Source organism: Paenibacillus sp. LX16, from assembly GCF_036252815.1.
Lineage (GTDB): Bacteria > Bacillota > Bacilli > Paenibacillales > Paenibacillaceae > Paenibacillus > Paenibacillus polymyxa_B.
The window spans coordinates 2,485,001-2,542,671 of record NZ_CP141152.1; the positions used below are offsets into that span (position 1 = coordinate 2,485,001).

Annotated in this window: 5 protein-coding genes and 2 rRNA genes (2 of these 7 running past the window's edge); all 7 read left to right on the top strand. The window is 51.2% G+C overall.

The features are described from left to right. Positions 1-1,748: ribosomal RNA gene (locus T3H97_RS11435) — 23S ribosomal RNA — on the top strand; it begins 1,180 nt to the left of the window's first position. Between the two features lie 150 nt (positions 1,749-1,898). Further along, positions 1,899-2,015, top strand: a 5S ribosomal RNA gene (gene rrf, locus T3H97_RS11440). A gap of 956 nt (positions 2,016-2,971) precedes the next feature. Beyond that, positions 2,972-3,796 (top strand): thioesterase II family protein, encoded by an 825-nt coding sequence (locus tag T3H97_RS11445; RefSeq protein WP_250244949.1) that lies wholly within the window; start codon positions 2,972-2,974, stop codon positions 3,794-3,796. A gap of 214 nt (positions 3,797-4,010) precedes the next feature. Further along, positions 4,011-5,906 carry an ABC transporter ATP-binding protein gene (locus tag T3H97_RS11450; protein WP_328802580.1) on the top strand — a complete coding sequence of 632 codons (1,896 nt, stop codon included), beginning with the start codon at positions 4,011-4,013 and terminating at the stop codon, positions 5,904-5,906. Beyond that, positions 5,881-7,746, top strand: coding sequence for an ABC transporter ATP-binding protein (locus tag T3H97_RS11455; RefSeq protein WP_328802581.1), 1,866 nt, complete (start codon positions 5,881-5,883; stop codon positions 7,744-7,746). Before T3H97_RS11450 ends, T3H97_RS11455 begins: the two co-directional genes overlap by 26 nt. Positions 7,747-7,796: 50 nt before the next feature. Then, positions 7,797-50,216 carry a non-ribosomal peptide synthase/polyketide synthase gene (locus T3H97_RS11460; protein ID WP_328802582.1) on the top strand — a complete coding sequence of 14,140 codons (42,420 nt, stop codon included), beginning with the start codon at positions 7,797-7,799 and terminating at the stop codon, positions 50,214-50,216. Positions 50,217-50,381: 165 nt separating this feature from the next. Beyond that, positions 50,382-57,671: the 5' portion of a non-ribosomal peptide synthetase gene (locus T3H97_RS11465; protein WP_328802583.1), read on the top strand. 3,924 nt of this gene lie beyond the right edge of the window; only the first 7,290 of its 11,214 coding nucleotides appear in the window; its start codon is at positions 50,382-50,384; the stop codon falls past the right edge of the window.

Sequence of the window (57,671 nt, forward strand, 5' to 3'; positions counted from 1 at the left end):
AACGGGGCTAAACACACCACCGAAGCTATGGCTTGATGCTTTGCATCAGGGGTAGGGGAGCGTTGAATGCGGGTTGAAGGTGTACCGTAAGGAGCGCTGGACTGCATTCAAGTGAGAATGCCGGTATGAGTAACGAAAAGATCTGTGAGAATCAGATCCGCCGAAAGCCTAAGGGTTCCTGAGGAAGGTTCGTCCGCTCAGGGTAAGTCGGGACCTAAGGCGAGGCCGATAGGCGTAGTCGAAGGACAACAGGTCGAAATTCCTGTACCACCGTAATCCGTTATGAGCGATGGGGTGACGCAGTAGGGTAGTGACGCGGACTGATGGATGTCCGTCTAAGCAGTGAGGCTGGTGTGTAGGCAAATCCGCACATCGTAAGGCTGGGCTGTGATGGGGAGCGAAAATTATAGTAGCGAAGGTCATGATCTCAGACTGCCAAGAAAAGCCTCTAGCCAGGAGAAGGTGCCCGTACCGCAAACCGACACAGGTAGGCGAGAAGAGAATTCTAAGGCGCGCGGAAGAACTCTCGTTAAGGAACTCGGCAAAATGACCCCGTAACTTCGGGAGAAGGGGTGCCTCGGTAGGGTGAATAGCCCGAGGGGGCCGCAGTGAAAAGGCCCAAGCGACTGTTTAGCAAAAACACAGGTCTGTGCGAAGCCGCAAGGCGAAGTATACGGGCTGACGCCTGCCCGGTGCTGGAAGGTTAAGGGGAGTGGTAAGCCCTTCGGGGCGAAGCTATGAACCGAAGCCCCAGTAAACGGCGGCCGTAACTATAACGGTCCTAAGGTAGCGAAATTCCTTGTCAGGTAAATTCTGACCCGCACGAATGGCGTAACGACTTGGGCGCTGTCTCAACGAGAGATCCGGTGAAATTTTAATACCTGTGAAGATGCAGGTTACCCGCGACAAGACGGAAAGACCCCATGGAGCTTTACTGCAGCTTGATATTGAATTTGGGTACGATCTGTACAGGATAGGTGGGAGCCGTAGAACTTTGAGCGCCAGCTTGAAGGGAGGCATCCTTGGGATACCACCCTGATCGTATCTAGGTTCTAACTTGGTACCGTAAACCGGTGCGAGGACAGTGTCAGGTGGGCAGTTTGACTGGGGCGGTCGCCTCCTAAAGAGTAACGGAGGCGCCCCAAGGTTCCCTCAGAATGGTTGGAAATCATTCGAAGAGTGCAAAGGCAGAAGGGAGCTTGACTGCGAGACCTACAAGTCGAGCAGGGACGAAAGTCGGGCTTAGTGATCCGGTGGTACCGCATGGAAGGGCCATCGCTCAACGGATAAAAGCTACCCTGGGGATAACAGGCTTATCTCCCCCAAGAGTCCACATCGACGGGGAGGTTTGGCACCTCGATGTCGGCTCATCGCATCCTGGGGCTGAAGTAGGTCCCAAGGGTTGGGCTGTTCGCCCATTAAAGCGGTACGCGAGCTGGGTTCAGAACGTCGTGAGACAGTTCGGTCCCTATCTGTCGTGGGCGTAGGAAATTTGAGAGGAGCTGTCCTTAGTACGAGAGGACCGGGATGGACGTACCGCTGGTGTACCAGTTGTTCCGCCAGGAGCACCGCTGGGTAGCTATGTACGGAAGGGATAAGCGCTGAAAGCATCTAAGCGTGAAGCCCCCCTCAAGATGAGATTTCCCAATTAGTAAGACCCCTTGAAGACGACGAGGTAGATAGGTTGGGGGTGGAAGTGCAGTAATGCATGGAGCTGACCAATACTAATCGGTCGAGGGCTTATCCTAAAATAAAACGCAAATAAGTTTCGGATCCAGTTTTCAGGGTGTAACCTTGAAGGTATGTAGAAATACATACAACAAGCGCATGGCTATTCATTCACACGATAAGTGATGAACCGAATAACCGTACGGAAGAATTTGCATAGCAAATTCATGTTTGGTGGCGATAGCGGAGGGGTTCCACACGTACCCATCCCGAACACGACCGTTAAGCCCTCCAGCGCCGATGGTACTTGGACCGCAGGGTCCTGGGAGAGTAGGACGTCGCCAAGCAAGATAAAAGAGCACAGCCTTAACGGCCTGTGCTCTTTTTGTATACCATAAGGCTTTCGCGTTTTGGAAAATATACAAGAAACCCATACATATACTCCATTCCACTAAATTAATATGATTGGGGGATAACTACAATAAAGCTTACAACACTCTGCATATCGACCGATAGTGAAGTCAAATATAATGAATTTATAAAACAGCAAGTCTCCAACAACAGGGAGACTTGCTGTTTGCCGTTACTGTTTTTTGAGGGGGTCAAAGATTAAAAGTAAGGCTATAAATTTCTAGAGAACAGGCACTTTTGAAGCGAGATAGAAACGTTTCTATTAGAGTTTGAAAAGAAAATTCATAGCTTTGAAAGAGAAAAACTCAATCCGAACTGATTTTTTAGACGAAGAGTCAGAAAAAAATATGCAAAATTTGGTCCTTTAGGACTATGAAATAACAATATTTATTACAAAATTAAAGAATTATTAATTTTGGCTTATGTGAGCTTGATACAAATTAAATCCATTATTCAGGAGGTTGAAGAGAGTTGCGAAAAAAGGCGGAATTTGTCGGATGATATCAGGTTGAATTTGTTACATTTATGTTAATGGCATGTAAAGATAAAATTGTTGTAGGATAAGGGGTTGGAGCTTCAATGTAAATCATAATGAGTTTAGTTTTACAAAATTCGTAAAAACCTAAAATTTCGTTTTAAACTAAATTAACAGATCATGATTGACAGATAACTAATACAAAAAGTGAAATTGTTGCTTTTGAAGTTTGGAAACAAATAACATAATATGGATTTTGTTTTATTTTTATGAGCTCTATCAATTTAGCCCTTTTGTCCCATGCCAAGTGGTTTTAAAGTTTGTATATTTAAAAACAGTTAGAAAGTGTTGGAAGAAAAAAAGATATATAAGGATTTACTGTAAAATTATAACTGTATAGAGGATGGAGGAATTCATATGACGACTCGATCACAATCTTGGTTCGCGAAAACAGAGGTCCAACCGACTGCGAAGCTCCAACTATTTTGCTTCCCCTACGCCGGTGGTGGTGCTTACATATTTAACTCTTGGAAGTCTAGGTTTGCGCCCGACATTACCGTGTTGCCTATACAACTTCCAGGACGTGAAAGCCGCTCAACAGAAGCTCCAATGGATACTCTTCAAGACATCGTTCAATCGTTGGTTCCTGCTATGGCTCCATTCATGCATAAGCCGTTCGCTTTTTTTGGGCACAGTATGGGGGCACTGATAGCATTTGAAACAGCACGCCAGTTATACAGCAAAACTGGAAAGCTACCTGTGCATATCATCATATCCGGTAAATCCGCACCACATATTCCATATTCCAAAAAACGACTCCATGATTTAGCAGACGATTCTTTTACCGAAGAGCTTCGTTTGATGCAGGGAACACCTGAAGAGGTGCTGCAAAATGCAGAATTGATGCAAATTATTATGCCTCGTCTGCGTGCAGATTTTAAGGTATGTGAAACTTATGTTTATCAGCCGGGAAATCCATTGATATGTCCGATGACTGTTTTAGGCGGAATGAAGGATTTTGAGGTTAGCACAGATTCACTCCATGCCTGGCAACAGCATACGACATCACCTATGGATGTTCGAATGTTCGAAGGTAATCACTTTTTCATCCATGAACAAGAACAAGAGGTTATGAGCGCAGTCGAGAACATTCTTTCTACATCCTCGCCGATGGCCCACGCGGCGGGAGCTCATACAGCTTACAACACAAGCACCCTACAACCACGATTCAGACAGAGTTGAATTTCCCACCATCACGATACACTTCGTTATTACCATCTCAGCAACAATCAACAACCAACCCACACCAAGATGCAAATTCCAGCATAGTTCAAAATCGCATTTTATTCTGCACGGATACTCATGCATCCAAACCCAGAGTTTATCTCAACGACGTCCACAGCCAATATAAAAAGTTCGCACTGAAAAAGTGTGGGCAGCGAAAAGAGGGATGCCCTTGTTTCGACTAAATTCTGCTTTTCGGAGACTCGCACGTTATGTAAGGCCGTATAATCTATGGGTTTTCATAACGGTGATCACCTCCTTGTGTTTGGCAACTATTGACATTATTTTGGGTAAGGCCATTGAGCAAATGGCACAGGGGACATTCTCCTCTACCCAGAACATGATCTATCTGGTTGTTGGTATGACGCTAATTGGAATGCCCTGTAAGTTTGTGATGAGGTACGCTTCAGCGCGATTTAGTGTTAGTGCTCTGCGCGACTTGAGAGGCGATCTCGTACATAAGTTTTGCGATTTACCGGTTTCCAGCGTGGAAAGGAAATTTACCGGAGATTTGGTATCCCGTCTAACCAATAATACGGCAGTATTACAGAACTTTTTTATCCAGCAGTTTGCCAATCTGTTTTATTTGCCGCTTGTGTTTACGGCATCATTCATATTGCTTTTACTGACAAGCTGGAAACTGATATTGGCAAGTCTTGCGCTCATGCCAATAGGAATGATCATAACATCACTAATGAGCAAGCCAATTGAAAAATACTCCGCGGATCTTCAGGAGAAAATTGCTCATTTGAACGCTGTGGGGCAAGATGCAATCGGAGGAATCCCTATCGTCAAGGCATTCAATATGCAAGCTGTGCTGTTGAAGAAGTATATGGTGATTATGGAGGAGGTCGTCAAGCGCGGCTTACGACTAGAAAAGCGCTATGCTGCCATTACTCCGGTAGGTGTGATGATGCTAGCAACACCGATTATTTTGGTCATTGTATACGGAGGATACCTGATACAACATGGAGAGTTGAATGCTGGAGGCATTGTACTTTTTTTATACCTGATTTCGTTCATATTGCAGCCGATTGCCATGCTGCCGACGATCATTTCGCAAATGAAGGAAGCTGGTGGAGCCGCAAAGCATTTGTTTGAGGTGCTGGATTGGCAGAATGAACGTCAGGACGGCGAAATGACCTTGGTAGATCAGAAGCGAGAGAATAGGGCGCCTCGTTTGAAAGACGATGCAGATGGGGAAGCCAACCGAATGAGTGAAGGCGGAGCAGAAAGTGATGATGACGTTGATAGTGTTGCTGTAGTCAGCTTTGAGCATTTGACCTTTGGCTACGATGAAGGGAACACAGTGCTGAAGGATATCAGCTTCCAGGCAGGGCAAGGGGATATGGTGGCGATTGTCGGTGCCAGCGGTGGAGGTAAAAGCACGATTTTCAAGCTGCTTTGCGGATTTAATGAACCTGGAGAGCATGCTGGAACCATTCAACTATTTGGAAAGAGTTTGACAGATTGGAATTTAACAAGCCTGCGCAGTCATATTTCGATGGTATCTCAGGAGCCGTCGCTTTTTCCGGCCACCATTGCAGAAAATATCGGATATGGACGTTTGGAGGCGACTCGGGAAGAAATTGTCGAGGCGGCGAAAGCGGCACATGCGCATGATTTTATTGTTCAACTTCCCGAGGGCTATGAAACCCTGTTGAGCGAGCGGGGAGGCGGATTGTCTGGCGGTCAAAAACAGCGTATTTCCATAGCAAGAGCGTTATTGAAAAATGCTCCGCTGCTTCTATTGGACGAGCCGACTTCAGCACTCGATAGTCAGTCGGAGGCTCAGGTGCAGAATGCGATGAATGCGGTAATGCAAAACCGGACGGTACTGGTCATTGCTCATCGACTGTCAACCGTACGTCAGGCGAACCGCATTATTGTACTCGATCAGGGGGGCATTGTGGAATCGGGTTCTCATGAGGAATTACTGGGTCGTGATGGTGTGTACCGAAAGCTGTATTTGAAAAATTTTGAAGAAGAACAGCATACGGCGGAAAACGGTAATTCGTTGCCTGAGGAAAGGGGTGAGCGTCGTGACCTTCAAGCAGGGGTTTTATGAATTTAAGCAGTTGATGTCCCTGATGAAGCCGCACCGAAAATGGTATTTTACCGGGCTGGTTGGCAATAGTCTGACCAATGCCAGCATCACGATTTTACTTTCTTTTGTGGTGCATTATTTGCTGAATTTCGCGGTTAATGGCGATGTACAGGAGCTATACCGAGCGGTCTATTTGGTCAGTGGTACATTTTTGGCGTTAAGTCTTATTTCCCCCCTGTGCAGCTATATGTATAAACGGTGTGTAAAGCTGGCAATTGCCGAAGTACGAATGAAACTATTTGGCCACATTGTCAAGCTATCGTACGATAAAGCCGAAAAACACCATTCGGGTGATCTTGTATCCCGTATGACGAACGATGTACAGGCGCTGGAGCAGGCTTACACCGTTCATATCCGCTCGATTATACTGGAAATTTCGCTTTTCTTGGGCTCGTTGGTCATTTTGCTGGTTCTGGATTGGCGATTTGGGATTATGGCGGTTTTACTTGGGCTGGCTTCAGCCTGGATAAATGCTCATTTCGCGAAGAAAATGCGAAAGACGAGTGAAGAGTTACAGGGACGGATGAGCAGGTTCACGGAACGATTGAGTGATTTGCTCTCCGGTTTGCAGACGGTAAAGTTGTTTGGGTTGAGGACAAAGGTAGGCGGACTTTGTAACGATGCAAGCGAGGACATAAACCGCATCAGCATCCGGCAGGGACGTCATATGGGCTTGCAGGATATGTGCAATTTTGTCATAGAGTTCATTACGCTGGGCGGTGTACTTGTCGCCGGATTGATTCTGGTATCGCAGAAGCAAATGGAACTGGGAGTATTGGGACAGATTGTGCAGCTGCAAACGGGTATTTCAACGGTGTTTTTGGAGCTAGGGGCGGCTGTAACACTGTTACAAAACTCCTTGGCAGGCTTGGCGCGTATCCGCGAAATTCTGGATGAGTCGAAGGAAGAGGAGCAGTTCCCCGCGGCTAAAAAGAAGGGACCGCTGACTAGGCTTATTGATCCCGAGACGGCAGCTTTATCAGCCCGTGAATCTGGGGAATTCTATGGCGATGTTGAGACCTTGCGTTCAGACCACGCCATTGAACAGACTCCGGCTGCTCTGGAGCTGCACGACATCACCTTTGGCTATCAACCTGACCATCCAACGCTGCAAAGGTTAAACTTGGTCGTGCCAGAAGGGCAGGTAACCGCGCTTGTCGGCCCGAGTGGTGGTGGCAAAAGCACAGTCATGAAGCTGTTGCTGGGATTTTACCCACCGGACGATGGTGTGCTGCGGGTTCGTGGTCGCTTGGCAGAAGAATTTCCGTTGGATGAGGTCAGGGATTTGATGGCCTATGTACCACAGGAGGCTACGCTGTTCCACGGTACAGTAGCGGATAATATCCGTTTTGGCTCACCGGCTGCCACGGATGAGGAAGTAGAGGCTGCGGCCAAAACAGCCTATGCCAGCGGCTTCATAGCCGAGCTGCCAGAGGGGTACGACACGATTGTCGGTGAACGCGGAGCCAATTTGTCCGGCGGTCAAAGACAGCGGATCGCAATTGCCCGTGCTTTGCTCAAAAATGCACCGATTTTGCTGTTGGATGAAGCGACCTCGGCTTTAGATGCAGAATCGGAATATGAAGTCCAGCAGGGCTTAAATGAGCTGATGAAGGATCGTACGACATTAGTCATTGCCCATCGATTGTCTACGATTGAACGGGCGGATACGATCTGTGTCCTTGCCGATGGCGAACTGAAAGAGCAGGGTACCCATGATCAGCTCCTTGCCGAGGGCGGTCATTATGCAGAGCTGTATGAGCTTCAATTTCGAAAGCATCCCGAGGAACAAACCGCATAAATATGCGAATTTCCTTTTTACCAATATCTATTTTGCGAGGAGAGAGACGGATGACACAGCAAGATGTTCAATTGTTTTCGCTAAGCCAGCCACAGCAACGGATTTGGTATACGGAGCTTCTGTATCCTAATCGGAACACATCGACAATTATTGCAACTGTAAAAATCAGAGGAACTGTTCGTATAGATGCCTTGCAGCAAGCAATGAACCGGGTAATTGCCCAAAATGATTCTTTTCGTATCAAAATTACTGCTCAGGATGGAATCCCATATCAATATGTAGAGCCGTTTACGGCGGAAAATATAGAAACGCTCCAAGTTACCCCGGAAGAAGCGAATGTATGGTTAAAGCGTCATAATCCACAGCCGTTCTCATTGTTGGATTCGCAGCTGTACCGATTTGTTATCTTGCAGCTCGGAGCAGAAGAAACCTGGTTTAATTTTAAAATGCATCATATTATTTCAGATGGCGTGTCCATGAATCAGGCCATTAATGAAATCACCGGACATTATATGGATATTGTGCATGGTACAGGTCAAGATACGCCGACCAAGGGCAATCCCTATCTGGATTTTATCCAGGTAGAGCAAAGCTATGAGCAATCAGACCGTTATCAAAAGGACAAAACGTACTGGACAGAAAAGTTTGCCGATTTGCCAGAGACTACAGGTTTGAAATCATATAACCCGCTGACACTGAGCACAGCTGCACGCCGGGAGAGCTTTATACTGGAAGATGAGTTGTATCGTGGTGTTACGGCTTTTTGCGAGGAACATAAAATTAGTATTTTCACGTTCTTTCTGGCGGCTCTGTATATTTATTTGCATAAAGTGACGGGAGAGCAGGACTTAACCGTGGGGACACTCTATGCCAACCGTACGTCTAAGAAGGAAAAGGATACCATCGGTATGTTCGTCAGCACCGTGGCTACCCGTCTGTTGGTCGAACCAGAATCTGAACTGCTGACCTTCCTGCAAGGTGTAGGGAAGGAGCAGGCGTCCATTCTGCGGCATCAGCGTTACCCGTACAACAAAATTATTCAGGATTTGCGTGAACAGCAAAGCAGTCTGGACATTCAGCGCCTGTTTGGTGCTTCCATTCAGTACCGTACATTGAGTTTCTCCCGGTTTGATGAAGCGATTCAGCAAGTAGATAACGATTTCTGCGGAGATACGGTGAACGACTTTGATATTCACATGGTTGAAATGCTGGATGACGATAGACTCGTGCTGTACCTAGATTATCGTACCGAGCTGTTTAGTGAACAGGAAATTGCTCGAATTATTCGACAATTTTTGAGTGTGGCGGAGCATATGGTGCAGGGTCCACACAAGCGGATACAGGAATTGTCGCTGATCAGTGAGGAAGAACGGGCGCAAATCGTCGACGTATTCAATGCTACAGCGGTGGAGTATCCACACGAAGCAGGCATTCATGAGTTGTTTGAGGAACAGGCTGAACGTACACCGAATCAGACGGCAGTTGTGTTCGGAAATGCCCATTTAACTTATGGCGAACTGAATGTAAAAGCAAATCGACTGGCTCACACGTTACGCGGGCACGGTGTTACCGCTGAGCAAACGGTAGGTATCGTTGCTGAACGTTCCACGGATATGATCGTCGGCATGTTGGCGATTCTCAAAGCGGGCGGCGCATATGTACCGATTGACCCTGATTATCCGGCTGAACGTGTACGTTATCTGTTGGAAGATTCGGGGGCGAAGTTGCTGCTGGTGCAGCGCGCAGAACAGCAACCGGAGGAATACATCGGAATCGTATTGGATCTGAGCGATGCTAAGGTGTACGGGGCAGAGGATGACCAAGGCTTGAATACCGTACATTGGGAGCAAAATGAGGCTTATCATGCGGATTATACCGATAATACAAATCTGGAAAATGAGATTTTAAAGGAAGCATCCTCGTCTGTCGTAGACAGCACTGCTGGAGAACAAGAACGTAAATTTGGAAACCGACTAGCTTATTTGATGTACACTTCGGGCACAACCGGACAGCCCAAAGGGGTTATGGTAGAACATCGCAATGTTGTGCGTTTGGTGAAAAGTATAAACTATGCGCAATTAGATGCTGATACACGCATTTTGCAAACTGGCGCCGTTGTCTTTGACGCATCCACCTTCGAAATTTGGGGTGCGCTATTAAATGGTGGACAGCTTGTACTGGTAAGTCAGGATGTCATTTTGGACGCTCCAAAGCTCAAGGAAGCCGTGCGCCACCATGGTATCACGACAATGTGGCTGACTGCCCCGCTCTTTAACCAGCTATCTCAGCAGGACTTGGAGCTGTTCGAGGGGGTACAAGAACTGCTGGTCGGTGGTGATGTGCTGTCCGTACCGCACATTAACCGGGTGCTGGAGGCTCATCCGTCCCTGCGGATCATCAACGGCTATGGCCCAACGGAAAATACGACCTTTTCTACCACGCATGCCATTACTGGCGTGCAATCAGAATCGGTGCCGATTGGCAGTCCGATCCATAACTCCACAGCGTATGTCGTAGACCGTTCCATGCAGCTTCAGCCTGTTGGGGCATGGGGCGAGCTGATCGTCGGCGGCGACGGGGTGGCACGTGGCTACCGGAACCGTCCGGATCTGACGGCTGAAAAGTTCGTAGACAGTCCGTTCCGCAGCGGAGAGCGCTGCTACCGCACAGGCGATTTGGTGCGCTGGAATGAGGACGGGACGCTGGAATACAAAGGGCGGATCGACGCACAGGTGAAAATCCGGGGCTACCGGATCGAGCTGGGTGAGGTGGAAGCGCAGCTGTTGAAGCTGGAAGCGGTGCAAGAAGCCGTCGTCATTGCACGTGAGGATGAGCAGGGGCAAAAGCAGCTCTGTGCATATGTAGTCACCTTTGCGGATATCGCGGCTAGTGAGCTGCGAAGCGCCTTGAGCCAAGAATTGCCGGGTTACATGGTACCGTCATATTTTGTGCAGCTGGAGCAATTGCCGTTGACACCAAATGGCAAAGTGGATCGTCGGGCGTTGCCGCAACCGGAAGGAAGCGTGGATTCCGGTGAGGATTACGTAGCGGCACGTAATGAGGTAGAACGGACGCTAGTGTCCGTGTGGCAATCCGTACTTGGCATTGAGCATATTGGAGTGTTGGATAACTTTTTCCATCTGGGAGGCGACTCGATTAAGGCCATCCAGGTGTCTTCAAGACTGCTGCAAAATGGTTACAAGCTGGAAATGAGGGAGCTGTTCCAGTATCCGACGATTGCTGAGCTGAATGGACGAGTGCAGCGGGTGAGCCGTGTTTCCGATCAAGGAGAAGTCAGTGGAAATGTGGTATTGACACCGATTCAACACTGGTTCATAGAGCAGCAGCCATCAAAACCTGAACATTATAACCAGGCACTGATGCTGCACCGTGAGGATCGTTTGGACGAAACGGCGCTTCGTCAGGCACTGCAACGCATTGTCGAGCACCATGACGCTTTACGCATCGTATTCCGCCAGAATGCAGACGGCGGGTATGAGGCATGGAACCGTGGCGTGCAGGAGGGCGAGCTGTACAGCCTCGAAGTGGTGGATTTTACTAAGGAGCCTGACTTTGCTCATTTGCTGGAGAACAAAGCTAGCGAAATTCAAAGCAGCATCCGTCTAGATGAAGGCCCTCTGGTGAAGCTGGGTCTGTTCCGTTGCACCGATGGAGACCATTTGTTGGTAGCGATCCACCATTTTGTGGTCGACGGTGTGTCTTGGCGTATTTTGCTGGAGGATTTGGCATCCGGTTATGAGCAAGCTTTACGGGTTGAGTCTGTCCGTTTGCCTAATAAGACAGATTCCTTCCGCCTTTGGGCTGATCAGCTATCAGCCTATGCGAGCAGCACAGCATTGGAGGATGAGCGTGCGTATTGGGAGCAGATTGAGGAAGCAGGGAAGAATCAGGCATCCTTGCCTAAGGATTACACTCGTAAATCTCAGGCCAAGACGCAGCTTTGCGATGATCGGACACTGACCGTAGCGTGGACGGTAGAAGAAACGGAACAATTTCTGAAACAAGCTCATCGGGCCTACAATACAGAAGCAAACGACCTGCTGCTGACAGCTCTGGGCACTGCAATTCAGGAGTGGGCAGGCATCCGTCAGATGCTTGTAAATCTGGAGGGTCACGGACGGGAAGCCATTTTGCCGGATATGGATATTACGCGTACGGTCGGTTGGTTTACCAGCCAATTCCCGGTTGTACTTAATATGGGCGAGGATCGGAATGTGGGACGGCGTGTCAAGAACGTCAAGGAAGGACTGCGCCGTTTGCCGCATAAAGGGATTGGATACGGGATTTTGAGATATCTTGCTGACGGCGAAGGGGAAGCTGCTTTTGTTGCCGAGCCGGAAATCAGCTTTAACTATCTCGGACAATTCGATCAGGATTTAAAGAAAAATGCCTTTCGCATGTCTCCTTATTCCATCGGAGCTTCCATTAGTGACACGTTAACCAAGCGGTATGCTCTGGATATCAACGGCATGATCACGGACGGTGCACTGGAGCTGACGATCAGCTACAGCAGGAAAACATTCATGAAAAAGTCAATCAAAAAGCTGGCTGATCTGCTTCAGGAGAGCTTGCGTGAGGTATTGGCTCACTGTGTGGAAAAAGAGTTGCCAGAGCTGACGCCAAGCGACTTGTCCTTCCAAGGACTGACGGCTGGAGAGCTGGATCATATTGTAGAGCAGACGGCTGCTGCGGGAGAACTAGAAAATATTTATTCGCTCACACCCATGCAAAAAGGCATCCTGTTCCACGGCCTAATGGAGCCGAAATCCGGGGCGTACTTTGAGCAGGCGACATTTGATCTGCAAGGCAGCTTTCAAGTGGAGGCTTTTGCCGAAAGCTTAAATCAGCTGGTGGATCGCCATCAAATATTCAGAACGAACTTTTATAGCGGATGGAATGAGCAGCCTTTACAGGTAGTGTACCGTCACAAGCACGCCGGGTTCCGTTTTGAAGATGTACGTTCGATGAAACAAGGTGAGCAGGACGCATACATTGCTGATTTTGCTGAGCGCGACAAAGCCGAAGGCTTTCATTTCAGCTCAGGCGAGCTGATGCGGGTGTCTATTTTACGTACAGGCGAGGAGTCGTATCGTTTTGTGTGGAGCTTCCATCATATTTTGATGGACGGCTGGTGCTTGTTCCTTGTTATAGGGGAAGCATTTAATACGTACTTTGCCATACTCGAAGACCGCAAGCCGGAGCTCGCCCCGGTAACACCATACAGCGAATACATTGAATGGCTGGATCGGCAGGACAACGTGGAGGCTGAACGGTTCTGGAGTGATTATTTTGCTGGCTTTGAGCAGCAGACCGTATTGCCGCAGGTAAAACAGCTGGACAGTCACGCTAAAGAATATGAAGCGGACAAGCTTTCGTTTACACTGGGCCACGAAGTGACGGAACGGATAAACAAGCTGGTTAAGCAGAAGCAAGTAACGGTCAATACCCTTCTGCAAGCAGCGTGGGGTGTTGTGCTGCAACGGTATAACAACAGTCGGGATGTTGTATTTGGCAGTGTCGTATCCGGCAGATCAGCGGATATTCCGGGCATCGATAAAATGATTGGTTTGTTCATTAACACGGTTCCTGTACGGATTCACAGTGAGAAAGATATTACGTTTGCTGCGTTAATGAAGCAGATACAGGAGCAGGCACTGGCTTCCCGTGCCTATGAAACCTATCCGTTGTATGAAATTCAGGCCCTAACAGAGCAGAAACAGGACCTGGTGAACCATATTATGGTGTTTGAAAACTACCCAGTGGAACAGCGCATGGAGCAAATGGGCAGTCGTGGCACGAATGGCTTTACGATTGCCAATGCTTCCGTGTCGGAGCAAACGAACTATGATTTCAACATTACGGTTGTGCCGGGCGATGAAATTCATGTCCATTTGGAGTACAACGCGCGAGTGTTGGAACGCACGGCTGTAGAGCAAATCCGCGAGCATTTGTTGCATATTATTGAAGAAGCGATTAACAGACCAGATGCGCTGGTAGATGAACTTGAGCTGGTGACTACTGCGGAAAAAGCAAAAATCATCGATGGTTTTGGATCCGTGGGCGTATCTGCATGGAGTGATGAAAAGCAATCAGAAGGGTTGTTCCACGCCTATGTGGAAGAACAAGCGCAGCTTGTGCCGGATCACGTGGCAGTTGTATACGAGGAGCGGCAGCTTACGTATCGCGAGCTGAACGAGCGTGGGAACCAACTTGCTCGTAGATTGCGGAATGAAGGTATTGGGCGCGAGTCCATTGTTGGTATTTTGAGCGAGCGCTCGGTGGACATGCTGATCGGCGTATTAGCAGTATGGAAAGCCGGAGGTGCATATGTACCGTTAGATGCGGATTATCCATCCGAGCGTATCCGTTTTATGCTTGAGGACAGCGGCGCAACGGTACTGCTGACTCAAACTAGTTTGCGGGAGCGCGCACAAGCATGGCTGAATGAAAGCCAATGGGCTTTGGACGATGGAAAAGCTAAGGGTGAGCTGGAGACGGCGGTTAGCGTTGAAACAATGGAAAGAGACAGCCTCAATGAAGGTTTGAGCTTGAAATCAGATTTGGAGTCTGCCAGCGAAGCAGCACCCGAATCCGCAGCGAACTTGCGTCTGCATACCGTACTAGCGCTGGATGATGAGTCACTGTACACCGGGGATACGACGGATGTGGAACCTATCAATGAGCCGCAGGATCTGGCGTATGTGATCTACACGTCCGGGACAACGGGGCGTCCAAAAGGCGTTATGGTCGAGCATCGCAGCTTAGTGAATACGGCTAAGGCATATCGTCGGGATTATCGCCTGAACCAGTTCCCGGTACGACTGCTGCAGCTGGCAAGTTTCTCCTTCGACGTATTCGTCGGTGATATCGCACGGGCGCTCTATAACGGTGGCACGATGGTCATCTGCCCGAAAGACGACCGGATTGATCCAAGCCGTCTGTATGGCTGGATTCACGATTATCAGATTACGGTGTTCGAATCTACCCCGGCTTTAATCGTACCGTTCATGCAGCATGTGCATGAACACGGACTGGACATGAGCAGTCTGGAACTGCTGATCACCAGCTCGGATAGCTGCAGCGTGACGGATTATCGGGTGCTGCAAGAACGGTTTGGTGCGGATATCCGCATTATGAACAGCTATGGCGTCACGGAAGCGGCGATTGACTCCAGCTTCTACGACGAAGAACTGTCGAAGCTGCCAAGTAGCGGCAGTGTGCCGATTGGTCAGGCATGGCTGAACGCACGCTTCTACATTGTGGACAGCCAGTTGAATCCGGTGCCGATCGGCGTACTGGGCGAGCTGTGCATTGGCGGTGCCGGGGTGGCACGAGGCTACCTGAATCGTGCGGACCTGACGGCCGAGAAATTCGTGGCCAATCCGTTCGTGCCAGGTGAACGGCTGTACCGCACAGGCGACTTGGCGCGGTGGATGCCAGATGGCAATGTGGACTTTATCGGCCGGATGGATGATCAAGTGAAAATCCGGGGATACCGGATTGAGCTGGGCGAGATTGAAACCGCGATCCAGCGGGTGCCGGGTGTGCGTCAAGCGATAGTCATCGACCGGACGGACGAGCGTGGACACAAGTACTTGTGCGGATACATCACGGGAGAAGCTGAGCTGCGGATCGAGGAGGTACAGGCCGAGCTGGAAGCAGGACTGCCAGCACATATGGTACCTGCACGCTTGATGCGTCTGGAGACCTTGCCACTGACCCACAATGGAAAAATCGACCGCAAGGCCTTGCCGGAACCGGAAGGAAGCATCCATACCGGCGCAGCCTATGTGGCTCCACGTACTACGGTAGAACAGGTTTTAGCTTCAGTGTGGGCCGGGGTGCTGGGTGTCGAAACGGTAGGCACGCAGGATAACTTCTTCGAGCTGGGCGGCGATTCGATCAAAGCATTGCAAGTATCATCCCGATTGCTGCAAGCAGGGTATCGACTGGACATGAAGGATTTGTTCAGCCATCCGACGGTAGCGTCACTCAGTCCTTTGCTTCGTACAGATGGCAAGATTGCCAGCCAGGAAGAGGCAGTAGGCAAGGTAGATCTGACACCCATTCAACGGTGGTTCTTCGAGCAGCAGCCGATTGATCTGCACCACAGCAACCAGGCGATGATGCTGTATCGAGCTGGGCGCTTTGACGTCGATGCGCTGCGCCGTACGATGGAACGTATTGTCCAGCATCATGACGCATTGCGTACGATATTCCGTGAGACGGAGCAAGGCTATGCCGCTTGGAACCGCAGTGTGGTGGAAGGCGAGCTATACACGCTGGACATCGTAGATTTTAGCGGAGTTGAAGACGAATCCACCGCTGTAGAAGCCAAGGCGAGTGAAATTCAAGCGAGCATTCACTTGAGCGAGGGTCCACTTGTGAAGCTCGGTCTGTTTCATTGCGCTGAGGGCGATCATTTGCTAATCGTCATTCATCATTTGGTCGTGGACGGTGTATCGTGGCGTATTTTACTGGAGGATTTGGCATCGGGTTATGAGCAGGCCGTTGCAGGTAAAACAGGCACAACTATTCGACTGCCGCATAAAACAGATTCGTTCCAGGAATGGGCTAAACGGCTGTCAGCCTACGCGAATAGTGCGACGATAGAGCGGGAGCACGCATACTGGCAGCATATCGAACAAGCAGAAGCAAGCCTGGCGAAGCCTTTGCCGAAGGATTTTGCAAATGACAATGCTCTGCTGGGAGACAGTGAGGTTGTGACTGTCCGCTGGACGAAGCAGGAAACTGAGCAACTACTCAAACAAGCTCATCGCGCGTACAACACGGAAATGAATGACCTGTTGCTGGCTGCGCTCGGAAAAGCCGTCTATGACTGGTCTGGTTCCGAACGGGTTCTGATCAACCTGGAGGGCCATGGGCGGGAGGCCATTTTAACAGATGTGGATATTACACGGACAGTCGGCTGGTTTACGAGCCAGTTCCCGGTTGTACTGGATGGAAGTCTGGGACAAGGGGGGAATACGGCTCGTCTGATCAAACGGGTTAAGGAAGGGCTGCGTCATATTCCGCAGAAAGGCATCGGATATGGTATTTTACGTTACCTGTCGGAAACGAATGTTTTGGAGAAAGCAGACGTGCAGTTAAAGGCGCAGCCTGAGATCAGTTTTAACTATTTGGGTCAATTCGATCAGGATTATAAAGGCAACGATCTGGAGCCTTCCTCCTATTCCATCGGTGTGCCTGTTAGCACGAACGCGTCTATGGATTTTGCATTGGATATTAACGGAGTAATCGAGGACGGCGAGCTGGTTTTCACTATTCGCTACGGCACAACACAATTCCGTCATGAAACGATTGCACAGCTTGGACAACTACTGGCATCCGGCTTGCGTGAGGTGATTAGCCATTGCGTTGCGCAGGAAAGAACGGTGTTGACCCCAAGTGATGTTCTGCTAAATAACATCACGCTGGACGAGTTGGAGCAATTGGTGAAAGATACACAAGATATGGGTGAACTAGAAAATGTGTATGCTTTGACGCCGATGCAAAAAGGTATGCTCTTCTTCAGTCTAATGGATGAGAGTTCGACAGCTTATTTTGAGCAGGCCACCTTTGAGTTGAATGGACGGTTTGATGTGGTTGCTTTCGGCAAAAGCTTTGATCTGCTCGTACAGCGTCATGAGGCGTTGCGGACGAACTTTATCAGTTCATGGAAGGATGAGCCTGTGCAGGTCGTCTTCCGTAATCGTAGTGGGCAATTATATTATGAAGACCTGCGCGGACTGGAAAAAGAAGAACGAGCAGCGCGTGTTGAGGCTTTTACCCTTGCCGATAAAGCTAAAGGATTCAATCTCGCAGAGGATGCACTCATTCGTATTTCGATCCTTCAAACCGGGGATGAAACATATCACTTTATCTGGAGCTTCCATCACATTTTGATGGATGGCTGGTGCTTGTCCTTTATGACACAGGAGGTATTCGGTAGCTATCTGGCACTGCGTGCGGGTCATGAGCCAGCGCTGGAGCCTGTCACGCCGTTCAGTTGTTTTATTGAATGGCTGGAACGTCAGGATCGTGAGGCAGCCTTGCAATACTGGCGTGGGTATCTGGCGGACTACGAGCAGCAAATTACGCTTCCACAGCAAAAAACACAGCCTAAATCGATGCAAGATGAGGAATATGTCGCTGAAGATCTGGAATGTGACTTCCAGCCGGAGCTGGTGGCTCAGATCGAACGGGTGGCGAAGCACAATCAGGTCACGATCAACACGCTGATTCAGACAGTATGGGGCGTTCTGTTGCAAAAATATAATAACAGTCCGGATGTCGTGTTCGGCAGCGTTGTGTCCGGTCGTCCAGGGGATATTCCGGGTGTGGAGCACATGATTGGGCTATTCATTAATACAATTCCAGTGCGTGTTCAGTCTGAACAAGGTGAAACCTTTGTGGGCCTGATGAAACGAACACAGCGGCAGGCGCTGGCTTCCAATGCCTATGATGCGTTCCCGCTGTATGAAATTCAAGCACTGACCGAGCAGAAGCAGGATTTAATTAACCATATTATGATATTTGAAAATTACCCGGTGGAGCAGCAGGTAGAGCAACTGGGTAGTGAAGAACAGGAACCCTTCACAATTTCAAATGTGGTGGCTACAGAGCAAACCAACTACGATCTGAACGTCGTCGTGATGCCGGGTGAAGGCATCAAGATTCGTTTTATGTATAACACGCTCAGCTTTGATCAAGCAGGTATTGAGCGTCTGTATGGGCATTTTGCACGCCTGCTGGAGCAAATTTCGGTCAATCCGCATGTTCGTGTTGAAGAGCTGGAACTACTCACAGCAGCGGAAAAACAACAGATTACAGCGGCATTTAATGATACCGCTTGTGCATTCCCATGCAAACAGACGATCCATCAGCTGTTTGAGGATCAGGTGGAGTGTACGCCGGATCAGGTGGCATTGGTGTTTGGAAATCAGAGTCTGACTTATCGGGAACTGAATGAACGGGCCAACTCATTGGCCCGAATGCTTCAAGCCCAGGGAGTAGGACCTGACAAACTGGTCGGACTGATGGTACAGCGTTCAGTGGAAATGATCGTAGGCCTTCTGGCCGTTCTAAAAGCAGGTGGTGCTTATGTGCCGATTGATCCCGAATTTCCGTCCTCTCGTATTGCATACATGCTGGAAGATAGCGAGGCCACAGTGCTTCTGACCAGTCGTGATCTGTTGGAAGAGCATCATTGCAACGCCAATGCAATATTTCTTGAGGATGCAGCCTTGTATCAGGGAGAGAGCGGCAACCTGGAGACGATTGCCCGACCAGAGCATTTGGCTTATGTCATCTATACGTCGGGTTCGACTGGAAACCCGAAAGGAGTTATGCTCCAGCATCGCTCGGTCCTCAACTTTATTACCGGGATGCGCGAAGTCATTGACTTTGAAGCGAGCCAAACGATTTTGTCGCTCACGACCATTTCATTCGATATTTTCGTCTTGGAAACCATCTTGCCCTTGCTGGGTGGAATGACGGTTGTGCTTGGCGACCGCCAGCATCAGGTGAATCCGCAGGAACTGGGTGAGTTGATTACTCAACATTCGATTGAGATGTTGCAAATGACCCCATCCCGGTTACAAATGCTGCTGGGTCATGAAGCAGGTTCCCGCGCGCTGCAAAGCGTGAAGGCAATTATGGTCGGGGGTGAAGCCCTTCCGTCCAAGCTGCTCGCAGCACTGCAAGAAATAAACGGTCCTCGCATTTATAACATGTACGGACCTACAGAAACGACGGTGTGGTCGACCGTGCAGGAACTGACCCATGCTCAACATATTAATATTGGACGTCCTATTGCGAATACCCAAATCTATATCATGAATGCGAATGGGGAATTGCAGCCCGTCGGCGTACCGGGTGAGTTATGTATTGCAGGGGAAGGATTGGCCCGTGGGTATTGGAAACGTGAAGAACTGACGGCCGAGAAATTTGTGAATAATCCGTTTGCTGATGACAAGTCAGACCATGAGCGGATGTATCGTACAGGCGATTTGGCAAGATGGATGCCGGACGGCAACATTGAATATTTGGGTCGGATGGACCATCAGGTGAAAATCAGAGGTTACCGGATTGAACTGGGCGAGATCGAATCGCAGCTGTTGCAGGTGGAGTCGGTACAAGAAGCGGTCATCATGGCCCGTACGGACGAAACGGGCCAAACACAGCTCGTGGCGTACTACGTGGCGAGTCAAGAGCTTGGAGCTGGTGAGCTGAGACATGAGCTGGGACAAGAGCTGCCAAGCTATATGGTGCCGTCGTATTTCATCTGGTTGGAGCAGATGCCGCTGACACCGAATGGTAAAATCGACCGCAAGTCCCTGCCAGCACCAGAAGGCGGTTTGCACAGCGGTGCGGATTATGCAGCGCCACGCACTGTAACAGAACGAACACTCGTAGCGATCTGGCAGTCCGTCCTGGGCGTGCCAACCGTCGGTATTTTAGACAATTTCTTTGATATGGGCGGCGATTCGATCAAGGCGATTCAAATCGTGTCGCGTGCGTTCCAGGCAGGCTACAAGCTGGACTTGAAGGATTTGTTCCGCTATCCCATCGTCGCAACCCTGGCACCGCATATGCACGAGGTCAGTCGTATGGCAGATCAGGGAGAAGTGAGCGGAGAAACGGCGTTGCTTCCGATCCAGTATGGGTTCTTTGCGCAGGCCCAAGTGGATGCGCATCACTTTAATCAGGCAGTGATCCTGCACCGGGAGCAGGGCTTTGACGAAGCTGCTCTGCGTCAGGCGCTTATCAAACTAGCAGAGCACCATGATGCACTGCGGATGGTGTTCAGCAAGACCGAGCAAGGCTATAAAGCATGGAACCGCGGAATACAGGAAGGCGAGTTGTATCATCTGGACGTGCTGGACTTTAGCAATTTGGCGGATGAAGCCATGCTCAGCGCGGCAATTGAGGCGAAAGCCAATGAAATTCAAAGCAGTATCCAACTGCAAGAAGGACCGCTGTTAAAGGCTGGTTTGTTCCACTGTGCAGATGGGGACCATCTCCTGATGGCGATTCACCATTTGGTCGTGGACGGGGTATCCTGGCGTATCTTGTTTGAGGATTTGGCTACTGCCTATGAACAGGCCGTTCATCAGGAAGTGCTTCAGCTGCCGGACAAAACGGATTCCTTCCGTTTCTGGTCACAAAAACTTTCCACCTATGCGAATAGCACAGCCATGGACAGTGAACACGCCTATTGGGAGCAATTGAACGCAGCCGCTTGGGCTGACCAAGTACGTTTGCCTGAGGATCAAGCGCAGGCTGAGCCCTTTACCTTGGCTGACACGGATACAGTGGTCGTCCAGCTTACGGAGGAAGAGACATCAAAATTATTGAAGCAAGCACACCGCGCATATAACACGGAAGTGAACGATCTGCTTCTGACGGCACTGGGCATGATGATGTACACGTGGACGGGTCATGAACGCAGTCTGATTAATTTAGAGGGACACGGGCGTGGGAACATTTTGCCGGATACGGACATTTCTCGTACGGTAGGCTGGTTTACGAGTCCATATCCGGTATTGCTGGACATCGGTCGTGATCCCGCTTTGTCAGAACGTATCAAACAGGTCAAAGAGAGCCTGCGCCTTATTCCGAATAAAGGAATGGGCTACGGAATCTGGAAATATTTGAGTGAATCCGGCCAAGCCGTTGGTCAGCAAGCAGGTGTGCTGAACCTTGGTCAACATCAAGCTTTTGCCGAGCCGCAAGTGAGCTTTAACTATCTCGGACAGCTGGATCAGGACTTGCAAAACAGCGATATTCGTATGTCTCCTTATTCAATTGGATCGGTCGTTAGTGACCGGACGAAGATGAAATATGCGCTCGATGTGAGCGGGATCGTAACGAACGGCATCCTGGAACTGGACATTCGGTATAACGGCAAAGCCTTCCGTAAGGACACCGTCCACATGCTGGCTAATCTATTAAAATCCAACCTGCTTGAAATGATCGAGCATTGTGTCACACGGGAGCGGACCGAATTGACTCCAAGTGATGTATTGCTAAAAGGTCTGACCCTGGAGCAATTAGATACGATTAAGGAGCAGACCAAGACGGTTGGGGAATTGGAAAATGTGTACCCCTTGACCCCCATGCAAAAGGGTATGCTGTTCCATAGTTTGATGAATGCAGAAACAGGCGTGTATTTTGAACAGGCGACCTTTGATCTGGAGGGCCACTTTGAGCCATCCCTATTCGAGGAAAGCTTGAAGCTGCTGGTTAGCCGGCATGCTATATTACGGACGAATTTCTACAGCGGCTGGTATGGTCAACCGTTGCAGATCGTCTATCGTCATAAAAATCCGAGCTTCCGTTATGAGGATGTCAGAGGGCGTGAACACGCTGTAGCTGAATTTGTGGCTCAGGATAAAGCTCGAGGCTTTGATCTAAGCAAGGATGCGCTTATGCGAGTATCCGTCTTCCGCACAGGGGATAGCTCATATCGTTTTGTATGGAGCTTCCATCATATTGTGATGGACGGATGGTGCCTGTCCCTGATGACGGACGAAGTGTTTGGGGCGTATTTGGCCCTGCTGGAGCACAAGCAGCCAGAGCTCGCACCTGTCAAGCCGTATAGTGACTATATCGAATGGTTGGAACATCAGGATGCACAGGAAGCGACCCGTTATTGGAGTGACTATTTGGCAGGTTTTGAGCAGCGAACCTTGTTGCCTGGTGAGAACGCGCAAGCTTCTGTCGTCGCACGGGATGAAGAACCGGACAGAAGTGGTGAAAGTTCAAATGCCGGCTATGTTTTGGAAAAGCTGCCATTTAGGTTGGGCAAGGAGCAGAGTGCCGCATTAAACCAAATGGCCAAGCAGCAGCACGTCACGATTAACACATTGCTGCAAAGTGTGTGGGGCGTTATTTTACAGCAATACAATAATAATCAGGATGTTGTGTTTGGTGGTGTGGTATCTGGTCGTCCGGCAGACATTCCGGGTGTGGAGAACATGATCGGACTGTTTATCAATACCATACCGGTGCGGATTCAAAGTGAATGGAATGCTACATTTGCTGAAATATTGCAGCGTACGCAGGAACAGGCTTTGGCCTCCAGTATGTATGACACGTTCCCGTTGTACGACATTCAGGCACTGACTGAACAAAAACAAGACCTGATTCATCACATCATGGTCTTTGAAAACTACCCGATCGGGCAGCAGATGAAGCAGATGGGCGGTTCTGACGAGACAAGGTCACAGACGGACTTTTCGATTGCCAATGTGGAACTTGCCGAGCAAACCAACTACGATTTCAACCTGATTGTCGTGCCTGACGAGGATATCTCCATCCTGCTTGAATACAATGCTCTAGTGTATAGCCGGTCTGCCATGGAGCGTATCCAGGGCCATATCGACCATGTCATCGGACAAATTGTGGACAATCCGAATATCCGAGTGAATGAGCTGGAATTGGTAACACCGGAAGAACAGGCACAGCTCGTTCAGGTCTGGGGGGATACGGCGACAGCCTATCCGCAGGATCAAACGCTAAGCGCATTGTTTGAGCAGCAGGCCGCGGATACACCGGACCAGGTGGCAGTGTTGTGCGGAGCGGAATCGTTGACCTACGCGGAGTTGAATGAGCGCGCGAACCGTTTGGCTCGAACGCTGCGTGCGGAAGGTGTTGAACCGGATCAGCCTGTAGGCATACTGGTTCACCGTTCGCTGGAGATGATCGTAGGCATCTACGCGATCCTCAAGGCAGGGGGAGCCTATGTACCGATTGATCCAGAATATCCGGCGGATCGCATCCGCTTTATGCTGGAGGACTCGGGCGCGAAGCTGGTGCTGACGCAATCGCATCTGGCGGGGCAAGCGTCACTGAGTTTCGACGGCCAGGTGCTGGTGCTGGATCGTCAGGAGCAGGATGGCCAAGACATTTACCACAAAGACGGTTCGAATCTGGAGGCACTGGCTGGCCCGCACCATGTAGCCTATGTTATCTATACCTCCGGCTCCACCGGGAAACCGAAGGGCGTGATGGTGGAGCACCATTCCGTGCTGAACCGAATTTTGTGGATGCATGGTCGATACGGCTTGAGTGCGGAAGATACGATCCTGCAAAAGACAGCCTTCACGTTCGACGTGTCGGTATGGGAGCTGTTCTGGTGGTCGCTGGTCGGCTCAAAGGTAAGCCTGCTGCCCGTGGGCGGGGAAAAGAACCCGGAAGGCATCGTCGACACGATTGCCCGCGATGGCGTGAGCACGATGCACTTTGTTCCCGCCATGCTGCATGCGTTCCTGGAGTACGTGGAGCAGCAGCCACGGGAAGTGATGCAAGCGAAGCTAGGCACGCTACGCCATGTCTTTGCCAGTGGTGAAGCCTTGCCGCCACAGCATGTGGCGCGATTCCAGCGGCTCGTGTCGAGTCTGGCCGGAGCGAAGCTGATCAACCTGTATGGACCAACCGAAGCGACGGTGGACGTATCGTACTTTGATTGTGAACTGGATGAGGAATATGGAGTTATTCCGATCGGGAAACCGATTCAGAATATTCGTCTGTACATCGTGAAGGAAGGCACGGAGCAATTGCAGCCGATCGGGGTTGCAGGTGAACTGTGCATCGGTGGTGTAGGTGTAGCGCGCGGCTATCTGAACCGTCCAGAGCTGACGGCCGAGAAATTTGTGAAAGACCCGTTTGCAGGCGGGGAAGCAGGCTATGAACGGATGTACCGTACAGGCGATTTGGCGAGATGGATGCCGGACGGCAACATTGAATATCTGGGCCGGATCGACCATCAAGTCAAAATCCGCGGGTACCGGATCGAGCTGGGCGAGGTCGAATCGCAGCTGCTCCAAGTAGAATCGGTACGAGAAGCGGTCGTCATGGCTCGTGCGGATGAAACGGGCCAAAAACAAATGGTGGCGTACTACGTTGCGGGACAAGAGCTAGGAGCCAGTGAGCTGAGAAGTGAGCTGGGCCGGGAGCTGCCAAGCTACATGGTGCCATCGTACTTTGTACAGCTGGAGCAGATGCCGCTGAGTCCGAATGGCAAAATTGACCGCAAGGCCCTGCCAGCACCAGAAGGCAGTCTGCAATTCGGAACGGATTATGCAGAGCCGCGTACCGCATCAGAACGCGCTTTGGTAGCGGTTTGGCAGTCAGTACTGGGGCTACAGACGGTCGGCATATTGGACAACTTCTTTGATCTAGGCGGCGATTCCATTAAGGCAATCCAAATCGCATCGCGCGCGTTCCAGGCCGGCTATAAGCTGGACATGAAGGATTTGTTCCAGTATCCAACGGTTGCAACCCTGGCACCGCATATGCATGAGGTCCGTCGTATGGCAGATCAAGGAGAAGTGAGCGGGGAAACCTCGTTGCTTCCGATCCAGCATTGGTTCTTTGCGCAGGAGCGCGAGCGCCCGCAGCACTTTAATCAGGCGGTCATGCTCTATTGTGCCGAGGGCTTTGATGAGACGGCGATTCGCCAAGTCATGGATCACATCGTGAAGCATCATGATGCGCTTCGTACGGTTTTCCATCAGGATTCCTCTGGTTATATGGCTTGGACACGTAGTGTAGATGAAGGCGCGTTGTATACGCTGGAAACCGAAGACTACCGTGAACAAGTAGCCTATGCGGAAGCGCTGGAAGCGAAGGCAAATGAAATTCAAAGCAGCATTCACCTGTCCGAAGGACCTCTGGTGAAGCTGGGATTGTTCCGCACAACCGAGGGCGATCATTTGCTCATAGCTATTCACCATTTGGTGATAGACGGGGTGTCGTGGCGGATTCTGTTTGAAGATTTCTCGACAGGTTACGAGCAGGCGATCAAAGGCGAGCCTGTACGATTGCCCTATAAAACGGATTCCTTTCAAACTTGGGCACGGGAGTTGTCGTCTTACGCCAACCGTCCTGAGGCTGCATCGGATGAAGTTTATTGGAAGCAGCTGGAACAGGTCAAAGCGGAAGCGGCACCGTTGCCGAAGGATTTTGCCTACGAGGGCTCTTTGAATGCAGACAGCGAAGTGCTGACGGTAGAGTGGACCGAAGCTGAAACCCAGCAGTTGTTAAAGCAGGCTCATCGCGCCTACAACACCGAGGTCAATGATTTGCTGCTGACGGCATTAGGATTGGCGATGCACAACTGGACAGGCGCCGGACAGGTGCTAGTGAACCTGGAGGGACATGGCCGGGAAGCAATCCTGCCAGAGGTGGATATGACACGTACAGTAGGCTGGTTTACGAGCTTGTATCCGGTACTGCTGGATACGGGTGCAAATCTGACGCTGGCAGAGCGGATTAAAGAAACGAAGGAAGGCCTACGCCGCATTCCGCATAAAGGGCTAACCTATGGCACCTGGCGCTACTTGTCCCCTGCTTTCGCATCGGATGAAGCGCATGCGATTGCAGCAGAACCGGAAATAAGCTTTAACTATTTGGGTCAAGTCGATCAGGATCTACAAAACAGTGGAATCACATTGTCTTCCTATAGCGCAGGAGAGACAGAGGATGCACATTCACCGCTGCAATATACGCTGGATTTAAACGCGATGATCTCTGAAGGCACGCTGCGCTTGACGATTGCTTACAGCCGTAAGCAGTATCGCCAAGAAACGCTGGAACGTGTGGCGGGACTGTTGCAATCCGCTTTGCAAGAGGTGATTACGCATTGCGTCGCTCAGGAACAGCCGGAACTGACCCCGAGTGATGTATCCTTCAAAGGTCTGACGACTAGAGAACTGGAACAAATTGCGGAACAGGCGGCACATACCGGTGAGCTGGAAAATGTATACGCACTGACGCCGATGCAAAAGGGCATGCTCTTTTACAATCTGATGGACTCGCAATCAGGAGCTTATTTTGAACAGGCATCCTTTGATCTGCAGGGACATTTTAATGTCGATGCGTTTGCGGCCAGTTTGGATGTATTGATGCAGCGGCATACGGTACTGCGCACGAACTTCTACAGCGGCTGGAAAGATGAAGCGCTTCAGGTCGTGTATCGCAATAAGCGCAGCGAACTGTATGTGGAGGATTTGCGGGATATGGAGCAAGAGCGGCAAAACGAGTACATCCTCGAATATACGCGCCAAGACAAGCAAAGAGGCTTTGATCTGGCGCAAGATGCTTTGATGCGTGTGGCTGTTTTGCGCACAGGTGAGGATTCGTACCGTTTTGTGTGGAGCTTCCACCATATCGTCATGGACGGCTGGTGCTTGTCGCTGGTGACAAACGAAGTGTTTGCGAGTTATTTTGCGATACTGGCCCATAAGCAGCCGGAACTGGCACCTGTAACGCCGTACAGTCAATATATCGAATGGCTGGAACAACAGGATCGTCAGGCCGCATCAGGTTACTGGAGCAAGGTTCTGGAAGGATATGAGGAGCAGTCCCGCTTGCCACAGGCAAAAATCCAGGGTAAGACGGGGTATCAGGCGGAGCGTCTGGATTTTGACTTAGGTGCGGATCTAACGGCTGGCATTCAGCGCGTAGCCAAGCGTTATCAGGTGACGATGAATACGTTGATGCAGACGGTTTGGGGCCTTTTGCTGCAAAAATATAATGGCACAGATGATGTGGTGTTTGGCAGCGTGGTATCTGGACGTCCGGCAGACATTCCGAATGTGGAGCACATTATTGGTCTGTTTATCAATACCATTCCTGTACGCATCCGCAGTCAAGTGGACAGTTTATTCTCAGACGTGATGAAGCAAACCCAAGAGCAATCCATTGCTTCCCATGCCTATGATACGTATCCGTTATATGAAATTCAGGGGCTGTCGGAGCTTAAGCAGGATTTGATCAATCATATTCTTATTTTTGAGAACTATCCGGTAGAGGAACAATTGGAGCAATTAGGCAGCGGTGAAGAGTCCAGCTTCACGATCACAGGAGCCGAGTCTGTCGAGCAGACCAACTATGACTTTAACTTGGTGGTGCTGCCGGGCAACACTATTCACATGAGCTTTGGTTATAATGCCTTGGCATTTGAACGGGAAAGCGTAGAGCAAATTCGAGGTCATCTGGTGAAGTTGCTGGAACAGGTGACAGCGAAGCCGGACATTCGCGTGCATGAGCTGGATATGGTAACCACGCAGGAGCGTGAGCAAATTCTCAGCGTATGGGGAGATACGGCGACCGAGTATCCAAGCGAGCAAACGATCCATGGCTTGTTCGAGGCGCAAACCGCGCAGACGCCGGAGCAGACAGCACTGTTCTTCGAAGGAGAGCAGTTGACCTATCGCGAGCTGAATGCACGCGCCAATCGATTAGCTCGTACCTTGCGCAGTCAAGGCGTGACGAAAGATCGTCTGGTGGGTCTGATGACCGAGCGCTCGGTGGACATGATCGTAGGTATCTTCGGGATTTTAAAAGCCGGGGGTGCATATGTGCCCATCGATCCGACGTATCCAGAGGAGCGTATCCGCTATATGCTGGACGACTCGGGTGCGAAGCTGTTGTTAACGCAAAACCATCTGGTGGACAAAGCGGCTATCGACGGTCAGGTGCTGGTGTTGGATGGGGAGCAAACGGTGTACCACGAGGATGATTCCAATTTGGAGCCGTGGTCCGGTCCGAACGATCTGGCATATGTGATCTATACGTCGGGTACGACGGGGCAGCCGAAGGGCGTAATGCTCGAGCATCACGGGCTGTGCAATCTGAAAACGTATTTTGATCAGACGCTTCGGATGAGCACGTCGGATCATGCGTTGCTGTTCGCCAGCTACTCGTTTGATGCGGCTTGCTGGGAAATCTTCCAGGCGCTGTTCTGCGGAGCCGCGTTGTATGTGCCAACGTCAGAAACGATTTTGAATTACGAGCGGTTTGAGCAATATATGGCGGATCATCAAATCACCGTGGCTGCTTTGCCGCCGACCTATGCGGTGTATCTGGAGCCGGAACGGATGCCAAACCTGCGTATTCTGTTCACTGCGGGTTCTGCAACTTCAACAGAATTGGTATACAAGTGGAAGGATCAAGTGGCGTACTACAACGGCTACGGTCCCACCGAAAACTCGGTGGCGACGTCCATCTGGCCCGTATCCGAGGATGAGAGAGCCGGACAGCTGATTTCTATCGGACGCCCTGTGCCGAATCATCGGGTATACATGGTGGATGTGCATGGACATTTGGCTCCGGTGGGCGTAGCGGGTGAGCTGTGCGTGTCCGGTCCGGGTCTGGCTCGGGGTTATCTGGATCGCCCAGAGCTGACGGCTGAGAAATTTGTATCGAATCCGTTTGCGGCTGGTGAAGCAGGGTATGAACGAATGTACCGTACAGGTGACTTGGCGAGATGGATGCCAGACGGAAATATCGAATATTTGGGCCGGATCGACCATCAGGTGAAAATCCGGGGCTATCGGATCGAGCTGGGTGAGGTCGATGCACAAATTTTGAAAGTGGAGGACGTACAAGAGGTCATCGTACTGGCCCAGGCGGACGAGCAGGGGCAAAACCAACTGGTGGCGTACTATGTCGCTGAACGGGAAGTGAGCGCGGGTGAGCTGCGCAGCTTACTGGGTGAGGAGCTACCAAACTACATGGTGCCTTCGTATTTCATCCAGCTGGAGCAAATGCCACTGACACCTAACGGTAAAATCGACCGCAAGGCCCTGCCAGCACCAGAAGGCAGCCTGCAAAGCGGAGCAAACTATGTAGAGCCGCGCACAGCGCTGGAGCAGACGTTAGTGTCCATTTGGCAGGCCGTGTTGGGGGCGAAGAGAGTCGGGATTTTGGATAATTTCTTTGATCTGGGCGGCGATTCGATCAAAGCAATCCAGGTATCCTCCCGTTTGCTGCAAGCGGGCTACAAGCTGGACATGAAGGATTTGTTCCAATATCCTTCTGTCTCGCTGCTGAGTGGTTATGTACACAAGGTCAGCCGTACAGCCGATCAGCGGGTGGTTTCGGGAAGCGTCAAGCTGACTCCGATTCAACAATGGTTCTTTGGACAATCATCAGCAGAGCCGGATTATTTTAACCAGTCGGTGATGCTATATAGAGCACAAGGCTTTGATGAAGCCGCATTGCATCAAACGGTGACCAAGGTAACGGAGCATCATGATGCGCTACGTATGGTCTTCCGTCAGACCGAACAGGGCTATGAAGCGTGGAATCGCGGTTTGAACGAAGGCGAGCTGTATAGTCTAGACGTTGTTGATCTGACGGATGTGCAAAACATTGCAGATGTTGCAGCAGCAATTGAAATGAAAGCCAACGCCATCCAAAGCTCCATTCATCTGGACGAAGGGCCGTTGGTGAAGCTGGGACTTTTCCGCTGCATGGATGGAGATCATTTACTGATTGCGATTCATCATTTGGTCGTAGACGGGATTTCATGGCGGATTGTGTTTGAGGATTTCGCGACTGGATATAAGCAGGCGGTTCGTGGAGAAGCCATTCGTTTGCCATATAAAACGGACTCGTTCTCCACTTGGGCAGAGTGCTTATCACAATATGCGAATAGTCCGGCCATCGAAGACGAACGCGAATACTGGCACCGTCTTGCCCAAACGGAAGTTGCATCGTTGCCTAAGGATCAAGAGAGAGCAGAGGGACAACATTCTCTAATCCGAGACACTGCGACGGTGACCGTGGCTTGGACCGAACAGGAAACACGACTGCTGCTGCAGGAAGCACACCGTGCGTACCACACCGAGGTCAATGATCTGCTGTTAACCGCACTCGGCACAGCGGTATATAACTGGAGCGGTCAGGAGCGCGTGCTGGTCAATCTGGAGGGACATGGCCGGGAAGCCATTGTTCCAGATATCGACATCACCCGTACCGTGGGCTGGTTTACAAGCCAATATCCGGTGCTGCTGGGTGTGGACGGAAAGGCGGAAGTAGGGCAGCGAATCAAGCGGGTGAAGGAAGACCTGCGTCATGTGCCGCATAAGGGCATTGGCTACGGCATTTTGAAATATATGTCTCAGGATGATGCCAATCATTCCCTTGCCTTGCAGCCTGAAATTAGCTTTAACTATTTGGGACAATTTGATCAGGACTTGGAAAATGGGGATATCGTTCTGTCTTCACATCCAGGTGGAGAGCCGATGAGTAATCATACCGTACTGGAGCATCCGCTGAATGTGAACGGAATGATTACAGCGGGCGCGCTGACACTGGAAATTCGCTATGACAGTAAGGTATATCATCAGCAAAATGTAGAAAAATTTGCGCAGTTGCTGCAGGAAAGCTTGCAGGAAGTGATCGCTCATTGTGCCTCCAAAGAGCGGAGTGAGCTAACACCAAGCGATGTATTGTTCAAGGGCTTGACACTGGAGCAACTGGAGCAATTGACGGAGCAAACAGCTTCTGTGGGCGAGCTGGAAAATGTGTATGCTCTTTCGCCTATGCAGAAGGGGATGCTTTTCCATAGCTTGATGGAGCCGGAGTCAGGCGCCTACTTCCAGCAAGCCTCGTTTGATCAAAAAGGCAGCTTTGATGTGGCTGTTTTCCGCAAGAGTCTGGATGTACTGACACAGCGTCATGAAGCGCTGCGAACGAATTTCCATATGTTCGAGACAGGACACAGTCAGGAGCCATTGCAGATCGTGTTCCGCCACAAAGATAGCGACCTTTCTTTCCAGGATATACGGGAAATGCAGGAAGCGGAGCAACAGGCGTATATCCAGGCGTTTAAGCAAGAGGACCAGGCTAGAGGCTTTAATCTTGGTACGGATGCCCTCATGCGCGTACAGGTATTGCAGACCCATGAAGAAACGTATCACTTGGTATGGAGCTTCCATCACATTGTCATGGACGGCTGGTGCTTATCGCTAGTTACTGGTGAAGTGTTTGGTACGTACTTTGCATTGCTGGAGCAGAAGCAGCCGGAGCTTGCTCCGATCACACCATATGGCCAATATATCGAATGGCTGGGGCGTCAGGATGAGCGTGCAGCAAAAGATTATTGGAGCAGCTATTTGGCCGGCTTTGAACAGCAGACGTTGTTACCTGGATCGGATACTTCATCGAAAGACCAAGTGGCGGACAGCGGAGATCATACTGTATCCACTACAACAAGCGACACCAGCAAATATATCTCTGAAAAAATAACGGTAGATCTGGATCCAACGTGGAGCGAAGCCATACACCGGATTGCGAAGCAGCAGCAGGTCACGATTAATACGCTGATGCAGAGCGTGTGGGGCCTTATTTTGCAGAAATATAACAACAATGAGGATGTTATTTTCGGTAGTGTCGTATCTGGACGTCCAACAGATATTGCCGGCGTAGAGCATATGATCGGTTTGTTCATTAATACGATTCCGGTGCGGATTCAAAGTGAACGGAATGCCACTTTTGTGGAAGTGATGCGGAAAACGCAGGAACAGGCACTGGCCTCGGGAGCCTATGACAGCTTCCCGCTGTATGAAATTCAGGCATTGACCGAGCAGAAGCAGCATCTAATTAACCACATTATGGTATTTGAGAATTATCCGGTAGAGGAGCAAGTCGAGCAGCTGGGTGAAGTTCGTCCGTCCGCTTTTGAAATTACGAATGTAGAGGTTGTCGAGCAAACGAACTATGATCTGGACCTGATTGTGATGCCCGATGAGCTTTTCCGCATCCTGTTCAGATATAACGCCAATGTATACGATCGGTCTACGATAGAGCGGATGCAGGGACATGTACTGCATGTCATCGAGCAAATTATCGACAATCCGCATATCCGAGTAAATGAGTTGGAATTGCTGACACCGGAAGAGCAGGCGCAGATCGTTCAGGTCTGGGGAGATACGGCCGCAGCCTATCCGCAAGATCAAACGCTAAGCGCATTGTTTGAGCAGCAGGCCGCGGATACACCGGATCAGGCAGCGGTGATATTCGGGTCGGAGTCGCTGACCTACGCGGAGTTGAATGAGCGCGCGAACCGTTTGGCTCGGACGCTGCGTACGGAAGGTGTTGAACCGGATCAGCCTGTAGGCATACTGGTTCAGCGCTCTCTGGACATGATCGTAGGCATTTATGCGATCCTCAAAGCAGGCGGAGCCTACGTGCCCATTGATCCGGAATATCCGGCGGACCGCATCCGCTTTATGCTGGAGGACTCGGGCGCGAAGCTGGTGCTGACGCAATCGCATTTGGCCGAGCAAGCCTCACTGAGTTTTGACGGCCAGGTGCTGGTGCTGGATCGTCATGAGCAGGATCGCGAGGACATTTACCACGAAGACGGTTCGAATCTGGAGCCACTGGCTGGGCCACACCATGTAGCCTATGTCATCTACACCTCCGGCTCCACGGGAAAACCGAAGGGCGTGATGGTGGAGCACCATTCCGTGCTGAACCGAATTTTGTGGATGCATGATCGTTATGGCTTGAGTGTGGAAGATACGATCCTGCAAAAGACCGCCTTCACGTTCGACGTGTCGGTGTGGGAGCTGTTCTGGTGGTCGCTGGTCGGCTCGAAGGTGAGCTTGCTATCGGTAGGTGGGGAAAAGAACCCGGAAGACATCGTCGATACGATTGCCCGCGATGGCGTGAGCACGATGCACTTTGTACCCGCTATGCTGCATGCGTTCCTGGAGTACGTGGAGCAGCAGCCACGGGAAGTGATGCAAGCGAAGCTGGGCACGCTGCGCCATGTCTTTGCCAGCGGCGAAGCGTTGCCGCCACAGCATGTGGCGCGGTTCCAACGGCTCGTGTCGAGCCTGGCTGGAGCGAAGCTGATCAACCTGTATGGTCCAACCGAAGCGACGGTGGACGTATCGTACTTCGATTGCGAGCTTAATGAAACCTATTCGGTTATTCCGATCGGGAAACCGATTCAGAATATTCGTCTGTACATCGTGAAGGAAGGCACGGAGCAATTGCAGCCGATCGGGGTTGCGGGCGAACTGTGCATCGGCGGTGTCGGCGTAGCCCGAGGCTATCTGAACCGACCGGAGCTGACGGCGGAGAAATTCGTAGCCGATCCGTTTGCCGGCGGGGAAGCCGGGTATGAGCGGATGTACCGTACAGGTGATTTGGCGAGATGGATGGCAGACGGCAACATTGAATATTTGGGCCGGATCGACCATCAAGTCAAAATCCGCGGGTACCGAATTGAGCTGGGCGAGGTCGAATCGCAGCTGCTCCAAGTGGAATCGGTACGCGAAGCCGTGGTCACGGCGCGTGCGGATGAGACGGGACAAAAACAAATGGTGGCCTACTATGTCGCCGGACAAGAGCTCGGCGCCAGCGAGCTGAGAAGTGAGCTGGGCCGAGAACTGCCAAGCTACATGGTGCCATCGTACTTTGTACAGCTGGAGCAGATGCCACTGAGTCCAAATGGCAAAATTGACCGCAAAGCCCTGCCAGCACCGGAAGGCAGCCTGCAAAGCGGAGCCGATTATGTCGCACCGCGGACGTGGGTGGAAGTGAAACTGGCGCACATTTGGCAGGATGTACTGGGTCTCACGCAGGTTGGTGTGAAGGAAAACTTCTTCGAGATTGGCGGACACTCGCTGCGGGCGACGACACTGGCCTCGAAAATTCACAAGGAGCTGAACAAGCCGCTTCCACTACGCAGTATTTTTGAAGCACCAACGATTGAGCAACTGGCAACGGTGTTAGAAAGTCTGGATCAAGTAACCTATGCGTCCATTCCGGTAACGGAAGAACGCAGCTTCTACCCGTTATCTTCGGCGCAAAAACGACTGTATGTGCTGCATCAGTTTGATCCAAGTGATGTGAACTACAACATGCCGTCGGTGCTGCAAGTGAGCGGTCCGCTGGATGTGAAACGAGTAGAAGACGTGTTCCGTCAACTGATCGATCGCCATGCAACCTTGCGTACCTGCTTTGAGCTGGTGGACAATGAGCCGATGCAATGGGTTGAGGACACCGTGCCGTTCGAGGTGGAATATACGAAGGTACAGGCAGAGCGTGCAACTACGGATACAGATCAGGACACATCTACAGATTTGGATACAGCTACGGACACGACGGTCAGCCAGGAAGCACAAGAACGGGTACGGCAGTTTGTGCGTCCGTTCGATCTGAAAGCTGCACCGCTGCTGCGGGTGGGCTTGGTGGATCTGGGCGCACAAGGAGCAGAGCAGGAATCCCAGCATTTACTCATGCTCGACATGCATCATATCGTTTCGGATGGTGTGTCGATGGAGGTACTGACCGATGAATTTGTCCGCTTGTATGGCGGAGAAGAGCTACCGGCATTGCGGATTCAGTACAAGGATTATGCGGTATGGCAGCAAAGCGAAGCCCATCAGGAGTGGATGCAGCGTCAGGAAGCGTACTGGCTGGGTACCTTCCGGGGCGGCGTGCCTGTGCTGGATCTGGCAACCGACTTTGCCCGTCCGGCGGTGCAGAGTACGGCAGGGGATACGATCGAATTCGGACTGGAGCGTGAAGTTAGCGAACGCCTGAAAGAACTGGCGGGACAAACAGGCGCAACCTTGTATATGGTGCTGCTGGCGGCGTACACTACGCTCTTGCATAAATACACAGGCCAAGAAGATATCGTAGTCGGCACGCCGATTGCTGGAAGACCGCATGCGGAACTGGAGAGCCTGGTAGGTGTCTTCATCAACACGCTGGCAATCCGCAATTATCCGTCTAGCGACCAATCGTTTCTGGATTATCTGCAAGAGGTGAAGGAGCATGCGCTCAGTGCTTATGAGCATCAGGACTATCCTTTTGAAGAGTTGGTTGAAAAGCTGAATTTGACGCGGGATACGAGTCGAAATGCGCTGTTTGACACGATGTTTGAGTTGAAAACATTGGAGCAGCAGGAGTTCGAGCTGGAAGGTCTGATCCTGAATTCGTATCCGCTGGAAAATAATACGGCCAAATTTGATCTGAGCTTGGATGCAATAGAGCAGCCAGAAGGCATTCTGTGCCGTCTGGAATACAGCACGGCGCTGTACAAGCCTGAAACGATTGCGCGATTGGCGCAGCATTTTACCGAACTCGTACGTGCAATTACACTGCATCCACAACAGCCACTGGCAGCTTTGGAGATGGTACCTGCCGAGGAAAAAGCACAAATCATCCATGGATTTGGAAATGTGGGGGTATCGGATGTTGCTGCTGTTGAAGCAGGAGCCTTATTCCATACCTTTGTGGAAGAACAGGCACAGCTTGTGCCGGATCACGTGGCAGTGGTGTACGAGGAGCAGCAGCTTACGTACCGGAAACTGAACGAGCGTGCGAACCAATTGGCGCGTAGATTGAGAAATGAAGGCATTGGACGCGAGTCGATGGTTGGCATCTTGAGTGAACGCTCGGTGGATATGTTGATCGGCGTACTGGCGGTGTGGAAGGCCGGCGGTGCGTACGTGCCGCTGGATGCAGACTATCCGTCCGAACGTATTCGTTTCATGCTGGAGGACAGTGGTGCGAGGGTACTGTTGACCCAAACGGGCTTGCAGGAGCGTGCACTGGGTTGGCTGAATGAAAGCCAATGGGCTCTGGGCGAAGGAAAGAATGAGAGTGAGCTGGAGACGGCGGTTAGCGCTGAAACGATGGAAAGAGACCGCCTTAGTGAAGGCGTAAGCTTGAAATCAGATTCGAAGTCTGACAGCGAAGCAGCATCCGAACCGGCAACAGTGCTGCGTCTGTATACCTTACTGGCGTTGGACGATGAGTCGCTGTACATCGGAGATACCACAGACGTCGATCACATCAACGAACCGCAGGATCTGGCGTATGTGATCTACACGTCCGGGACAACAGGACGTCCGAAAGGGGTCATGATTGAGCATCACAGCTTGGTCAATACGGCTGCGGCGTATCGCCGAGATTACCGTTTGAGCGAGTTCCCGGTACGACTGCTGCAGCTGGCGAGCTTCTCGTTCGACGTATTCGTCGGGGATATCGCGCGGACGCTCTATAACGGCGGCACGATGGTCATTTGTCCGAAAGACGATCGGATTGATTTTAGCCGTTTGTATGACTGGATTCGCGATTACCAGATTACAGTGTTCGAATCGACCCCAGCCCTGATCGTACCGTTTATGCAGCATGTGCATGAACAGGGGGTGGACATGAGCAGTCTGGAACTGCTGATCACCAGCTCGGATAGCTGCAGCGTGACAGATTACCGGGTGCTGCAAGAACGGTTTGGCGCGGATATTCGCATTATGAATAGTTACGGCGTCACAGAAGCGGCAATCGACTCTAGCTTCTATGATGAAGAGCTGTCGAAGCTGCCAAGCAGCGGCCATGTGCCGATTGGCCAGGCGTGGCTGAACGCCCGCTTCTACATCGTGGACAGCCAGCTGAATCCGGTGCCGATCGGCGTACTGGGTGAACTGTGCATTGGCGGAGCCGGGGTGGCACGAGGCTACCTGAACCGTGCAGACCTGACGGCCGAGAAATTCGTAGCGAATCCATATGTAGCGGGTGAACGATTATACCGCACAGGTGATTTGGCGCGGTGGATGCCGGATGGGAATGTGGACTTTATCGGCCGGATGGATGATCAGGTCAAAATCCGGGGCTTCCGGATTGAACTGGGCGAGGTGGAAGCACAGCTGCTGACCGTGGATGGCATTGAGAAAGCCATCGTCACCGCCTGGGAAAACGAAGATGGAGACAAGGATTTGTGTGCGTATGTCGTAGCCTCTGATGCGCTGAATTTGCCAGAGCTGCGCAACCTGCTGCAGCCCAAGCTGCCGGGTTATATGATCCCGACATATGTCGTACAACTGGATCATTTCCCGCTGACACCAAACGGGAAAATTGACCGCAAAGCGTTGCCTGCGCCGGAAGCGCGCCTCGAAGGAGGCACAGCGTACGTGGCACCGCGGACACTGCTGGAAGAGCGACTGGTACGTATTTGGCAAAGCGTTTTGAATCATCGGCAGATAGGCATCCAGGATAACTTCTTTGAAGTGGGAGGACATTCTCTGCGCGCGACAACACTGATGGCGAAAATTCATCAGGAGCTGAATTACAAGCTGGCGCTGCGAGATATTTTCCAATATCCGACGATTGAGCAACTGGTACAGGTGATGGGAGAAGTTCAGACGCAGCAAACGTATGTATCCATCCCTGTTGCGGAGGAGCGCGTATATTATCCCGTGTCCTCGGCGCAAAAACGGATGTACGTTCTGAGTCACCTGGAAGGCGGAGAGGTTAGCTACAATATGCCAGGCGCTTTGATCATTGAAGGTTCCTTGGATAAAACGCGACTGGAGCAAGCCTTCCGCCAGCTGATTGCCCGCCATGAAGCCCTGCGAACCCGATTCGACATGGTGGATGGTGAGGTTATTCAACGGATTGAATCGGGCGTCACATTCAACGTGGAGCATGTGCAGGCAAGCGAAGAAGAGACCCAGCAGTATGCACTGGACTTTGTACGCGCATTTGATCTCGCACAAGCACCATTGCTGCGGGTTCAACTGGTGGAAACCGGACCGGAGCGTCACGTTATGATCTATGACATGCACCATATTATTTCGGATGGCGTGACTGAAGGAATTATCGTGCAGGAGTTCTCTCAATTGTATGAAGGTAAGGAACTGCCGCCACTGCGCATCCAGTACAAGGACTATGCGGTTTGGCAGCATGCCGATATGCAAAGTGAACGTCTTCGTGAGCAGGAAAGCTATTGGCTGAAAACCATGGCTGGTGACATTCCGGCGCTGGATATGCCTACGGATTTTGCAAGACCAGCCGTACAGCGTCAGGAAGGAGCTCGATTGGAATTTGCGATCAGCCTGGAGGATAGCGAGCAGTTGAAACAGCTGGCTGCGCAAACCGGCTCCACCTTGTACATGGTGTTGCTGGCCGCGTATAGCACGCTTTTGCATAAATATTCGGGACAGGAAGATATCATCGTCGGCACGCCGATTGCCGGAAGACCGCATGCGGAACTGGAGGGCTTGGTAGGCGTATTCCTCAACACGCTGGCGATCCGCAATTATCCGGCTGGCGACAAAACGTTCCTGGACTACTTGCAAGAGGTCAAAGAGCATGCGCTCAGTGCGTATGAGCATCAGGAATATCCTTTTGAAGAACTGGTTGAAAAACTGAATTTAACGCGGGATACGAGCCGGAATGCGCTGTTTGACACGATGTTTGAGTTGAAAACATTTGAGCAGCAGGAGTTCGAGCTGGAAGGTCTGACCTTTAAAACGTATCCGACAGACAGTCATACGGCCAAATTTGATCTGACCTTGGATGCAGTGGAGCAGCCGGAAGGCATTCTGTGCAGTCTGGAATACAGCACGGCGCTGTACAAGGCTGAGACCATTGCGCGATTGGCACAGCATTTTACCGAACTCGTACGTGCCATTACCCTTCATCCACAGCAGCCACTGGCAGCCTTAGAGATGGTAACTGTGGAGGAAAAAGCACAAATCATCTACGGTTTTGGAGATGTAGGGGTATCGGATGTTGCTGCGGTAGAAGCAGGAGCACTGTTCCATACCTTTGTGGAAGAACAAGCGCAGCTTGTACCGGATCACGTGGCGGTGGTGTACGAGGAGCAGCAGCTGACGTACCGCACACTGAACGAGCGTGCAAACCAGCTTGCCCGTAGATTGCGAAAGGAAGGCATTGGACGTGAGTCGATTGTCGGCATTTTGAGTGAGCGTTCGGTAGACATGCTGGTTGGCGTATTAGCGGTGTGGAAGGCTGGAGGCGCATATGTGCCGCTGGATGCAGACTATCCGTCAGAGCGCATTCGTTTCATGCTGGAGGACAGTGGTGCGACGGTACTGCTGACCCAGACGGGATTGCAGGAGCGTGCACAGGCATGGCTGGATGAAAGCCAACAGGCCTCGGCTGGAGGGCAGACTGAGGGTGAGTTGGAAACAGCGGTTAGCGCTGAAACGATGGAAAGAGACAACCTGAATGAAGGCGTAAGCTTGAAATCAGATTCGCCACCTGACAGCGAAGCAGCATCCGAGCCGGCAACAGGGCTGCGTCTGCACACCGTACTGGCACTGGACGATGAGTCACTGTACACCGGAGATATGACAGACGTCGATCATATCAACGAACCGCAGGATTTGGCGTATGTGATCTACACGTCCGGGACAACGGGACGTCCGAAGGGCGTCATGATTGAGCATCGCAGCTTGGTGAACACAGCCGCGGCCTATCGTCGGGATTATCGCCTGAACCAGTTCCCGGTACGTTTGCTGCAGCTGGCAAGCTTCTCCTTCGACGTGTTCGTCGGTGATATTGCGCGGGCGCTCTATAACGGTGGCACGATGGTCATCTGTCCGAAGGACGACCGCATCGACCCAAGCCGTCTGTATGGATGGATTCGCGACTATCAGATTACGGTGTTCGAATCCACACCGGCTTTAATCGTACCGTTTATGCAGCATGTGTATGACCACGGACTGGACATGAGCAGTCTGGAATTGCTGATCACCAGCTCGGATAGCTGCAGCGTGACGGATTATCAGGTACTGCAAGAACGGTTTGGCGCGGATGTTCGCATTATTAATAGCTACGGCGTCACGGAAGCGGCGATTGATTCCAGCTTCTACGACGAAGAACTGTCGAAGCTGCCAAGCAGCGGCCATGTGCCGATTGGTCAGGCGTGGCTGAACGCACGCTTCTACATCGTGGACAGCCAGCTGAATCCGGTGCCGATCGGCGTACTGGGCGAGCTGTGCATTGGCGGAGCCGGGGTAGCACGTGGGTACCTGAACCGTGCAGACCTGACGGCCGAGAAATTCGTAGGGAATCCGTATGTACCGGGTGAACGACTGTATCGCACAGGTGACTTGGCGCGGTGGATGCCAGACGGCAATGTGGACTTTATCGGCCGGATGGATTATCAAGTGAAAATCCGGGGCTACCGGATCGAGCTGGGCGAGATTGAAACGGCGATCCAGCGGGTGCCGGGTGTGCGTCAAGCGGTAGTCATCGACCGGACGGATGAGCGTGGACACAAGTACTTGTGCGGATACATCACGGGAGAAGCCGAGCTGCGGATCGAGGAGGTACAGGCCGAACTGGAAGCCGGACTGCCAGCGCACATGGTGCCTGCACGTCTGATGCGACTGGAGACGATCCCGCTGACCAGCAACGGCAAAATCGACCGCAAGGCCTTGCCGGAACCGGAAGGAAGCATCCATACCGGTGCAGCCTATGTGGCACCGCGTACCACGGTGGAACAAGTATTGGCCGCGGTATGGGCCGGGGTGCTTGGCGTGGAAGCGGTAGGCACGCAGGATAACTTCTTCGAGCTGGGCGGCGATTCGATCAAGGCCTTACAAGTATCCTCCCGATTGCTGCAAGCAGGTTATCGACTGGAGATGAAAGACCTGTTCAGTCATCCAACCGTGTCTGCATTGGCACTGAAAGTTCAATCGGTGACCAGATTGGCGGATCAGAGCGAAGTGGTGGGCGCTGTGAAGCTGACACCTGTTCAACAATGGTTCTTTGAGCAGAACCTGACGGATGCTCATCATCATAACCAGTCCATCATGCTGCATAGCAAGGACGGTTTTGATGAACCGGCCCTGCGCACGGCGATGGATCACGTCGTTAGCCATCACGACGCACTGCGTATCATTTTCCGTCCTAGTGAGCACGGATATGAAGCTTGGAACCGTGCGATTGGGGAGGGCGAGCTGTATACGCTGGATCGGGCCGACTTCAGAAATGAGTCTGAGGTATCTGCGGCGATCGAGGCTAAAGTGAATGAAATTCAAGCGGGTATTCATTTAAGCGAAGGACCGCTGGTGAAGCTGGGGCTGTTCCATTGCCCGGATGGAGATCATTTGCTGATGGCGATTCATCACTTAGTGGTGGATACCGTATCTTGGCGCATTTTGTTCGAGGATATTACGACCGCCTATGAGCAGGCATTGAACGGACAAGCGGCTCGTCTTCCGCACAAAACGGATTCGTTCCGCACCTGGGCTGATGGGCAGTCTCAATATGCGAACAGTCCGGCAATGGTAGCAGAACTCGCATTCTGGCAGGAAATGGAACAAGGCGTATATCAGCCGCTTCCAAAAGACGAATCCCATTCTCATTCCTTGAATAGGGACAGCGAGAACATTACAGTCACGTGGACAGCTCAGGAAACAGAGCAGCTGTTAAAACAGGCGCATCGTGCCTACAACACGGATATGAATGATTTGCTGCTTACCGCATTGGGACTGACTATTCATCGCTGGGCGGGCCTGGAACGAGTTCTCGTGAGCCTGGAAGGTCATGGACGGGAGTCCATTTTGCCAGAACTGGATATTACGCGCACTGTGGGCTGGTTTACGACTCAATTCCCAGTTGTGCTGGATATGAGCGTGGGGCAAGACCTTTCACAGCGCATCAAACAAGTGAAAGAAGGACTACGCCGCATTCCGCAAAAGGGCATTGGCTACGGGATGTTGAGATACCTGTCTGCAGCACGTGAGCAGGGGCGTTTTGTAACCGAACCTGAAATCAGCTTTAACTATTTAGGACAATTTGATCAAGATATGCAAAATCAGTCCATTGGCGTATCTCCTTACGCTAGCGGTGCAGAGCTTAGCGCCCATGCAGCTAGAACGCACACGCTGGATATGAACGGACTGATTTCGGAAGGCGAACTGCAATTGACGATCAGCTACAGCAAGCAGGAGTATCGCCATGAAACGATGGAGCAGTTAGCCGAACAGTTCAGAACCAGCTTGCAGGAAATCATTGCGCATTGCACAGGCCGCAAACAGCAAGAGCTGACGCCAAGCGATGTCATGCTGAAAAATGTAACCATGGCCGAGTTGGATCAGTTGGTAGAACGGACACGTGACATGGGGGAACTGGAAAATGTATATGCGTTGACGCCGATGCAAAAAGGCATGTTGTTCCATAGTTTGATGGATGCAGAGTCAGGTGCTTATTTTGAACAAACGACCTTTGATTTGCACGGACGCTTCCAAGCGGATATTTTCCAAGATAGCTTGAATCATTTGGCACAACGGCATGAAATATTTAGAGCTAATTTCATCAGCGGTTGGCAGGATGAGCCTGTGCAGGTTATTTTCCGCCGTAAAGATGTTGGTTTTAGATGTGAAGATTTGCGTCATCTGGATGAGCAGGAACGTGACGCGTATGTGAAGGAATTTATTCGCAAAGACAAGGCAGCCGGATTCGATTTATCCCGGGATGCATTGATGCGCGTGGCGATTTTACGAACAGGTGATGAGGATTATTATTTTGTGTGGAGCTCTCATCACATCTTGATGGATGGCTGGTGTGTGGCGTTAGTCACGGATGAGGTGTTTGAGGCTTATTTTGCAGCCGTGGAGCATAGACAGCCGAAGCTTGCCCCCGTGACTCCATACAGTCAGTATATTGAGTGGCTTGAAGCACAGGATGTAGAGGCGGCAGCTGCGTACTGGAAGGATTATTTGCTCGGCTATGATCAGCAAACTTCGATTCCGACCGGAAAAGTAGGCGTGAAAGCGGACGGTGCACAATTTGAGCATATCCTGTGCGATCTGGGCAAGGATTTGACCGGACGTATGGAAATGGTGGCCAAGCAGCACCACGTGACCCCGAATACATTGCTGCAAACAGCTTGGGGCTTGCTGCTCCAAAAGTACAACGGTAGTGACGACGCTGTTTTTGGCGGTGTAGTGTCTGGTCGTCCAGCGGATATTTCGGGGATCGAAAATATGGTGGGCTTGTTCATTAACACCATTCCAATACGTATCCGCAGTGGGGCTGAGGACACCTTTGCCGACATGATCAGAACGAATCAGCAGCAGGCGCTGACTTCTCAAGATTATGAAACGTATCCGCTGTATGAAATTCAAGCCTTGAGCGAGCAAAAGCAAGATCTGATCAACCACATTATCGTGTTTGAAAACTATCCGGTGGAGGAGCAGGTCGAGCAACTTGGCGAAGGTGCAGAGTCGGATTTTGAAATTCGCAATGCCGGCATGATTGAACAAACCAACTATGATTTCAATCTGGTCGTTATGCCGCAGGAAGCGATGAAAATCCGATTTGAATACAATGCGAAGTTATATGATCGGGAAGCCGTTGAACGGACTCAGGGCCATTTGATACAGCTGTTGGAGCAGGTGGTGGCGAAGCCGGACATTCGAGTGCATGAGCTGGATATGGTAAGTGAGCAGGAGCGTGAGCAAATTCTCCGCGTATGGGGAAATACAACTGCTGAGTATCCAAGCGAGCAAACGATTCATGGCTTGTTCGAGACACAAACGGCGCAGACACCGGAGCAGGCAGCGTTGTTCTTCGAAGGAGAGCAGCTGACCTATCGCGAGCTGAATGAACGTGCGAATCGTCTGGCGCGCACCTTGCGTAGTCAAGGCGTGACGAAGGATCGTTTGGTGGGTCTGATGACCGAGCGTTCGGTGGACATGATCGTGGGCATCTTCGGGATTTTAAAAGCCGGGGGTGCATATGTCCCAATCGATCCGACCTATCCAGAGGAGCGTATCCGCTACATGCTGGACGACTCGGGTGCGAAGCTGTTGTTAACGCAAAACCATCTGGTGGATAAAGTAGCTTTTGACGGTAACGTGCTGGTGCTGAATGGGGCACAGGGTGTGTATCACGAGGATGATTCCAATTTGGAGCCGTGGTCCGGTCCGAACGATTTGGCGTATGTGATTTATACGTCGGGTACGACGGGACAGCCGAAGGGCGTAATGCTCGAGCATCACGGGCTATGCAATCTGAAAACGTATTTTGATCAGACGCTTCGGATGAGCACGTCGGATCATGCGTTGCTGTTCGCCAGCTACTCGTTTGATGCGGCTTGCTGGGAAATCTTCCAGGCGCTGTTCTGCGGAGCCGCGTTGTATGTGCCAACGTCAGAGACGATTTTGGACTATGAGCGATTCGAACATTATATGACAGAACATCAGATTACGGTGGCGACGTTACCACCGACCTATGCGGTGTATCTGGAGCCGGAGCGGATGCCATACCTGCGTGTTCTGTTCACTGCGGGTTCAGCATCCTCAACAGAATTGGTATACAAGTGGAAGGATCAGGTGGCGTACTACAACGGCTACGGTCCAACCGAAAACTCGGTGGCGACGTCCGTCTGGCCGGTATCCGAGGATGAGAGAGCAGGACAACTCATTTCCATCGGACGCCCTATGCCAAATCATCGGGTGTACATGGTGGATGTGCATGGACATTTGGCTCCGGTAGGCGTAGCGGGTGAACTGTGCATGTCCGGTCCGGGTCTGGCCCGTGGTTATCTGGATCGCCCAGAGCTGACGGCTGAGAAATTTATACCAAATCCGTTTGCGGCTGGCGAAGCAGGGTATGAAAGAATGTACCGTACGGGTGACTTGGCGAGATGGATGCCAGACGGCAACATCGAATATTTGGGCCGGATCGACCATCAGGTGAAAATCCGGGGCTATCGGATCGAGCTGGGCGAGGTCGAGGCACAAATTTTGAAGGTGGAGGACGTACAAGAGGTCATCGTACTGGCACAAGCGGACGAACAGGGGCAAAACCAACTGGTGGCGTACTATGTTGCTGAACGGGAAGTAAGCGCTGGTGAGCTGCGCAGCTTACTGGGCGAGGAGCTTCCAAACTACATGGTACCTTCGTATTTGGTACAACTGGAGCAGATGCCGTTGACACCGAATGGTAAAATCGACCGCAAGGCACTGCCAACACCGGAAGGCAGCCTGCAAAGCGGAGCTGATTATGTCGCACCGCGGACGTGGGTGGAAGTGAAGCTGGCGCAAATTTGGCAGGATGTGCTGGGTCTGGCGCAGGTTGGTGTGAAGGAAAACTTCTTCGAGATTGGCGGACACTCGCTGCGGGCGACGACGCTGGCCTCGAAAATTCACAAGGAGCTGAACAAGCCGCTTCCATTGCGAAGTATTTTTGAATCACCAACAATTGAACAACTGGCAGTCGTACTGGAACATCTGGATCAAGTAACATATGCGTCCATTCCAGTAACGGAAGAACGTACCTTCTACCCGTTATCTTCGGCGCAAAAACGACTGTATGTGCTGCATCAGTTCGACCCGAATGATGTGAACTACAACATGCCGTCAGTGCTGCAAGTGAGTGGACCACTGGATGTGAAACGGGTAGAAGATGCGTTCCGTCAATTAATTGCCCGTCATGCAACGTTGCGTACCCGCTTTGAGCTGGTGGACAGTGAGCCGGTGCAATGGATTGAGGACACCGTGCCGTTCGAGGTGGAGTATACGAAGGTCCAGGTAGAGGGTGCAACTGCGGACACGATGGTCAGTCAGGAAGCACAAGAACGTGTGCAACAGTTTGTACGTCCGTTCGATCTGCAATCCGCTCCGCTGCTGCGGGTAGGCTTGGTAGATTTGGGTGTACAAGGAACCGAGCAGGAACTACAGCATTTGCTCATGCTCGATATGCACCATATCGTCTCGGATGGTGTGTCCATGGGAGTACTGACCGATGAATTTGTCCGCTTATACGACGGTGAAGAGCTTTCCCCATTGCGTATACAGTACAAGGATTATGCGGTATGGCAGCAAAGCGAAGCCCATCAAGAGTGGATGCAACGTCAGGAAGCGTACTGGCTCGACACCTTCCGGGGTGAACTGCCTGTGCTGGATCTACCTACGGACTTTGCCCGTCCGTCAGTACGAAGTACGGCAGGCGATACGGTGGTGTTCGGGCTGGAGCGTGAAGCTAGCGAACGCCTGAAGGAACTGGCGGCGCACACAGGCTCTACGCTGTATATGGTGCTGCTGGCTGCATACACCGCGCTCTTACACCAATACAGCGGGCAAGAAGATATTGTAGTCGGCACACCGATTGCAGGACGACCGCATGCAGATTTGGAACCGATCCTCGGGATGTTCGTCGGTACGTTGGCATTACGAAACTATCCGACAGCGGAACATACCTTCCGCAGCTACGTGGAAGAAGTGAAAGTTTGTGCTCTGCAAGCCTATGAACATCAGGACTACCCATTTGAGGAACTGGTGGAAAAGTTAAATGTGAAGCGGGATATGAGTCGCCATCCGCTGTTCGATACGATGTTTACCCTGCAAACCACCGAGGAAGGCGAACTGCAACTGGCAGATCTGAGCTTCCGTCCATACGGCTTGGAGCAAACGCCAGCGAAGTTTGATTTGACGCTGGAAGCCAGAGAGGAAGAGGCAGGTATCCAGTTCGGATTGCAGTATGCAACTGCGTTGTACGATCGCGAAACGGTAGAACGGATGACGCGTCACTTTATTCGTTTGGCTGAAGCGGTGGCGGCGAACCCGGATGCGAAGCTGGGTGAGTTGGAACTGATTACGGCGGAAGAAACCGTGCAGATTCTGGAGGTATTTAATGACCCGAACGCACATAGTGTGCGTTGTGCTGAACACAGACAGGTGCAGGGCCGTTCGCTCAGCGAACGCTTTGAAGAGCAAGCGAAGCGCAACCCTGAGCGGATAGCAGTTGTGTCTGAGGCCACCGCGCTGACCTACACTGAGCTGAATGAGCGTGCGAACCAATTGGCTCGTGTGTTACGAGCGGAAGGGGTCGAAGCAGATCAACCGGTTGGCGTATTGCTGGAACGTTCTGCGGATATTCTGGTGAGCATTCTGGGGGTACTTAAGGCCGGAGGCGCATATGTACCAATGGATACGGTGTATCCACAGGAGCGCATCGACTACATGCTCCAAGACAGTGGGGCCAAGGTCGTGATTACAAGCAGAGTTGCCAACCTGTCGCTCAGCTTGCCATCAACAGTTCGAGCTGTAGTTCTTGACGACGAGGACGTTCAAGCTCAGTTGGGAGCACAGGATGCGAGCAATCTAATCCCTGTCGCCCGCCCGCATCACCTGGCCTATATGATTTATACGTCAGGCACCACCGGCCAGCCGAAAGGGGTCATGATCGAGCAGGGCAGTGTTAGCAATCTGGTAGATGCTTTATTGGAACGAGTATACAGCCGTTATGAACAGCCGCTTCATGTCGCATGGCTGTCGGCATTTGTATTTGACGCTTCAGTGAAGCAAATCTTTGCCAGCTTGCTGTTAGGCCACACCCTGCACGTGGTGTCCCGTGACGTCAGTCTGAGCGGAGAGCATTTGATCGCCTACTACCGCACGCACCGAATTGATCTGTCGGACGGCACACCTGCGCATCTGCATATTTTGAACGAAAGCGTCAGTGTAACGGAAGCGCCGGAAGTGAAGCATTACCTGATCGGTGGCGAAGCATTATCTGTGCAACTGGTAAATGTGTTCTTGCACAAGTGGTCCGGGTATCGTCCAGTCATTACGAACGTGTATGGCCCGACCGAAACGACGGTAGATGCGACTGCTTATACGATTGAAGATGTGGAGTCCCTGAACGTACTGCTGGAAAAAGGGGAGCACACAGTATCCATCGGAACGCCGATAGCGAACCAGTCGGTGTACATCTTGAACAGCCAGCAACAGCTGGTGCCGATCGGTATCGCTGGTGAGCTTTATATCGGAGGTGCAGGTGTCGGACGAGGATACCTGAACCTGCCGGAGCTGACGGCAGAGAAGTTCGTCCTGAATCCGTTCGCTGATGCGGCAGCAGCCGATCCAGCGGATCACGCAAACCGGATGTACCGGACGGGCGACTTGGCACGGTGGATGCCAGACGGCAGTATTGAGTATTTGGGCCGGATCGACCACCAGGTGAAAATCCGGGGGTACCGGATCGAACTGGGCGAGGTGGAGGCACAGTTGCTGACCGTGGACGGCATTCAGAAAGCCGTGGTCACAGCATGGGAAAACGAAGACGGACACAAGGACCTGTGTGCCTATATCATAGCTTCAGCGTCCCTGAGTTTGCCGGAGCTGCGCAATGCGCTGCAGCCGAAGCTGCCGGATTACATGATCCCGACGTATGTGGTACAACTGGATCGTTTCCCGCTGACACCGAACGGGAAAATCGACCGCAAGGCGTTGCCGGCACCGGAAGCACGCCTCGAAGGAGGCCTGGAGTACGTTGCACCGCGGACGCCGCTGGAAGCCAAGCTAGCCCAAATCTGGCAGGATGTCTTGAAGCTGTCCAGCGTAGGAGTCACCGACTCATTCTTTGACGTGGGTGGACACTCCCTGCGGGCAACGACGCTGGTGGCTAAAATCCATCAGGAACTGGACAGCCGGATTACGCTGCGTGAGGTGTTCCAACACTTCACGATTGAGCAGCAAGCCCAGCTCATAGCAACGCACGGTACAGACACCTATACGGTGATCCCTGCGGCGGCGCAACAGGCGTACTACCCGGTTTCCTCGGCTCAAAAACGATTGTACATTTTGAGCCATCTGGAAGGCGGGGATCTCAGTTACAATATGCCGGGTGTATTAACCGTGGAGGGACCGCTTCAGGCCGATCGGCTGGAGGATGCGTTCCGTCAGTTAATAGCCCGCCATGAAACGCTGCGGACTTCCTTTGAAATGCTGGAAGGCGAGGTCGTTCAGCGGGTTTACGATCAAGTGGAGTTTGCAGTAGAGCACTTACAGGCCAGGGAGTCCGAAGCCGAAGCCTGTATCGAGTCCTTTGTACGCAGCTTTGATCTTCGCCAGGCACCACTGCTGCGGGTCCGTCTTATTCAAACTGGACCAGAGCGCCATCTCCTGATGTACGACATGCACCATATTATTTCAGACGGTGTATCGTCTAACAATATCGTGCAGGAGCTGGTACAACTGTACGAGGGACAGGAATTGGAGCCGCTGCAAATTCAGTACAAAGACTACGCCGTGTGGCAGCAGCAGGAGATGCAGCGTGAATCATACCAACGCCGGGAACACTTCTGGCTGGAGCATTTAGCCGGAGAATTGCCGGTACTGGATTTGCCAATTGCTTATCCTAGACCTGCTGTTCGCAGCTTCGAAGGTGCGCTGTATGAATTTACAGTGGACGCGAATGTATCCGAGCAACTGCACCGAATTGCGGCACAAACCGGAAGCACGCTGTACATGGTGCTGTTGAGCGCCTACACCGTTCTGCTGTCCAAATACAGCGGTCAGGACGATTTGATCATCGGTACGCCAGTAGCAGGCCGCTTGTTGCCTGAACTGGAGCCACTGATCGGAATGTTCGTCAACACGCTAGCCATCCGGCATCAGCCGAGGGGCAACCAAACGTTCCACAGCTACTTGCTGGAAGCCAGAGATCGTACGCTGCAAGCCTTCGAGCATCAGGATTATCCACTGGAAGAGTTGGTGGAAAAGCTGGATATAGCACGGGATGCAAGCCGTAACCCGTTATTCGACACTATGTTTGTACTGCAAAATACGGAGTCACAGGAAGCGAAGCTTGAGACGCTGTCCTTCAGCCCGTATGTTCAGGAGCATCGTATCTCTAAATTCGATTTGACCTTGTCTATGAGTGATGAAAATGGGGAGATCAAGGGTTCGTTTGAATATTGCACGAAGCTGTTTGGAGCCGACGCTATTGAGAGATTAACCAGAGATTTGATAGCGATCCTGTCCCAGATTGGAATCGATCCAGATTTGCTGTTAAGCGATATTCAGGTGAACTCGGACGAGCAGCCAGAAGGCTTCTCGCCGGATTCCATCGACTTTGTTTTCTAAATCCGTTTTCTAAAATGCAATGATTTCACTTTGCGTGTGCAGAGGGCGGCGGCTTGTCCGACTGCCCTTGCCTGCAAAGTATTCTTTTTCCGACACAACGCTCATGTACGTAACAACGCACCATCCAACCGGGGGAACAGGCCCCATGAAGCAGGAGGGATGTCATTGAAAGCCTTATTTGAGAAGGAAAAAAATTACTGGAGTCATAAACTGGAATCAGAGGATCATATCATCTGTCTACCATACACCAACCAGGTGTCCAGAAATACAACTGTAACGTGTTTAAATTCCCATACGTATACGCTCACATTTCCAACTGAAATTTCCCAAAGAATATCATCTATAACAGGTAGCGCTCCATGGGCCGTGTTTATGGTCCTGCTTGCTGGAGTAGAGAGCTTATTGCATAAATACACAGGTGAGGAATATGTGCTGCTGGGCATTCCGGTAGCCAAGTCTGGCAACGGTGCTACAAAGCCGATCAACCATCTGCTTTTATTGAAAAATGCGCTGGATTCCAGCACAACCTTCAAAGCCTTGCTGTCTCAAATCAAAACCTCTGTCGGCGAAGCTATTGAACATCAAAACATTCCTTTTTGGAACTATTCTGAATTACTTGACATTCAACGTAATGAGGATGGAAAGCCTCTTATTCACACCACAGTATCCTTGCAAAATATTCATATTTCTGATTTTTTGAATCACGTACAATCTGAACTAGATTTCCAGTTTCAATGGGAAAATGAAGCGGTCTCCCTGAACGTAAAGTATAGTAGCGACCGTTATAGCGAGACGACGATTGAGCACTTTGTTGAGCAGCTTCTGCGGCTGTACACTATTGTTTTGCAACAGCCAGAGTTGGCGATTTCCACAGCACAAGTGCTGTCAGAGCAAGAAGTAGAGCAGCTGGTTCATACCTTCAACGATACAAATGTGGATTATCCACGTCATGCGTCTATTCATGAATTGTTCGAGAAACAGGCGAAGCAGGCACCACAGCAGGTGGCGGTAGTGTGTGGGCAAGATAGCCTAACCTATGCAAAATTGAATGAAAAGGCCAACCGACTGGCTCATTCTTTACGTAAGCAGGGAATCCGCACCGAGCAGACGGTCGGCATTGTAGCTGAACGCTCGATTGAGATGATTGTCGGTATGCTCGGAATTCTCAAAGCAGGTGGAGCGTATGTACCCATTGATTCTGATTACCCGGATGAGCGTGTACGCTATTTGCTGAAGGATTCCGGTGCGGACATACTGCTCGTGCAGCGAATGGAACATCGGCCCACTGATTTTAAGGGAATGGTGCTTGACCTTAGCGATGCTGCAATTTATGGAACGAATGATGCTGATCGTTACGATCCCATTTTGCCGAATGATCACGGAACGAATACTGGTCCGGGATACGTGGACTGCCTAGATCCGTTCTACTCCATTTCCGCCAGTCCCGAACTTGCTTCTACGACAACCATACAACCAGAAAACATGCAACCCAAAGCTACGCAATCAGAACAAGCAAAACAAATACAGCACGCATATGCAGCTGAAGAACAACCGAAAGCGAGCGCAGCTGGTCGCTTGGCCTATATTATGTACACTTCAGGGACTACAGGCCAGCCCAAAGGGGTTATGGTGGAGCACCGTAATGTCGTGCGTTTGGTGACAAACACAAATTATGCACGCTTGAATGCCGACACGCGCATTTTGCAGACCGGGTCTGTTGTCTTTGACGCGTCCACCTTCGAAATTTGGGGTGCGTTATTGAACGGTGGACAGCTGGTGCTGGTGAGTCAGGATGTTATTTTGGACGCGCCCAAGCTCAAGGAAGTTGTTCGCAATCACGGCATTACCACGATGTGGCTGACCGCACCACTCTTTAATCAGCTATCCCAGCAGGACTTGGAACTATTTGAGGGGATGCGGGAGCTATTGGTTGGTGGTGATGTGCTGTCCGTACCGCATATTAACCGGGTATTGGAGGCCCATCCGAATCTACATATCATTAACGGCTACGGTCCGACGGAAAATACGACCTTTTCCACCACACATGCCATTACCAGGGTTCAATCGGCATCTGTGCCCATTGGTAGCCCGATCCATAACTCGACGGCATATGTCGTGGACGGTTCGATGCAGCTCCAGCCTGTTGGAGCGTGGGGGGAACTGATCGTCGGCGGTGACGGGGTGGCTCGCGGATACCGCAACCGCCCAGACCTGACGACCGAAAAGTTTATTGACAGCCCATTCCGTGGCGGCGAACGCTGCTATCGAACAGGGGACCTGGTGCGTTGGAATGCGGACGGGACGCTGGAATATAAGGGACGGATCGACGCGCAGGTGAAAATTCGAGGCTACCGGATTGAGCTGGGCGAGGTGGAAGCACAGCTGTTGAAGCTGGAGGCAGTCCGAGAAGCTGTTGTAATTGCACATGAAGATGAGCAGAAGCAAAAGCTGCTCTGCGCATATGTGGTCACCCATGCGGAAGTAGCGACAAGTGAGCTGCGTAGTGCTTTGAGCCAGGAGCTACCGGGCTACATGGTACCGTCGTATTTTGTGCAGCTGGAGCAATTGCCACTGACGCCCAATGGCAAGGTGGATCGCCGAGCGTTGCCACAGCCAGATGGAGGTGTAAACTCAGGCGCAGAATATATACCTCCTCAAAATCAATTACAAGCACAACTGGCTAGCATCTGGAAAGATGTGCTGGAGCTTGAGCGCATTGGGATTAAGGATAACTTTTTTGAGGCAGGAGGACATTCCCTGCGGGCGACACATGTCATATCACTCATCTATAAGGAATTGCATAAAAATGTGCAGCTAAAGGATCTGTTCCAGCATCCGACAATTGAACAGCTGGCGCAGGTTATTGAAGCACTAGAGCAAACCACCTATGAATCCATCCCTGTTACGGAGAATAAGCCATTTTATGCGGTCTCTTCGGCTCAAAAACGGATGTATATCCTCAATCAGCTTGATGGAGCGGGAATTAGCTATAACATACCTGGTGCCCTGACTCTGACCGGTTCACTTGATCACAAGGCACTGGAGAACGCGTTCCGCCAGCTTATTGACCGCCATGAAACATTGCGCACAAGTTTTGAGACCATGAACGGTGAACCTGTCCAGCGAGTACATGACGAGGTTCCTTTTCGCATGGAATTGACCTTTGCTCACGGAGCTGCCCCAAAGGAAACGGATGAGCTGGTACGTAACTTTGTTCAGCCGTTCGATCTGGGGCAGGCCCCGTTATTCCGAGTTGGTTTGATTGAAACAGACCCAGAGCATCATATTTTGCTCATGGACATGCATCATATCATTTCGGACGGTACCTCTATAAATGTACTAATTCAGGACTTCATTCATTTATATGCAGGCGACACGCTGCCATCGCTGCGCATTCAGTATAAAGACTACGCCGCTTGGCAACAGAAGCAGCAGCAAAGTGAACGCTACCGGGAACAGGAAAACTACTGGCTCAATACCTTCGCAGGAGAGCTACCTGTGCTTGATCTACCGACTGATTATCCACGCCCAGCGGTGAGAAGCTTTGAAGGAGATGTGCTGGAATTTACGCTTGACCAACGACAAAGCGAAGGCTTAAAAAGCATTGCGGTGCAGACGGAATCGACATTATATATGGTGCTGTTGGCTGCCTATTCGGCTTTGCTTAGCCACTATAGCGGGCAGGAGGATATAATTGTCGGTTCGCCAATTGCAGGGCGGCCCCATGCGGATCTTGGCAGTCTGATCGGGATGTTCGTGAATACACTGGCAATCCGTAATTATCCAGAAGGCGGGAAAACGTTCCGCGATTATGTGTTGGAGGTCAAGGAAAACGCGTTAAAGGCTTTTGAACATCAGGATTATCCGTTTGAAGAGCTGGTGGAGAAGCTGGGCGTGGATCGAGATTTAAGCCGTAATCCGTTATTTGATACCATGTTTGCACTGCAAAACTTAGAGCAAAAAGAGCAACAGCTGGCGGGGCTTCAATTGGCATCCTATCCAAGTGAACAAACGACGGCCAAATTTGATTTGAGTCTGTTCGCAGTGGGGGATGGAGAACAAATTTCCTGTGCTCTTCAATACGGAACTCGGCTGTACAAACGGGAAACCATTGAACGACTGACTGAACATTTGCAGCAGCTTATCAATGCGGTTATAGAACAGCCGGATATCGTTCTTTCGGCTATTGAAATGGTTTCGGCCCAAGAAAAAGAGCTGCTTGTGCAGAGATTCAATGATACGGTAGCAGACTATCCGTATCCACGAGATCAAGCACTGCATGTGCTGTTCGAGGAACAGGTAGCGCAATCACCAGATCGGCTGGCCGTCACCTTTGCGGACATGCACCTTACCTACCGTGAGCTAAATGAACGTGCCAACCGTCTGGCACGCATACTCGCTTCCCATGGGATACGGCGCGGGTGCGAGCCAGAGACACAGCGAGTAGGGATTATGGCTGAACGCTCCATTGAAATGGTCGTCGGTATGCTGGCAATTTTGAAGGTCGGAGGGGCTTATGTTCCCATTGATCCCGATTATCCTGAGGAGCGTATCCGTTATTTACTGGAGGATTCCAGTGCTGGGCTGTTACTGTTACAGCGACGTGAGCAGATGCCTTTTGAACCCGGCATTCCGGTCATCGATTTGAGTGATGAACAACGATGGAATAGCAAATCTGAATGTGACGCTCATACCGATGGAACAATTGCGATTACAACAGGGGGATCTTCCTCGGATCTTGCGTATGTGATCTACACCTCTGGTACGACAGGCAAGCCGAAGGGTGTGATGATTGAGCACCGTAATGTCGTGCGCCTAGTGAAAAATAAAAGCTATGCCACACTTGATGAAAATACACGTATGCTGCAATTGGGCGCAGTTGTGTTCGATGCCTCCACATTTGAAATTTGGGGAACGTTGCTGAACGGGGGACAACTGTATGTGGTAAGTCATGACATTATTCTGGATGCCTCCAAGCTCAAACAGGCAATTGACAAGTATCGTGTTAACACGATGTTCATGACCACGGCTTTATTCAATCAGTATTCGCAGCAAGAAATCGGAGTGTTTGCGTCCTTGAAGGAGTTGCTCGTGGGTGGTGATGTGTTGTCTGTACCACACGTCAATCGTGTGTTGAAGGAGTACCCGCAGCTTCGCCTTGCCAATATTTATGGGCCGACGGAGAACACCACTTTTTCCACCATCTATGACATTACTGAACCGCAAACCCAGGCTATTCCCATTGGACGTCCAATTGATCACTCGACCGCTTATGTGGTCAATCGTTCGTTGAAGCTGCAACCTATCGGAGCCTGGGGAGAGCTGATCGTCGGTGGCGACGGTGTTGGGCGAGGATATCTGAATCGGCCCGAGCTTACGGCGGAAAAATTTATTGAAAGTCCATTCCGGTCTGGAGAATATTGCTATCGTACAGGGGACTTAGTGCGTTGGCGTGCTGATGGTGTACTGGAGTACAAGGGAAGAATGGATGAGCAGGTCAAAATTCGCGGCTACCGCATCGAACTGGGTGAAATTGAAACCCGTTTGTCCACGATTCCAGGTGTGAAGGAATCGGTTGTTACCGTGCGGCAGGACGATCACGGACAAAAACAGCTGTGTGCCTATTTTGCAACAGACAGTGAATTGAGCGCCAGCGACTTACGTAACATTTTGTCGCAGGATCTGCCTGGCTATATGGTGCCGTCCTACTTTGTGCAGCTCTCCAGACTGCCTTTGACGCTGAATGGCAAAGTAGACTGCAGGGCACTGCCCGCACCTGAGCACAATCTCGATACAGGTATGGATTATGTGGCACCCGAGACGGATGTCCAACAGGCACTGGCTACGGCTTGGGGAGCCATTCTTGGTATCCCGAAAGTCGGAATACAGGATAACTTTTTCCATTTGGGTGGTGACTCCATCAAGGCCATCCAAGTATCGTCCCGCTTGTTTCAGGCTGGATACAAGCTGGAAATGAAGGACTTGTTCAAATACCCGACAATTGCGGGATTAAGCACATATATTCAGCCTGTTAACCGAATAGCCGAGCAGGGCGAGGTTACAGGAAATGTAGTGCTTACACCGATTCAGCGCTGGTTTTTTGAACAGCCCACGGGAGAACCACACTATTTTAACCAATCTGTCATGCTCTATCGTCAGGAAGGCTATGACGGAGAGGCACTACGGCGGACGCTCCTTCAGATTACATCGCACCATGATGCATTGCGTATGGTTTTTAGTTTTTCGGAGAACGGATGTACAGCATGGAACCGCAGTGTAGAGGAAGGCGAACCGTACCATCTGGAGTGCTTTGACTATAAAGACAGCGATGTAAACAAGCAAGATTTGGCGAAGATAATTGAAGCGAAATGCAATGAAATTCAATCTGGTATTTCCCTAAGCGAAGGTCCGCTGATGAGACTGGGGCTGTTCCGTTGCCCGGATGGAGATCATCTGCTGGTCGTGATTCATCATTTGGCGGTGGACGGGGTATCCTGGCGCATTTTATTCGAGGATTTGGCGACTGCCTATGATCAAGCCTCCAAGGGTGAACAGGTGATTCAGCTGCCTCATAAAACAGATTCGTTCCAAACGTGGGCCGAGCAGCTGCACGCTTATGCCAACAGTCCAGCTATGGAACGTGAGCGAGCGTATTGGGGGAAACTTGCACAAGCGGAACTGGCTCCTTTGCCGCAGGATTACGGGCATAACGAGCACGAAAAGCCATTGATTGGCGATAGTGAGTCGGTTACTGCTTTGTGGACACATGCAGAGACAGAGCAGCTGCTCAAGCAGGCCAATCGTGCCTACCGTACAGAAATTAATGACCTGTTGTTGACGGCGGTAGGAATGGCATTGCAAGCATGGAGCGGACATGAGCGTTTCCTGATTAATCTGGAGGGACATGGACGTGAAGCCATTTTACCAGAGGTGGACATTACCCGAACGATAGGGTGGTTTACAAGCCAATATCCTGTTTTGCTCGATATGCCGGAAGAACTGGCACTTTCGCAACGGATTAAGCGTGTGAAGGAAGGACTGCGCGGCATCCCGCAAAAAGGGATTGGCTACGGTGTACTGAAATATTTAGCCGACCGTCAGACACAGGCACCGGAGGCATCTCCAGCCATATTTACGACAGATCCCGAAATCAGCTTTAACTATTTGGGACAGTTCGATCAAGATATGAAAGGGAACGACTTGCAATCATCCTCATATGAGGGTGGGATGCCGCTGAGCCCGACCATGGCTCGAACGTATACGCTGGATTTTGGCGGCATTATTTCGGGAGGCCAACTGGGTCTGACAATTAGTTATAGCCGTACCAGCTATAGACCGGAGACGATCGAGCGATTGGCGAAATTGCTGGAATCGAGCCTGCGTGAAATTTTGGCGCATTGCATCCATAAAGAACACCCGGAGCTTACCCCAAGTGACATTTCCTATAAAGGAATG

Bases quoted from the DNA above. Each gene is read 5' to 3' on its own strand.
- T3H97_RS11445 (WP_250244949.1), top strand. From the start codon at position 2,972: ATGACGACTCGATCACAATCTTGGTTCGCGAAAACAGAGGTCCAACCG.
- T3H97_RS11460 (WP_328802582.1), top strand. From the start codon at position 7,797: ATGACACAGCAAGATGTTCAATTGTTTTCGCTAAGCCAGCCACAGCAA.